The organism is Streptomyces sp. CNT360 (assembly GCF_000424785.1).
In genome coordinates, this window is record NZ_KE384244.1 from 252,461 (window position 1) to 310,131 (window position 57,671).

A 57,671-nucleotide genomic window follows, 5' to 3' on the forward strand; every position below is an offset into this window, starting at 1 on the left:
GTGGTCCCCGCGCCTGCGGGGCTGTTCCCTGCTGGCGGGCCTGCTTCAGTGCACCGCCGAGGTGGTCCCCGCGTCTGCGGGGCTGTTCCCCAATGACCAGCGACACAAGCTGGGCATCCCCCACCAATGACGGTGAGGACCTCCCCAGCCCGCGGCGGGCTCCTGGGCCAGGACTTGTCCGGGCGATCAAGTGCGCAGCCAGATGACCAGGGCCGCTGCTGTGGCGGTGCCGAGGAAGACGTACCCGCGTTTGTCGTAGCGGGTGGCGATTGCCCGGGACTGCTTCAGACGCCATTTCAGTTGGCGTGATCTTGCGGCAGTCTGGAGTGATGACTGCTGCGCTTGTCGAGCGGATGGCGCCGGATGACCTGTGGGCCTTGTTCCAGCGGGTGGTTCCGCCGGCACCGGTGCGCCCGCAGGGTGGAGGGCTTCGTCGGTGCGGGGACCGCGAGGTGCTGGCCGCGATCATTTTCGTGGCCACCTCGGGGGTGCGCATGGAACCAACTACCGCCGGGCTTCGGCCTGTCGGGCGTGACGGCCTTCCGGCGGTTCACCGAGTGGAGCGAGGCCCGGGTGTGGGCCAAGCTCCACCGCCTGGTCCTCGACGAACTCGGCGCCAGGGATGAGCTGGACTGGTCGCGTTGCGCGATCGACTCCGTCAGTGTCCGGGCCCTCAAAGGGGGCAGCTGACGGGACCGAATCCGACCGACCGCGGCAAGAAGGGATCGAAAATCCACCTCATCGTCGACCGGCAGAGCCTGCCCCTGTCGATCGGCATCTCCGCCGCCAACCTCCACGACAGCCAGGCCCTCATCCCACTGGTCCGCGGCATCCCGCCCATCCGATCCCGTCGCGGCCCGCGACGCCGGCGGCCGGGAGAACTGCACGGTGACAAGGGCTACGACTATCGCCATCTGCGGCGGTGGCTGGCATCCCGTGGCATCCGGCACCGCCTCGCCCGCAAGGGCATCGAGTCATCCCGGCACCTGGGCCGACACCGCTGGGTCGTAGAGCGGACCGTGTCCTGGCTGTCCGGCTGCCGCCGCCTGCACCGCCGCTACGAGCGCAAGCCGGAACACTTCCTCGCCTGCACCGCCATCGCCGCAACCCTCATATGTCACCGCAGGCTGGCCAAGTGAAATGACGTCTTATGTGGTCACGCCGGCGGCTGATCGACGGCATACGCTTCCGGGTACGCACCGGCATCCCTTGGCGGGACATGCCTGAGGAGTACGGGCCATGCATGCGCTCGTACGACATCTTCCGCCGCTGGCAGCGGGACGGCACCTGGCAGAGGATCTTCACCGCGCCGCAGGCCCGCGCGGAGGACAACGATCTGATCACTTCGGACATTAACGTGGACTCCACCGTGGCCCGGGCGCACCAGCACGCCGCAGGTGCGCGGAAAAGGGGGATCCCCAAAGGGAGCCGCCCGGCGGCGTCGCCGTGGAGCCGGATGATCACGGGCTCGGCCGCTCGCGTGGCGGGCTGACCACCAAGCTGCACCTGGCGGTCGAGCAGCGGCAGAAGCCGATGTCGATCGTGATTACGGCGGGGCATCGGGGCGACTCGACGCAGTTCGAAGCGGTACTGGAAGGCACCCGGGCGCCCCAGCTCGGGCTGGGACGGCCGCGTACCCGGCCTCGCCGGGTACGCGCGGACAGGGCGTACGCCTCTGCCAAGAACCGCGCCTAACTGCGCCGACGTGGGATCCGCTGCACCATCCCGGACAAGGCCGACCAGGCGGCCAACCGCAAGAAGCGCGACTCGCGCGGCGGTCGGCCGCCCAGGTTCGACAAGGCCAGCTATAAGGAGAGGCACGCGGTGGAGTGCGGCATCAACCGCTTCAAGAGACACCGCGCCGTCGCCACGAGGTACGACAAGCTCGCTGTCCGCCACGAGGCGACCGTCCTTGTCGCCGCCATCAACGAGTGGCTGTGACCAGCACTTTCGAAGTTCGGCAGATCTGGACAGTTGGACCTCCGTGCTCACTCAGCCGGCGTGGAGAATCCGAAAGCGATCGGGTTCCGCCGGGTCCCGATCAACGACTTGGATCGGTGCCCAAGCCCATTGCCAAACGCCGACGCCCGGCGTGCGGGAGAACTTGATCGGCCTGCGGGCGCCCTCGACCGCCACGCGCGGCCATGACTCGGCGATGGCCGCCCGGTCCGTGCCGTGGGAACGCAGCACCGCAGCGAGGACGGCGACGGTGTCCCAGCCCTCGAAGGCGACGAAGGAGGGCGCTTCGCCAAGCCGCTCGCGGAGCTCCTTCCCGACTCGTTCACCGAGCGGACCGAGGCGCTCGGGCAGGTAGCGCAGGAACGGGATCCCGGCGCCGTCCTCACCCAGCGCCGCAGCCCATTCGGCGAACTCCGGTTGTCCGGCCGGAGCGCCGATAAGGATCTCCACGAGCCGCCGGTCGCCCCGGACGGCCCGGACGATCGGCACCGCCGGCTCCGGATGGCCGACCAGCAGTAGGAGCGCCGTCACGCCATGGTCGACGAGCGCGTCGCATAGAGCCTCGGGCGAGGGCGTCGCGTCGAGTTCGAGGACGGTGCCGCCGCGGGGAGCGAGGTGGTCCCGCAGAACGCGGGTCCCGGACGCCCAGTAGACGCTCGGCTGGGTCGCCACGGCGATCCGACTATGGCCCGCGCGGAGGAGGAAGTCCGCGTAGATCCGCCAGCCGTAGGACTGGGCCGGGGCCAGACGCGCGACCCACTCCGTCGGCTCCTCGGTGAGCGCGTCGAGCACCGCGGACGAGCAGAGAAACGGCACGCCGAGGGCGTCGGCTCGGGCGGCGGCGGCGCGGGCGACCACGCTGTGATACTCACCCGCCACGGCGGCCACGCCCAGGTGGGCCAGTTCGTCCACGGCCGCCGCGGCCCGCTCCGGATCGGCCGCGGTGTCCCGGACCACCAACTCCAGTGGTCTGCCGTCGATCCCGCCGGCGTCGTTGACCTCACGAACGGCCAGGTCGAGTCCTGCGAGCAGGTGTCGGCCCGCCTCGACCCAGCCGGGCCGCGTCAGCGGGACGAGAGCACCCAGGCGGATGGATGACCCGTCTGTGTGCTCCGCTCCGGACGGCGATGGTGGCGTGTTCATCGGGTGGCGTCTCTCCTGGGACGATGCCGTCGCGGTCCGCCCGGATCGCGCGCCGGCCGCTGGCGGTGCGCGATCATCACGTCCCGCCAAGGCAGGCACGCCCGGGTGATCATGCCGGTCATTGGATCCAATACCCGTGCCCATAGGCAACCGAGATTTCGCTCGCTGAGCCGCCAAGCTTCATCGTCATCGGCACCAGCGAGGGCCTGCACCCAGAAGGTCACTCCCGAAACACGCTCTAGGGGGCACGAAGTCCCGGGAGGACAGGCCATGCAGGTAGAGCAGGTCGACGCCCACGAGCTCGAAGACCTGCGTCTGATGGCCGTACGGTTCATGCGCCAGGTGGAAAGCGCTCGACGATGTCAAGCACGCCACCACGGCGCCGATGCAGGACGAAGGTGGTACCGCGACTATGCGCCGAGCTAGCTGACCGCGAACTCATGACCCGCAACCGGAGGCTGCCCGCCCTTGTCGACGCACCGCGCGGACGATCAGCAGGACGGATTCCGTACACATGAGGACGGGAAGCGCTGCGAACACGTGGCAACTGCGGAGAGGAGTTTGCGCAGGCCAGGCTGCCGCTAGCGGCTTTCCCGCAGGTCACAGCCCCTTCCTAGGGAAACTCCTGAAGCGGGTGTCGCAGGTTCGAATCCTGCCGGGGGCACCAGTAGGGCCGACTCGGGGTTGTTTCGGGTCGGCCTTTTTTGTGTTGGGGGCGACCGTCCGGGGGGTCAAAGGGAGGGGAGGGGGAGGGTGGTGGGGAGGGCGTGTTCGCCCTCGGGGGTGAGGACGAGGGTGCGGGGGCGGCTGCCGGGGGTCAGCCACTGGCGGGACAGGAAGGCGGCGAGAAGAGCGGCGCCCAACCGGCCTGCGAGGTGGTGGTGTTGTTCCGTCCAGTCCAGACAGAAACGCAGCAGAGGGCGGCGGGTGCGGGAGGGGCGGGCAGTGTCCGACAAGCTGACCCCCAGGGCGGCGAAGACGGTCTCCGCGGCGGGGCCCAGTTCGTAGGGGTGGGTGGACAGCGGGGCGGAGAGGGGGTCGTGGGGGCGGCGGCGGGTGTCGGAGAGGCCGTCGGTGGGGCGCAGAGCGTCTGCCGCGACCAACGCGGCGGTGACCTGTACACCGAGGTCGCCGGCGAGGTGGTCGTAGCAGCTGCGGGCACGGCGCAGCGCTGCGGCGCGGGTGTGGGCGCGCAGGGAGCGGACCGGGCGCGGCGGGGAGAGGGCGGTGAGGGCCTCCAGCGCGGTGGCGACCTCGGGGCCGGTGAGGCGGTAGTAGCGGTGCCTGCCGGACTTCTCCATGGCGACCAGTCCGCCCTCGCGCAGCTTCGCCAGGTGGGCGCTGGCCGTCTGCGGGGAGACGCCGGCCTCGTCGGCCAGTACCGAGGCAGGCAGCGGTCTGCCGTCGACCAGGGCCATGAGTACCCGGGCGCGGGCCGGGTCGGCGAAGAGCGCTGCGGCTGTGGCCGGGTCCGCCTCACCGTCCGTGCGTGGCTTCCCGCCGGAGGACGGCTCGCCGCCTGGAGGCGCCGCGCCGCGCGGGTCCGGTGCCGTATCACGGAGCGACGTCGTGGGCGACATCGTGGCCTGCTGGGGGTACGCGATGGTGGTCATGGCTCCAGTGTGCGTCGGTGACACTCGCTGTGGTGACGGCCGCTTTGGTGGCGGTCACCCGGCCCGTACCGGGCGGCACACGGCCCCCGGATCGGCCCGAGGGAACACCCGGCCACCGCGCGGACCGTCCGGAGGGAGCAACCGCTCACCGTGCGGACCATCCCGAAGGCGGAACCACTCACCACGCAGACCGCCCCAAGGGAGGGACCGGCCACCGGACAGACCGTACGGAGGGGGCAACCCCTCACCGTACAGACCGTCCCGAGGGCAGAACCGCTCATCACGCAGACCGCCCGGAGGGGACAACCACTCACCATGCGGACCGCCCCAAGGAGGCAACCCCTCACCGCGCAGACCATCCCGAAGGCGGAACCACTCACCACGCAGACCACCCCAAGGGAGGGACCGGCCACCGGACAGACCGTACGGAGGGGGCAACCCCTCACCGTACAGACCGTCCCGAGGGCAGAACCGCTCATCACGCAGACCGCCCGGAGGGGACAACCACTCACCGCGCAGACCGCCCCAAGGAGGCAACCCCTCACCGCGCAAACCGTCCCGAAGGCGGAACCACTCACCGTGCGGACCGCCCCAAGGAGGCAACCCCTCACCGTGCAGACCGCCCCAAGGAGGCAACCCCTCACCGAGCGGACCGTCCCGGGGGAGGGAGAGGCCGCCGGGCGGACGGGACCGCACGTGTCGGCTGGGTCGGCGTGGGAGGCGCCGCGTCGACGCTGACGGTGTTCGCCGTCGTCGGCTCCGGGCACCGCGGGCCGCACCCGCTGGGGATGTGCGCGTGCGCTGTCGCAGTGCCGGCCGGTGTCGGATGCGTGCTGTGGGAGCGTCGTACGGACGCTCCCATGCTGCCGCTCGGGCTGCTGCGACGGCCGGCTTGCGCCGGGCCGCAGCCCGGCGCCCTGGTGGTGGACATGGTCGCCAACGGGACGCTCTTCGTCACGACTCTCCACCAGTCCGTGCAGCACCGTTCGTCGTTCGTGGCCGGGGGGCTGCTGTTCCCACTGCTCGCGCCCCTCGCCGCACTGGCGCCGGTCACCGGTCGGCTGACCGCCCGGTGCGGGCCACGGACGCCCACGCTGCTCGGTACCTGCGTCTCCGCGTGCGGCTGTGCTGCCCTGCTGCTCGTGCAGACGGACAGCGGCCCGGCCGCACTCGTCCCCGGGCCGGCAGGGTTCGGCGTCGGCAGCGGCCTGTTCACGGCCGCCGTGGCAGCGGCCGTCATGGCAGCGGTCCCCGACCGATGTTCGGGGCTCGCCGACGGCGTCAACAGTGCGGTTCGCCAGACGGGTACGGCGCTTGGTGCCGCGGTCTTCGGCGCGGTCGCCGGATCGCCGCACGACGCCGACGCGTTCACCGGAAGGCTGCACCGTCCGGGGCTGTTGGAAGCGTCGCTGCGGGCTGCCGTCCTCGTTCTGACGGCGGTGACGGTCGCGGCACCGACCGGGCTGCGGCCCGAGACCTGCTGCGAGAGCCCGGGTCGAACCCACGCGGGGTGAGGGCGCCGCAGCCGGGCCTCGTCCCCCTCTCCCCGCGTGCGCCGCAGACACGGTGTTCATTGCAGCCCTCGGGACTCGGCTCCCGCCCCGTGCGCACGGGCCTGGCGGGGGCCGAGGGTGTGCAGGATGGTGGTGTGCAGCGCCGCATGCAGGCAGGCAGCCGGGGTCAGCGAGGCCGCGGGGGTGCACGGGACGGCCCAGTGGGGGCCCGGCGGATGCAGGCGGCTGCTGGGCGGGACGGTCACCCAGCTCGCCGTCCCGAGCACCTGGACGGCGGCGAACTCGTTGAAGGACCAGTCCCGTGCGCTGCCCGGTTCGATGAGCCAGTACAGCCTGCTGCCGTAGGGGTCGCGGATCACAGCTCCGGAAGAGGCGCCCAGCCGTGCGAGCACTCCTTCTCCCAGGTAGGCGGGCACCCTTACGGCGTCCCACCACTCCCCCGCGGGTAACAGCACGGCATCCAGGCCCTTCGGTAGCGGCCACCATACGGTCACGGCTTCTCCAGTACGTCCTGTGCGTCTGTCCATGTGTGCGGTCTGTACGTTTACGCGGTCGTTGCGGTCTGTGCGTCTGTGCGGGCCGTGCGAGCTGTACGGCAACGTTTCGGCACACCGTCCGGCGCACCGCCCTCCAGCACACCGTCCGTCCAGCACTCCGTGTGCCGGTGCGCCGTGCTCACGTGCGCTGCGTTCGGTGCCCTGTGTTCCTGCGCGTCTTGACGTTCCTGTGCGTCTTGACGTGGCCAGCCTGCCGCGGGGAAAGGCGGTGAAGTGTCACCAATGAGTGACACTTTGGTCGCAGTGAGTAGCCGATCGGCCCGGGTTCGGCGCTCCGACCGGCGCGGGGTCTCTCACAGGCCGAGCCAGGCGGCCATGTTGTCCAGGGTGTCGGGTGTGCGGCGGCGCTGCGCCACCAGGCCGTTGATGGTCTCGCGGGCGCCCGGGTGGTACCGCGTCTGCTCGGGGGCCAGTTTGCGCGCTGTCATCACGGACTCCAGGGCGGCGTCGCAGCGTCCGGTCTCCATCTCGGCGCGGGCCCGGTCCACGTAGAAGTGGGCGCGGCGTGACATGGGCCAGCCGTGCGGAAGCCGCACCCGGCGGGACTGGTCGAGCGCCTTTCCGTAACGTCGCATCTCCACCTGGGCGGACACCTCGTGCACGGCCACGTTGGCCGGCCCGAAGCTCAGCCAGTGCACGCGTCCGGCCTCGCCGGTGCGCTCCGCGTACGAGGCGGCCTGGCGCAGGTGGCCCTCGACGGCGTCCGCGTCGTGGGCGCGGGCGGCGATGACGCTCGCCCCCAGGTGCAACTGTCCGCACACCGCGAGCGTGTTGCGCGCTTCGCGTTCGGCACCGTCGGCGCGGGAGAGGGCCTGGTGCCCCGCGTCGATGAGCCGCAGCCCGATGGTGTGCTCGCCCTCGCGGAAGTAGGTGAGGGCCCGCATGTACTGGCGTACGGCGGCCAGTCGCGGGTCCGAGCCGCGTTCGGCGGCCCAGCCCAGCCGGTCGAGGGCGATGGTCGCCAGATCGTAGAAGCCCAGCTTGGTGGCGATGTCGTGTGCCGTGCGGTACGCCGAACCGAGTGTCTGCCACAGCGCGGTGCTGGGGGCGCGGTGCGCGGCGGCGGTGACCTCGGCGATGAACAGCGGCAGCGCCTGCGCCGCCTTGCTCAGCTGTGTGGCGCGCACCATGCGGCACAGGTCGTCGGCACGGGCGGCGAGCTCGGCCGCGCGGTCCTCCTCCCGCCGCCCGTCGTCCGCGGGGACGGGGGTGCCGTCCTCGAGGTCGTAGAGGTCCAGCGACTCGCGGATGGGCCGGATCAGGGCGGCGAGCCTGTCCTGTTGGAGTTCGGTGACGTACGGCTGTCCGGTCAGTACGGTCACATCGATCCGCAGCAGCCGTGCCACCGCCGAGATCAGATCCGGTGATGCGTTCTTGCGCCCCTCCTCGACCTGTCGTAACAAGCTGTAGGAGTACGGGATCTGGGCAGCCAGCCCGCGCTGCGTCAGTCCTGCCAGCTTGCGTTGGTGGGCGATACGGACGCCCGCGTGTTCTTCCTTCAGCCCGCGCATCCGCGACTCCGTTCGGCTTTTGGTGCCTCGGCACGGTAAGCACACCGCGACGACGTGCTGGTTCGCGTCCGGGAGCACCACTCGATCGAGTTCCGAAAAGTTGCGCCGGAGGGACGCGGTATGAGAGAGGCGTGCGGTACGGCGGGAGGTACGCGGGAGAGGAAGCGCTGTACGGCCCGTTTCCGTGGTGGGATGCGCCCATGGCCTCACGCGTCCTGTATCTGCTCGCCTGCGCCGCACCGCCCGCCCTCCAGGTGGCCGATGCCGTCCGGGACGCTCAACACGACGGCTGGGACGTGTGCTTGGGCCTCACCCCGACGGCAGCACAGTGGCTGGAGGGACAGCTTCCCGCCCTGGAGCGCCGGACCGGCCTTCCGGTGCGCTCCCGCTACAAGCAGCCCGGGGGGCCGGACGTCTGGCCGCCCGCGACGGTGGCCCTGGTGGCTCCCGCGACGTTCAACACCGTCAACCAGTGGGCGCTCGGCATCACCGACAAGTTCGTGGTCGGTTTCGCCGCGGAGGCGATCGGCAAGGGCATCCCTCTGGTGACGGTGCCGTGCGTGAACGCCGCCTATGCCCGGCACCCCCAGTTCGGGCGCTCCCTCGACGTGTTGCGGGGCGCGGGCGTCCGGGTGCTGTACGGGGAGGGCGGTTTCGTGCCCAACCCTCCGGGAGAAGGCCGCTCCCAGGCATTCCCCTGGGGCCTCGCCCTGAAGGCGGCAGGCGAGGCGGCGGACCGGGCCGTCGGCGAGAGCTAGCACGACCGGCCAGAGGGCGACGCCGCCTCGCTTCTTCGGCGGCAGCCCGCGTAACAGCGGCCCACGTCTCGGCAGTTCGCGTGTGAACCTGCGCGCTTCCCGTGGGCGGGGGTGCGCGTTGCTGGGTCACGCGTTACTCTTTGGGCAATCGGCTTGGTCACTCGGCCAAGTCGATTGCCCAATGCGAGACGTCGAAAGCGCACGACGAGGGCAGACGCGGCATTCCTGGGGAACGTCGTTCCAAGCCACCCGTGCGGCGCCGCAGCGAAGGAGACCTCGTGGCACCATCACCGTCCGCCACCGCCGCCGACCGCGGCCGCGAGGTACGGCAGCGGCTGCTGCGCGCCGGGGCGGAACTCATCGCGGAACGGGGCTGGTCGGCGGTGAGCACCCGGATGGTCGCGGAGCGGGCACAGGTCGGCTCCGGACTCGTCCACTACCACTTCGCCTCCCTGGGAGCGCTGTTGCGCCAGGCCGCCCTCGGGACGGTCGAGGCGCTCGCCAAGGAGACCGCCGCGTTGCTTGCCGCCGCCGCGGCACCGGGGGAGGCGCTGGAGCACGTCATGGGCACGCTCGACGACTACTCGGGCACCGATCCGACCTCGTTGCTCTTCACGGAGACCTACCTGGCGGCAACCCGCGACGAGGAGCTGAGGGAGGGCTTGGCACGGATCCTGGCCACCACCCGCGACGAACTGTCCGGACGGTTGAGCAGCCACGGAGTGGACCGCCCCGCGGAGACGGCAGCGGTGCTGCTGGCAGCCCTCGACGGGCTGATGCTGCACCGTGCGGCCGTTCCCTCCCTCACTTCGGGCTCTTCGGCCACCCCTGTGCTGCGCCGCCTGCTGAGCACTTCCGCCGACTGACACAACGCACACACCGACCGGTGCGACGCATGGGGCACGGTCGCGCCTCACGGGAGGGTGAACACGATGAAGGCCGTCATCTGCGGGGCCGGCATCGCCGGGCTGGCACTCGCCCACCGGCTTGCCGCCCACGGCTGGGAAAGCGACGTGGTGGAGCGGGCGCCCGGACCGCGCACCCAGGGCTACATGATCGACTTCTTCGGGCCGGGGTACGAGGCCGCCGAGGCCATGGGGTTGCTGCCACGGTTGCAGGAGCTCGGTTACGCCGTCCGCGAGGCCGCCTTCATGGACGAGCGGGGCCGCAGGCGGGCCGGGCTGGACTACGCGCAGTTCTCCGCGGTCGCGGGCGGCTCGCTGCTCAGCATCATGCGCCCGGACCTCGAACTGGCGCTCCGCGAGAGCCTGCCGGCCACGGTGGACCTGCGGTACGGAGCAAGCGTGACGGCCGTCGACAACCGCGACGACGGCGTCCGCGTGATTCTCGACGACGGCACGGTGCGCGAGGCCGACCTGCTGGTGGGCGCGGACGGCATCCACTCCACCGTGCGCGCCCTCGTGTTCGGGCCGGAGGGCAGCGAGGAGAGGTGTCTGCGTCCTCTCGGTTTCCACACCGCGGCGTTCGTGTTCGACGACCCGCGGGTGCGGGAACACGTCGCGGGCCGGTTCTGCCTGACGGACACCGTGGGACGCCAGATGGGTTTCTACGCGCTGCGCGGCGGGAAAGTCGCGGCCTTCACCGTGCACCGGGTGGCGGAGCCGTCCGCCCCGCTCCCCCGGGACACCCGAAAGGCCCTGCGTGAGACGTACGGTTCGCTCGGCTGGGTGGCCCCGCGGGCGCTGGAGGCGTGCCCGCCCTCCGAGGAGATCTACTACGACCATGTGGCACAGACCGTCCTGCCCCGGTGGAGTACCGGCAGGACCGTCCTGGTCGGTGACGCCTGCTACGCCGTCTCGCTGTTGGCGGGCCAGGGAGCCTCCCTGGGCATCGCCGGCGCCCATGTGCTGGCCGACCGCCTGGCAGCCGCTGAGGGGGACGTCCGGGCAGGGCTGGAGCGGTACGAGCAGGTATGGCGCCCGCTCGCCGAGGAGAAGCAACGCGCGGCGCGCAAGGGGGCGCGGTGGTTCCTGCCGGAGAACCAGGTGTGGCTGCGGGCCCGCAGGGCGGCCATGCACCTGTCGGGACTGCCGGGCGTCGACCGGCTGATCGCGGCGGCGGTGTCCGGCAAACCAGCCGAACTATCCGAACTCACAGCACCGAGGGGGCCCTCCCGCTGACCCGGCGGCGTTCCCCCCGCCCCCGCCGAGAGGCCCCGCCGCCTCGGTGAGCCCATCCCCGGTCGGCGGTGACGTCCCGTCGCCGGTGACGTCCCGTCGGCCGTGACCTCCCGTCTTCGGTGACGTCCCGTCGGGCGCGGCTCCGCGTCCACCCGGTCGTACGACCAAGGACCGAGCCGGAGGGAGAAATTTCGGCTCGCCGGCCGTTCGTTGTGCTGGGCGAAGGAAGGAACATGCGGCGCGGTCCCTCCGTGCCGTCGGCCGATCCGAGGAGGCAGCGCCCATGCCTGTCCAGCTCAACCACACCATCGTGCGCGCCAGCGACAAGAAACGGTCAGCGGAGTTCCTCGCCGGGCTGCTGGGGCTCGACGTCCAACCGCAGTTCGGACCGTTCCTGCCGGTCCTGACGGCGAACGACGTCGGGCTCGACTTCGCCGACGCGGGCGACGAACCGGTCACACCGCAGCATTACGCGTTCCTGGTGTCCGAGGAGGAGTTCGACGCGATCTTCGGCCGGATCCAGGCCGCGGAGCTCACCTACTACGCCGACCCGGGCCGTAGCAGGCCCGGGGAGATCAACACCCGGGACGGCGGCCGCGGCGTCTACTGGCTCGACCCCGACGACCACGTGCTGGAGATCCTCACCCGCCCCTACGGCTCCGGTGGCCGGACCGGCTGACGAACCGCACCGGACCCGGGCGCCCGAGGGCAGCGAGCCGGTCAGTGCTCGCTGCTCCCGGCGCCCGGCCCGCCGTCCTCGTCGTCCGGGCACGGCGTGCCCCGCGGCAGCTTGTAGGGGGCCGCGACGTGGTAGACGCCGGGCCGGGGCGCCTCCAGAACCGTCCAGGTGTCCAGCACCGGCTCGTCCTTGCCCTCCGGCGGCGGCCCTCCGAACGTGGGCTCCGCCTCGCGCAGACACCCGTTGACGTTCTCCCCGCGGTCCCGGGGCGGCGCCACCCGGTCGCCCTCCTTGTCGACGAGCCCGAGCCACGGCGAGTACGGCACCCGCACGAGCACGCGCCCGCTCTTGTTGACCCGCACCGTCACGCTCTCCGCATCGGCGCGCTCCACGGAGGCGGAGGCGTCCACCAGCGGCACGGCGTCCTTGACGCGGAAGAGCCGCCAGCTCGCGTCCGACCAGATCTCCTTCAGGTACGGCTGCCCCTCGCCCACGAGCTTGGCCTCGGCCACGCCGCCCGCGATGTCCGGCGGGTCGGCGGGCAGCACGACGTAGTGCACCGCCCACCGGCGCAGCCACTCGCGGTAGCGCTCGGGGTTCAGGTTCTTCTCGTAGAAGAGGGGGTTGCGCTCCAGGTCGGCCTGGCGGTTCCAGCCGCGGGCGAGGTTGGCGTACGGCGCCAGGGCCGAGGCCTCGCGGTGGCTGTTGACGGGGACGACCTCCACACGGGCGCGGTCCGCGTGGACCTTCCGCAACTGGGACACCAGCGGTTCCAGTTCCTTGGACCAGTTGGTGTCGGGCGTGGTGTGCAGGACGTCCCAGGTGGGCTTGGCGACCTGCCAGCCCATGGTGACCAGCAGCGCCAGCGCCATCGCCAGGCCCCTGCGGGACTTCCACGGCTGCCACCCGCGGCCCACCACGAGCGGTACGGCAGCCAGCAGCACCACGGCCCCGAACAGCAGCCCGAGCCGCTCGACGTTGGAGCCCAACTGGGAGGGGATCGCCCAGGTCAGCAGGATGCCCAACGCGTAGACGGCGCCGGCGACCCGTACCGCCACCCACGCCTTGGGCACGAGCAGCGTCACCGCGACCGCCCCGAGCACCGGGAAGATCACCGACACGAACGGCATCGGCATGACGCCGGTGAAGGGGAACAGCAGCGCCGAGAACGCCACCACCACCGGTGGCGGAACGGCGATGGCGAACATCGCCGCGGGCCTGCGGGCCAGCAGCAGCGAGGCCGCCACGACCTCCAGGTACAGCCCCGCGACGGGGCTGGCCGCGGTGGCCAGCGCGGCCAGCACGATGGCGAGCGCCGCCCGCAGGTACCGCGCCGGCCGGCTCGCACGCCCCCCGCGCCAGCGCGCGGGCCACGTCCAGACCACCGCCACCGCACCGAGCCCGAAGAGCGCTCCGAGCGCGAACGTGACCCGGCCGGAGGCCGCGTCGCACGCGAAGGCGAAGGCGCCCCACAGCGAGGGCACCAGGGGTCTGGGCACCGTCCGCGCCAGGAGCAGGGCGAGCAGACCCGCCGAGAGCACTCCGGCGAGGATCAGCGTCGAACGGACGCCGAGGACGGCCATCAGGTAGGGCGAGATGACGCTGTAGGAGACGGGGTGCAGTCCGCCGTACCAGGCGAGGTTGTACGCCGATCCCGGGTGCGCGGCCGCGAACTCGGCCCACGCGTCCTGAGCCGCCAGGTCTCCGCCGCCGCTGGCCAGCAACCACAGCCACAGCAGGTGCAGCAGCGCTGCGACACCCAGCGCGGTGACGACCAGAGGAAGCGGCCTGACCCGGCCGTCCTCCCGCGCCCACCAGCTCCGCAACCGGCTGCGGGCACTGCCCTTGCCGACGTCGGGCCGGTCTGTCCCGTCCGTCACGGCGTCGGCGTCGGCGTCGGCCTCGGCGTCGGCGTCGGCGTCGGCGTCGGCGTCGGCGTCGGCGTCGGGTACAGCAACGGCGTCGGTGTCGGCCGAGGCACCGGTGGCGGCTGCACCGCGGGCCTCCGCGTCCGCGACGTCCTCGCCGCCGCCGTGGACGGCGTCGTCACCCCGGCCGACACCGTGGTCGTGGCCCGCACCGTGGTCGAGGCCCGCACCGAGGTCGTCGCCGGATGCAGCGCCGGTCGCACCGTCGGCACCGTCGGCCCCGGGACTGTCGCCGCCCGCGCGGGCGTCACTGCCCGCCGGGGCGTCGCTCCCCGTGCGGGCGTCGCCTTCCGCTGGGACGTGGTCGGGGCGCTCGGCGGCGTCCCGTGCGCCCGGGAGGGCACTCGTCGCGCTCGTCTCGGCCCCCGGGTCGTCCGTCGTGCACGGACGCTGCCCGGGAACAGGCATACGAGCGGCATCCGTGGCGTCGTCCACGCCCGGACTCCCGGTTATCCCGTCGGCGCCGGCGTCAGGATCCGACTCCGGCGTCCGCGGTCGATGCACAGTGGACACTGCGCTCTCTCCCCCGTCCTCCCCGTACGGATGTGCGGCTCAGATCCGCACGACGTTATCGGACAGCACCCCCGCGCTTCCTGCCGCCCCACGCACCCCCGGGGTTTTCCGCCACGGGGAGCGCGGCGCGTGGGCGGGCCGGGCGCACCGGCCGGAACGGGGGACGCCGCAGGGCGGCAAAAGGTTCAGTGGACGTCAGCCGATGCGTGTCAGCTTGTCCGGGAACCCGGGCTCGGACAGGTCCTTCTGGAGGGCGACGGGGACCTTCACCTGGCCGGGCCCGTCTCCCGCCGTCAGCGTGCCGACCTTGGTGCCGGCCTCGGCCTCGTGGGGGACGGTTCTGCTCCCGTCGGTCAGGCCCAGCTCGACCTTCAGGCCCGACCAGCCCACCGCCGACACGTCCTTGGTGGCCACGACCGGGGTCTTTCCGCCGAGCTGGTCGTCCACGTAGCCGACGACCTGGCCCTTCTTGACCACCGTCCGGGAGGTCAGCGAGTCCTGCGCCGCGTCGATCAGCTTCTTGCTGGCGCCCAGAACGGTGTCCAGGATCGAGGGCTGGTACTGCCCGAGCATCGCGCCGACGATCAACTGCTTGGTGCCGCCGACCTCCTTCTCGGCCGCGAACACCAGGTTGCCGCCTGCCTTGGTGGTGGTGCCCGTCTTGATGCCGACGACGCCGTCGACCGGCACGAGCTTGTTCCAGTTGGGCTGCGTCTTGCCGTTGCGGTCCTCGTAACCGGACTGCCGCACGACCTCGCGGAAGATCGGGAACTGCATGACCTTCTTCGCCAGCTTCACCTGGTCGGCGGCGGTGCTGACGGTGGAGGCCGTGAGGCCGCTGGGGTCGGTGTAGTGGGTGTTGGTCATGCCCAGGTCCTTGGCGGCCGCGTTCATCTTCTTGACGAACGCCTTCTCCGAACCTGCGTCCCAGCGTCCCAGCAACCGTGCCACGTTGTTCGCGGAAGCGATCATTATCGCGTTGAGCGCCTCGCGCTGCGACAGCTTCTCGCCCGCCTGCACCTTGACCGTCGACTCGTTCTGGGAGCTGAGCCCCGCCTCGTCCTCGGCCTTCTGGTCGACGGGGATCTGCGCGCCCTTGGACCCCTTCTTGACCGGGTGGTCGCGCAGGATCACGTAGGCGGTCATCACCTTCGCCACACTGGCGATCGGTACCGGCTTCTGCTTCCCGTACGACCCGAACGAGCCCAGCCCCTGCACGTCGATCACGGCCTGCCCCTCGGAGGGCCAGGGCATCGACGGCTTCGCGCCCTCGAACGTGTAGGTCTTGGACGCCGTCAAGGACAGCTCGGGGTCCGGCAGCGGGCGCACCGCCTGGACCACGACGAAGACGACCGCGAGCAGCAGCACCAGCGGCGTCCAGATCTTCACCCGGCGGGCCGCCGTGCGCAGCGGCGTCTCCGGCGGCGGCGGGGTGTTGGTCAGCTGGGCCAGCAGGTCCAGCGGGGGCGGATCCTGCCGGCCGCCCGCCTGCGCCTCGGGGCTGCCGGGCATCGGCTGCTGCCGGGTCCGCTCCGGCTCGCTCTCCCCGGCGCTCGGCGCATCGCCCGCACCGGGCGCTGCATCGGGGACCGGCGGCACCGCAGGCGGCCCCGCGGGGCGCTGCGGAGCCGCCGTCGGTCCCAGGCCGGCCGTCGGCGCCGCCGACGGAGGTGAGGTGGGCCTGCTCGGCACTTCGGGGCCCGCGGGTGCGGCGGGCGGCAGCGGCTGGGCGGGGGTACGCGGTGTGTCGGCGGACCGGAGCGGGACGAACTGGCTGGTGCGCTCCGCTTCCGACTCGTCACCGCCCTCACCGCCACCCGACCGGCTCGGCGCACCGCTGGCCGACTTGTCCCCGGTCTTCTTTCCCCCGGCTGCCTTGCCACCGGCTGCCTTGTCCGCAGCGGGCTCGCCCGCAGCGGACTTGCCCGCTGCCGACTCGCCCTGGCCCGGCGTACCGCCGCCCGGCCTGCCCGTGGCCGGATCCGAGGGGGACGGCGGAGTCGAGGGAACCGGCGGGGCCGACGGGGAAGAAGCGGCTGCCGGGGACGCGGAGGCGGCGGTGCGCGGGTCGGCTGTACGGGGGTCGACGGCGCCGGTACGGCCCTCCGAACCGGCCGAACCCTTTCTTCCGGAGGTTCCCGTCGAAGCAGCCTTTCCGTGCTTTTCGGACTTGTTGCCGCCGGGTGCCTTCGTGGCGCCGTCCGGCGCGGCCTCGGGGGCGCGGAAAATCGCCGTCGGCTGGTCGACGGCGGGCTCGGCAGCGCCCTCGGGCGCTCCGTCGCGCTCGGCCGCGTCGCCGTCCTTCCGGTCCGCCCCGTTCTCCCGGTCCGACCCGCCCTTACCGGCGTCCTTGGCCCGCCTGGAGGCACCGAAGAACGCCGAGGTCAGTCGCTCGGCGCGGTCGGCGGCCGCCTTGTCGTCCTGGTTGTCCTGGTTTCCAGGGTTGCCCTGGTCGCCGCCCTTCTCGTCGCCGCGCAGGATGCCGAACATCGCGGTCGGCGCGTCCGGACGGCCACCGCCGCCCTGGGTGCCGTCCGCGGCGCCTTCCCGGGCGTCCGAGGCCGCGTCCGCAGCCGCCGCGCCTGTCCCCGCACCGTCCGACTTCGGCCGGACCGGCAGACCGGACGCGGCCCCCTGGGCGCCCTCGGCGCCGCCTGTCCCGCTCTTCCCGGCGGGCTCCGCGCTCCGCGTACCGTCAGCCGCGCCGACGCCCTCTCCAGCCGCGTCCTCCGACGCCGCCGGGTGGTTCTCGTCACCGGCGACCCAGGCCGCGACGGCGGACTTCAGCCGCTGGTCGCTCTCGTCACCCGCACCGGCCTCGCCGGATCCCGGCTCCGCCGACGCGTCCTCCGCGGGGGTCTCATCCGCATTGCCCGTCGGGGCCGCCGGAGAGGGGATCTTCGAGGACTTCGCGTCCTTCTCCGCTCCGGAGCCGTTCAACCGTTCGTTTTCGGTCGTCTCGCCGGAGGGCGCAACCGTGCCGCCGCTCCCCGTCGTCTCCCCCGACGACTTCTCCCGCTCCGACCTGTCGGGGGATTCGCCCGCCACCGATGCCTCCTGATGCTGCTCGCCGCTCGCCATACCAGTTAACAGTGTCCCGCGCACCGAGGCCGCCACCGGCGTGGCGGCACTCCTCCAGAGAGCGGCTTCGACGGCCACCCCATGCGGCAGACGAGAACGACATACCTACTGGTTCCCGTCCATAACGTCCAGGCACTCTCGACAGACCATTGTGAGAGGGGTCACCCTGTCATTCATCCACGCGGGGAGGCATGGATGGGCAGGAGCCGCAGAACAATTCCCGAGGAGCTTCTGCTGCTCGCTCTGGACCCGGCCACGGGTACCACGGCGCAGCCGCAGTCGCTTGACCTCGGCCTGGCCGGTGCGCAGCTCGTGGAGCTGGCTCTGGCGGGACGGATAGCCCCGGACGGGGACCGTATCGCCGTGGTGCTGCCACGGCCGACCGGAGATCCGACGCTGGACTCCGCACTGGAACTGCTGCGCAGGCGCGGCAGTCCGGTACGCGCGGTCCACTGGATCGGCGGACCCCGGCTGGGGTTGCGCCAAACCTATCTCACACACCTGGAACGGTGCGGCATGGTGCATGCCGTTTCCGGCCAGATGTGCGGGGTGCTGCCGACGACGCGCTATCAGGCCACGGAGACGGCCATCAGCCGGGAGATCAGGGCCCGGCTGGACGCCGCGATCCGCACCGGGGTCCCGCCGGACCCACGGACGGCGGCGCTCGCCGCGCTGGCCCACGCGGTCGGCCTCGGCAAGCACCTCTATCCCGGCAACGAGGGGCGCTCGTGCCGCTCGCGCTTGCGGGATCTGATCAGGCACGACCCGATGGGCGGTCTCGTCGCGCACGCGGTGATGGACGTGCAGAACGGTGTCGCACAGCCGCGGCGGGCCCCGGCCCCGTCCGGCGGTGCACCACCGGGCCGTTCCCCGGCACGCGCGCCGGCGACCGCGTCGGCGCGGCGTGTACCGGACCAGGCCCACCATCTGGCGGGCGGCATGGTCCGCGCGGGAGCCCGCTGAGCCCCGCCGCACAGGCGCGCAGGGCACACCGAGCCGCGCGGAGACACCCCGAGGGTGCTCCGCGCGGACCCCTGCAAGCTCTCCTCCACGGGATGGCCCCGGGGAGCTTCCGACGCAGGCGCTCCCGGGGAAGACTTCCGCGCCCCGGCGCCGCCGGAAGCGTCCCCTGGGAGGAACCACGGCAGTGACCTGCCCGCACGGAGCACGGCGCGAGCGCTCCGTGCGGACAGGTCGGTCGTTGCAGTCCGAACAGGGCCGCGCCGCGGGGAGTTTCAGGTCGGCCGGATACCGCCGGGCCCGGCCCGCTCTCTCGCACACACGGTCCCTCTCACACACCGTCCCTCACGCACACGGTTCTCCGATGCGCGGACCGACCCACGCGTGACAGCCTCGTGCGCGCAGCCCGCGCGCGAGCCCGCACCGCTTCGACGGGACGGTCCGGCAGGACGTCGCCGCGCGCGGCTGCACGGACGCGGCCCCGCAGGACGGCGCACGATGACGCGGGGGTGACGCAGGGAGGCTGCGGCGGGGATCGTTCTGGCGTGCGCCGCGCTCGCGTGCGCCGCCTTCGCACGCTCTTTCCGGGTTTCTGTCACGCGTCCGGTGCGCGTCCCGTGGTTTTGCGCGTTTCTGTACTCGGCTCCGCACTCTCTGTTGCCATTTCCCAGCGCAGGCGCGCCTGTTGATGGCAACCTGCTGGGAGTAGTCGTACTTACACGGAGGTGCGGTCCCGTGGCGTCGAACGTCAACCCCACAGTCCGGCGTCGCCGACTGGGTCAGGAGTTGCGCCGCCTGCGCGAACAGCGCGGCATGACGGCCGAGGAGGTCGCGGACCGGCTGCTGGTGTCGCAGTCGAAGATCAGCCGGCTGGAGAACGGGAGACGCAGTATCAGCCAGCGGGACGTGCGCGACCTGTGCGGCGTGTACGAGGTCGAGGACCGCCGGATAGTCGACTCCCTGATGCAGATGGCCAAGGAGTCGCGCCAGCAGGGGTGGTGGCATGCGTTCGGCGACATCCCCTACAGCGTCTACATCGGCCTGGAGACCGACGCGGCGTCGCTGCGGGTCTACGAGCCCCAGGTGATGCCCGGCCTGCTGCAGACCCGGCCCTACGCGGAGGCTGTCGTCGCCGGCGCGCTGCCGGAGGCCACGGCGGCGGACATCGAGCGGCGCGTGCAGGTGCGGCTGCGCCGTCAGGAGCGCATCAGGGACAGCCGCAACCCGCTGCGGCTGTGGGCGGTGCTCGACGAGTCGGTGCTCCGCCGTGAGGTGGGCGGCAAGCACACGATGGCCGAGCAGCTCGAATACCTCAACGAGATGTCCCAGCAGCCCCACGTGACGCTCCAGGTGATGCCGTTCTCGATGGGCGCGCACCCCGGGGTGAACGGGCAGTACGCCATTCTGGAGTTCCCGGACGCCTCGGACTCCACCGTCGTCTACCTGGAGGGCGTCACCAGCGACCTCTACCTGGAGAAGGCGAACGACGTCCAGAACTACAGCGTCATGTACGAGCATCTGCGGGCCCAGGCGCTGAACCCGGACCAGACCCGGGAGTTCATCGAGCGGGTCGCCAAGGACTACGCCCGGGGTTGAGGACCGGCGTCCCGCATGTGCCCGCGGGAAATGCCGTGAGGAGCAGGCGAGGTTACACCGCGGGCAGCCGCCTGATGAAGAGCGTCTGGAATATGCCATCCGGTTGAGTGAACGGCCCCTTCGCGCGCCCGAATCGCCGCGTAATGTCGTTCGCACGTCAGGAACAACTAGGTACAACCAGGAACAACCGGAGCGAACATGGCGATCCAGCAGGGAACGACCCACACCTGGACCAAGTCCAGCTACTCGACGGGGAACGGCGCGTGCGTGGAGGTGAAGTCGCCGGCAGTGCGCACAGTCGCGGTGCGTGACTCCAAGGACCCGCAGGGCCCGGCGCTCAGCTTCCGTCCGGAGGCATGGGGGACGTTCGTGGCCGAGGTGAGCGGCGCACGGACCGGCGCCGTCCGGAGCTGAGGCCGGGAGCCGACAACGCAGCACAGCCCTCTCGACTGGCCCGCCGTCCCGGCCGAGGGGGCTTCGCGCTGTCAGCGCCCTTCCCGCACTCCGGTCAGCGGAGCTGGTCCACGTAGGTGTCCGTTCCCGGGACGGTCGGCACGAACGGTGCCACCAGCTCCGTCCGCCACGGCCCGCCCGCCGCGACGGTCTCCACCAGGCCCGTGAAGCATGCCTCCCAGCGGTCGCGCGGGTCCTCCTGGAGGAACCACAACAGGGTCAGCCGGGTGTCCACGCCGTCGACCTGACGGACGTACGCCATGCGGTCGGCGGGTAGCGGGGTGGGGCGGAACACGGTGACCATCGCAGCCGGTGAGCCCTTCAGCCGGGCCGGCAGATGGCTGGTGCGCAGCCAGGCGAGCAACTCGGCGCGTGCGTCGGGGCCGTCGGCGTCGACGACCTGGAGCACCAGTCCGCGGTAGGGGTGGTCGAGTGCGTGGTGGTCGCGCGGGCCGGCCGCGCCGTCGCGGTAGACGGTCGTGGCGTGGTCCTGGAAGCTCGTGAAGACGTGGGTGCGCTCGTGGTGCACGCGGGCGTCCCGGTTGAGCCGTTTGTTGATGGCGACGGTCCACTTCATGTGGTCCTCGTAGCGCCCCTCGGTGATCCAGTACGTCGACAGGTAGCAGCCCGCCGTCACCGGCTGCGCCACCGCCGAGTCCGCCGGGTAGCGCAGCAGTTGCAGTTCGCGGGTGGCCACCCAGCGGCGCCCCGCGTAGAGCCAGGGCATGGCCATGGCGCCGGCGATCCAGTGGTCGTCCTCGTACCAGCGGTTGTAGGCGTACTCGTGGCCCGGGTGCGGCTCGACCATGGTGATCAGGGCGTGCCCCGGGTGCACGCCGTAGGGGCCGGCCGAGGCGAGGCGCGCGTAGCTGTCGCTGTCCGGTTCGTCCATCGTGGCTCTTCCTTCCCCTGGGCACGCCCCTTACCGTTCTCCTACGGTGTAGCTGACTGCCCGTCAGAATTCGATACCCGTGCGGGAGGGGATCCGGCGTGCTGCTCACGGACAGGACAGTGGTCGTCTCAGGGGTCGGGGCCGGACTCGGTCACGAGGTGGCTGCGGCCTGCCTGCGGGAGGGCGCCTCGGTCGTGCTCGGCGCCCGTACGGAGGCGAACCTCGCCGCCTGCGCGGCTGGAGTCGATCCGTCCGGCGCCCGCAGCGCGTACCGGACGGCCGACATCCGTGACGAGCGGCAGTGCGAGGCGCTGGCCGCCCTGGCGACGCAGCGTTTCGGGCGCATCGACGCCGTCGTCCATGTGGCGGCGCTGGACACGGTCATGGGCGGGCTGGAAGGCGCCGACCTGGCCGCCTGGCAGCAGGTGGTGGACGTCAATCTGCTCGGCACCCTGCGGATGACGCGGGCGTGCCTGCCCGCGCTGAAGGAGGCGGGAGAACGCGGTGACGGCTCGGTCGTGATGATCGGCACCCAGTCGTCCGTCGCGGCCCCCTCGCAGATGCAGCAGACCGCCTACGCCGCCTCCAAGGGCGCCCTCGTCTCCGCGATGTACTCCCTCGCCCGCGAGCTGGGCCCGCACGGTGTGCGGGTCAACACGGTGCAGCCCGGCTGGATGTGGGGGCCCATGGTGGAGGGCTACGTGGACTGGGCTGCCACGTCGGAGGGCGTGGAGCCCCGCGTGGTGCGGGAGCGGCTGGAGGAGCGGATGGCGCTGCCGCGGATGGCCGAGGACGGGGACGTGGCGGAGACCGCGGTCTTCTTCGCCTCGCCCCGGGCCCGCGGTGTCACGGGCCAGTGCCTGCTCGTCAACGCGGGCGAGGTGATGCGGTAGCTTCCGCCGCGGGGCGCGGAGCCCCGTCGGGGGTGCCGTAACCGAAGGTTGCGTACCATCCGCGCGCGTACCGTGTCCGTGTCCGTGTCCGTGTCCGTCTGGCGCCGTACGGCGTCGGGCGGCCCGTGGCGGGCGTCAGGCGCGGGGGTAGCGTGCCAGCCAGGCGGGGGAAGCGCTGCCCGGGCCGTGCAGGGCGGGGCCCTGGGTCATCTCCATGGCGAAGTCGTCGGCCAGCTCCAGGATGGCCGCACGGCCCTCCAGTTCGGCGACCCAGGCGGGCGGCAGGGCGGTCTCGCCGTGCATGGCTCCCAGCAGGTTGCCGCAGACCGAGCCGGTGGAGTCGCTGTCGCCGCCGTGGTTGACGGCGAGCAGCAGTCCGTGGCGGGCGTCCTCCGCGACGAGGGCGCAGTAGACGCCGATGGACAGGGCCTCCTCCGCGGTCCAGCCCTCTCCCAGGGCCGCCACCCGTTCCGGGGAGGGCATGCCCTGGCGGACGGCGCCCAGTGCGCGCTTGAGGGCTTCGGTCGTCTCCTGGTGGCCGGGGCGGGAGGCGAGCTGGACGAGGGTCCGCTGGACGGCCGTGTCGAGGTCGTCGCCGCGGGCCAGGGTGTGGACGATGGCGGCGAAGGCCCCGGCCGCGAGGTAGCCGGTGGGGTGCCCGTGGGTCTGGGCCGCGCACTCGACGGCCAGTTGGAAGACCAGCGCCGGCTCCCAGCCGACCAGCAGCCCGAAGGGCGCCGAGCGCATGACGGTGCCGCACCCCTTGGAGTCGGGGTTCTTGGGCTGGTCGAGGGTGCCCATGCGGGCGTCCCCCAGGCCGCTGAGGCAGGCGTTGCCGGGCGCCCGCCGGGCGTAGAGCCACTCCTCGCGGGCGAGCCAGCCGTCGCCCTCGCGGCGCTCGTCGGGACCCCAGTCGCGCTGGGTCGCCGCCCAGCGGCGGTAGGCGGCGTGCACGTCGGTGGGCGGATGCCAGGCGCCGGTGTCGCGGCGCACGTGGGCGCGGATGAGGCCGTCGACGGTGAACAGCGTCATCTGGGTGTCGTCGGTGATGGCGCCGCGGCGGCCGTAGGCGGGCACGTAGTCGGTGACGCCCTGCGGGCCGTGGGTGTCCCGGATGCGGTCGAGGGAGTCGAACTCGACGCCCGCACCCAGTGCGTCACCGATCGCGCCGCCCAGCAGGCAGCCGCGCACTCTGCTGCGGAAGTCCTGCTGTTCGGCGCGACCCCATATGGCGGTCGTCCCGCTGTCCGCCCCACCCGAGCCTGTCACCTTCGCTGCCCTCCCTGTGTTCGCGGCCCCCGCACTCTAATGGACGCCGGGACGGCCGACGGAGTGCTCGCGCCCGCGGGGGCCCGCCGCTCCCGTGCGCGCCCGCGGGGTCCCGCCGCCGCGGCGTCCGCAGGGCTGCGCGGGCCCGCGGACGGGCGCCGCCCTCACGGCCTCACCGGGCTCACCGGCCGTGCGGGCGCCCGCACCGGCCTGCCAGGTGACGCACCGGTTCCCCAGGGGCCCGTGCGGTCAGTCCAGCACCGGCAGCAGTTCCGGCAGGTGGCCGTCGGAGGCGTGGGCCGCGCGTACGCGGTCGGCGGGGACCTCGCCGTAGCCGGTGGTACGGGGGCGGGCCGGGCGGCCCGCCGCCTCGGCGACGGCGACCAGGTCCTTGATGGAGCGGTACGAGCCGTAGGAGGAGCCCGCCATGCGGGAGATGGTCTCCTCCATGAGGGTGCCGCCCAGGTCGTTGGCGCCGGAGCGGAGCATCTCGGCGGCGCCCTCGGTGCCCAGCTTCACCCAGCTCGTCTGGATGTTGGGCACCCAGGGGTGCAGGAGGAGACGGGCCATGGCGGTCACCGCGCGGTTGTCCCGCGTGCTGGGGCCGGGGCGGGCGATACCGGCGAGGTAGACGGGGGCGTTGGTGTGGATGAAGGGCAGCGTGACGAACTCGCTGAAGCCGGCCAGCCCCTTCTCCAGCGCGGTCCGCTGGATGCGGGCCAGCAGCCGCAGGTGGCCCAGCCAGTGGCGGGGCTGGTCGACGTGGCCGTACATCATCGTGGACGTCGTCCCCAGGCCCACCTCGTGTGCCGTCTCGACGACCTCCACCCAGGTGGCGGTGGGCAGTTTGCCCTTGGTGAGGATCCAGCGGACCTCGTCGTCGAGGATCTCGGCAGCCGTGCCCGGGATGGAGTCCAGCCCGGCCTCCTTGGCGGCGGTCAGCCACTCGCGGACCGTCATGCCGGTGCGGGTGGCGCCGTTGACGACCTCCATCGGGGAGAAGGCGTGCACGTGGATGCCCGGCACCCGCTCCTTGACGGCGCGCGCGATGTCGAAGTAGGCGGTGCCGGGCAGGTCCGGGTGGATGCCGCCCTGCATGCATACCTCGACCGCTCCCACCTCCCACGCCTGCTCGGCGCGGGCGGCGACCTGGTCGAGGGAGAGCGTGTAGGCGTCGGCGTCGGTGCGGCGCTGTGCGAAGGCGCAGAACCGGCAGCCCGTGTAGCAGACGTTGGTGAAGTTGATGTTGCGGGTGACGATGTACGTCACGTCGTCGCCGACCGCGTCGCGGCGTACGTCGTCCGCGACGCGGCACAGTGCGTCCAGCGCGGGCCCGTCGGCGTGCAGCAGCGCCAGCGCCTGCTCGTCGGTCAGCGCGGTGGGGTCGTCGGCGGCCTGGGAGAGCGCCTCGCGCACGTCGCCGTCCACCCGCTGCGGTGCCATGCCGGGAGCGGCGCGTTCGCGCAGCTCCGCCCAGTCGCCGTAGACCTCGTCGAAGTCGTCCCGCCGGTCGCCCGTGCGGCCCTCGGTGTCGATGGTGCGGTGCAGGTCGGTGCGGCCACTGGCCGCCAGGCCCGCAAAGCCCTCGTCGGGCTCCTGCCAGGGCAGGCCCTCGGGGTGTACGCCCTCACGGGCGAGCCCCGTGTCCGGGTCGGCGAGCGCCCGTACGTGCGGCAGCACGCGCGGGTCCAGCCAGGGCTCGCCCCGCTGGACGAACTCGGGGTAGACGGTCAGCCGCTCGCGCAGTGCGAACCCGGATGCGGCGGTACGCTCGGCCAGTTCGTCGATCTGGGGCCAGGGCCGCTCGGGGTTGACGTGGTCGGGGGTCAGCGGGGAGACGCCGCCCCAGTCGTCGATGCCCGCCTCGATCATCCGGGCGTACTCGGCGTCCACCAGGTTCGGCGGCGCCTGCAGGCGCGCGGAGGGGCCCAGCAGGTGCCGGGCCACCGCGATGCAGGCGGCCAACTCCTCCAGCTCCGCGTCGGGCATGCCGCGCATCGCCGTGTCGGGCTTGGCGCGGAAGTTCTGCACGATGACTTCCTGCACCCCGTGGTAGGCGCGCTGCGTGCGGCGGATCTCGAAGAGGGCGTCGGCACGCTCCTCGTACGTCTCGCCGATGCCGAGGAGGATGCCGGTGGTGAAGGGCACGTTGGAGCGGCCCGCGTCCTCCAGCACACGCAGCCGCACGGCCGGTTCCTTGTCGGGCGAGCCGTAGTGGGGGCCGCCCTTCTCGGACCACAGGCGCGTCGCCGTCGTCTCCAGCATCATCCCCATGGACGGCGAGACGGGTTTCAGACGCTGGAAGTCGGTCCAGGAGAGCACCCCGGGGTTGAGGTGGGGCAGCAGGCCCGTCTCCTCCAGGACGCGGATGGCCATGGCGCGCACGTACGCGAGGGTGTCGTCGTAGCCGTGCGCCTCCAGCCACTCGCGCGCCTCCGGCCAGCGGTCCTCCGGACGGTCGCCGAGTGTGAAGAGGGCCTCCTTGCAGCCCGCCTCGGCCCCGCGGCGGGCGATGTCGAGGACCTCGTCCGGGGAGAGGAACATCCCGTGCCCCTCGGCGCGCAGCTTGCCGGGCACGGTGACGAACGTGCAGTAGTGGCACCGGTCCCGGCACAGCCGGGTGAGCGGGATGAAGACCTTGCGGGAGTAGGTGATGACACCGGGACGGCCGGCCGCCCGGAGGCCCGCGTCCCGGACGCGGGCTGCCGAGGCGGTGAGGTCCGCCAGGTCCTCGCCGCGCGCCTGGAGCAGCACGGCCGCTTCGCTCCGATCGAGCGCCACTCCGTCCCGGGCCCGTTTGAGCGCCCGTCGCATCGCGTTCGCCGTCGGGCCCGTCGACACCTGTCCGTGAGAGGTCATCCTCCCACCGTAGCCCTCAGCTGCGACGACGTCGCAGGCGGCGAGGGCCGCGCCCGTGGTCTCCTCCGCTGCCGGGATCCGGGCGTCGCCCCGCTCGGGGAACGGGCGTCGCGCCGTGTGCCGGGGGCGGCGGTCACAGGTACCGCGCATAGTCGTCCAGGGTGCGCAGGATCTCTTCCTCGGTGCCGGAGGGGAGTTGGAGAACGACTTCCTCCGCGGCGAGGTCGTCGCGGTAGTGCCGCAGCTTTCCCGCGGAGGGCAGGACGAAACCGGGGACGAGGGCGGGGCTGCCGCTGCGCCCGGCCGCGTGCCAGGCGCGGTGGAGCGCGGGGAGGTGCGCGGTGAGTCCGCGCCCCCCGACGGGCAGCCAGCCGTCGGCGTACGCGGCGACGTGGGTGAAGAGCGTCGGCCCTGCGGCCCCGCCCACCAGCACGCGGGGTCCGTCCGGGCGTACCGGCTTGGGGTGGGCGAGCGAGGCTTGCACGGAGCCGAACTCCCCCTCGTACGCGGTCGGCTCCGCGGCCCACAGGGCGCGCATCAGTGCGAGGTGGTCACGCACCTTCGCGCGGCGGCGGCGCCATGCGACACCGTGGTCGGCGGCCTCCTCGACGTTCCAGCCGAAGCCCACCCCCAGGGTGAAGCGGCCGCCGCTCAGCCAGTCGAGGGTGGCGATCTGTTTGGCCAGCACGATGGGGTCGTGCTGGGCGACCAGCGTGATGCTCGTTCCCAGGGCGATCCGCTCGGTGACGGTCGCCGCGGCGGCCAGCGCGACGAAGGGGTCGAGGATGCGGCCGTAGGGGCGCGGCAACGGATCGCCCATGGGGGCCGGGGTCCGCCTGCTGACGGGGATGTGGGTGTGCTCGGGCAGGTAGAGGCCGTCGAAGCCGCGCTGTTCCACCTCGCGGGCGAGCCGCTCGGGGCGGACGGTCTCGTCCGTGAGCGGGACGGTGGTGGAGATCCGCATGCCGTCACGGTGCCCGTCGAGGGGGACCTTCTCCCCCGGGCGGGCGGGGCGCGGCGCTCCGCCTCACCGGGTGCTCACCGTTTCGGTGTCCCGCCCCGAGCGCAGCACGGTGCCGGGGACGGCGCCGGTGACCGTGTCGTCGCGGACCGTCTCGGTGCCGTTGACCCACACGCCGACGACCCCGGTGGCGCGGGAGTCCAGGCGGGGGCTGTCGCCGGGCAGGTCGTGGACGAGGGTGGCGGGCCCCGCGTCGATCCGCTCCGGGTCGAAGAGGACCAGGTCGGCGTGGAAGCCCTCCTGGACGCGGCCGCGGTCGCGCAGTCCGAGGAGGCGGGCGGGCTCGTCGGTGAGCATCCGCACGGCGCGCTCCAGGCCGACGAGCTTGCGGCCCCGCAGGCAGTCGCCCAGGAAACGGGTGGTGTAGGGCGCCCCGCACATCCGGTCGAGGTGGGCCCCGGCGTCGGAGCCGCCCAGCATGACGTCCTCGTGCTCCCAGGTCTGCCGCCGCAGTTCCCAGCTGGCCGGGTCGTTGTCGGTGGGCATCGGCCACAGCACGGTGCGCAGGTCGTCGTGGGCGCAGATGTCGACGAGGCAGGCGAAGGGGTCCTGGCCGCGTTCGGCGGCGATGTCGGCGACCACCCGCCCGGTCAGCCCCTCGTTGGCGGGGGTGTAGGTGTCGCCGATGACGTAACGGTCGAAGCGGGCCAGCCGGCGGAAGACGCCCGCCTCCTTGCTGTCGGCGCGGCGCAGCATCTCGGCGCGTACGTCGGCGTCGCCCAGCTCGGCGAGGCGTTCGGCCAGGGGCAGCCCCAGGATGTCGCCCCAGCCGGGGATCAGGTTGAGGGCGCAGAAGGTGCCCAGGGACATGTTCATGGGGGTGAGGATCGGCATGGTCAGGGCCACCACGCGTCCGCCCTCCTCCCGGGCCCGCTCGCTCGCGGCCAACTGGCGGGGTACGCGTTCGGGAACGGCGGCGTCGATGGTGAGCACGTTCCAGTTCAGCGGCCGGCCCGCGGTCGCCGACATGCGGGCGAACAGGTCGATCTCCTCGTCGGAGAACTGGTCGAGGCAGCCGGCGACGATGGCTTCGATCTGGGTGCCCTCGTGGTCGGCGACGGCGCGGGAGAGGGCCAGCAGCTCCTCGGGCCGCGCGTGGCGGGAGGCGACCGGGTTGCCGTCGCCGTCGGAGTGGCTGGCGGACTGGGTGGTCGACAGGCCCCACGCGCCGGCGTCCATGGCCTCGTGGAAGAGCCGCAGCATCGCGTCGAGCTGCTCCTTGCCGGGCTGCCCGCCGATGGCGTCCTGTCCCATGACGTGCCGGCGCAGCGCGCAGTGGCCCACCATGAAGCCGGCGTTGACGGCGGTACGGCCCTCCAGCGCGTCGAGGTAGTCCCCGAAGGTGTGCCAGTCCCAGGGGGCGCCCTCCTCCAGGGCGATCAGGGACATGCCCTCCACCTTGGACATCATGCGCCGCGTGTAGTCGGCGTCCTGGGGGCGTTCCGGGTTGAGCGGTGCGAGGGTGAACCCGCAGTTGCCCCCGGCGATCGTGGTGACGCCGTGGTTCATGGACGGGGTGGCGTAGGGGTCCCAGAACAGCTGGGCGTCGTAGTGGGTGTGCGGGTCGACGAAGCCGGGGGCGAGGACCAGCCCGGCGGCGTCCTGGCTGGTGCGCGCCTGTTCGCGGACGGTGCCGGGCTCCGCGACGACGGCGATCCGGCCGTCCCGCAGTCCCACGTCGGCCCGGTGGGCGGGTGCCCCGCTGCCGTCGACGACAGTGGCGCCCGTGATGAGGTGGTCAAGCATGCTGCGCACGTCCTCCCTGGTCGTCCTGGCTGGATTCGCGGCCTCCGCGGTCCCGCGACCGCCTGCTCCGGGCCGGCATGACCGACCGCCCGCCTGCTCGCGCCCGCGCCTGCTCGCGCCCGCCTGTCCGAGCGTGCCCGTCCGAGCCTGCGGGCCGACGCGCCGCTCGACTGCTGCCGCTCACCACTCGGTTGCCGCCGGCCCGGGGTTCGGCCGGCCGTGGCTCAGTGCCCGGCGCGTGCCGCGTCGCGGAAGCGGGTGGTGCGGTGGACCGGGTCGGTGTCGATCTGCGGGATCACGTGCTCGCCGATGAGCTTGATGGTGTTCATCGTGTCCTCGTAGCCGATCCCGATGGGCAGCCCGAAGGAGAGCTGGTCGGCGCCGGCCTGCTCCCAGCGCTTGCACTGGCGCAGCACCTCCTCCGGGTTGCCGCAGATCATCAGCTCCTCGGCGATGAGCAGGTCGACGATCTCCTCCGTGTAGTCGGGGATCAGCTCGGGCCACTCGGGGATGCCCTCGGGCCGCGGGAAGGTGTCGTGGTAGCGGAAGAGGAGCGACTGGAGGTAGTTGAGGCCCCCGTCGACGGCGATCTGTTTCGCCTTCTCGGTCGTCTCCGCGCAGATGGCGGTGGAGGTCACCATCACGTTGTCGTTCACGAATCCGCCGAGGGGTTCCGCCTCCCCCACGGCGCCCTTGTAGGACTCGACGACCCACTCCATGTCGGAGACCTTCTGCACGCTGAAGCCGAGCACCCCCAGCCCCTTCTTCGCGGCCATCGCGTACGACGACGGCGAGCCCGCCGCGTACCACATCGCCGGGTGCGAACCTCCGTACGGCTTGGGGAGGATCTTGCGTGGGGGCAACGACCAGTGCTTCCCCTGGAACCCCTGGTACTCCTCCTGGAGCCACATCCTGGGGAACTCGGCGATCGTCTCCTCCCAGATCTCCTTGGTGCGGTTCATGTCGGTGACCCCCGGCAGGAAGCCGAGGATCTCGTGGGAGCCGGCACCGCGTCCGGAGCCGAACTCGAACCGGCCGCCGGACAGATGGTCGAGCATGGCGGCCTTCTCGGCGACCTTCACCGGGTGGTTGACCTGGGGCAGCGGGTTGAAGATGCCGGAGCCGAGGTGGATGCGTTCGGTGGCGTGCGCCAGGTAGCCCAGGAAGACGTCGTTGGCGGACAGGTGGCTGTACTCCTCCAGGAAGTGGTGCTCGGAGGCCCAGGCGTACTTGAAGCCGGACCTGTCCGCCTGGATGACGTACTCGGTCTCCTCGACCAGTGCGTTGTGCTCGGCCTGCGGGTCTGTCCGGGCTCGTGCGGCGGGCACGTACCCCTGAACGAAGAGCCCGAACTCCACGGCGCTCATCTCCTTCGGCGGCCGGTTTCTGACGTACCGTCAGATTGGGATGTCCCGACTGTCGCACCACCGGCAGGGAGCGTCAATACGGCGGGTCACGCGCGGCGCGGAGCGGTCGCGGGCGGTACGCGTGAGGGAGAGGTGAAGGACCGATCGCGAAAGGGGAAGGGACTCGCGAAGTCTTCCTGCGGACGGGGGGCGCCGACGCCCGGTGCCCCCCGGTACGGTTCCACCCGCGAACGGGCAAACCGCACTCGTCGTGTCCGGCGCCACCGGCCGACCGGCCGACCGGCCTAACCGTCGCCGTTGCCCCGGCAGGCCGGGGAGTCCGGGCAGGCCGCCGCCCCCCGGGGGCGGTGCGGTCACAGGATCGAGACGCCCGCCAGCCAGCCGCCGTCGACGACGAAGGGCTGCCCCGACACATAGGAGGAGTCGCCGCCGGTGAGGAAGAGGGCGAGGCGGGCGACCTCCTCGGGCCGGCCCATCCGCCCCTGCGGGATCAGCTTGGCGTAGAAGGCGGCGGTCCCGTCCTGGGAGGGGTCCACGGACGCCGCCTCCAGGCCGCTGTCCGCGGCGTGTGCGGGGTTGGTCATCGGCGTGTCGATCGCGCCGGGGCACAGAGCGTTGACGCGGACACCCCGGCCGGCCAGCTCCATCGAGGCGACGCGGGTCATGCCGACGATCGCGGCCTTGCTCGCCGCGTACGCGGTCAGGTAGGCCATGCCTGAGAGCGCCGCGTAGGAGGCGGTGTTGACGATGGTGCCGCCGCCGGCGCGTTCGATGCGCGGGGCGAGGGTCTTCATGCCGAGGAAGCAGCCGGTCTGGTTGACCTCGACCACCTCGCGGAACTCCGCGACGGGCGTGGTCTCCAGCGCGTTGAAGCGGAGGATGCCCGCGTTGTTGACCAGGCCGTCGACGGCACCGAACGCCTCCTCGGCGGCGTCCGCGGCGGCCTGCCAGCTCTCCTCGTCCCGCACGTCCAGGTGCACATAGCGTGCGGTCCCGTGGCCCAGTTCCGCGGCGAGGCGCCGCCCCGGCTCGTCCAGCACGTCGCCCAGCACCACCCTGGCGCCCTCGGCCGCGAACAGCCGCGCCTCGGCCGCGCCCTGTCCGCGGGCGGCACCGCTGACGACGACCACCCGCCCGTCCAGCTTGCCCACGCCGGCCTCCGTTCGTCTCGGGCCGCACACGGGTCACGGCCCCGTCCGTCATGGCTCAGGTCACGGCGCAGGACGCGGCAGCGGTCACGGCTCCAGGAGCGGGGCCACGGCGTCCGCGAAGTACGCCATCTGGTCGGTCAGTTCGCCGCTGCTCCGGCTGCGGAAGCGCAGTTGGAGCTGGTTGACGCCCCGCGCCTGGTAGGCGCGGAGGGATGCGGCCAGGGACTCCGGGTCACCTGTGAGGGTGCGGCGGCCGACGTCCCAGCCGGGCCGTCCGATGTACAGGGGCTCGGCGATGGCGCCGACCGCGAAGGGTTCCGCCGCCAGGCCCGCCTCCGCCCGCAGCCTGCGGATGCGGGAGATCTTGGCGGGGAGTTCGTGGCGCGGGTCGCCCTGGGGCAGCCACCCGTCACCGCGCAGGGCGGCCCTGCGTACCGCGGCGGGAGAGGAGCCGCCGACCCACAGGGGCGGTCGCGGCTGCTGGGCCGGGCGCGGGCGCTGCCCCAGGCCGGAGAAGGAGAAGCGCTGCCCCTCGAACGCGGGGAACTCCGCCGGGCCCAGCGCTGCCTTCAGGGCGTCCACCGTCTCGTCCAGTACGGCTCCGCGCGCGGCGAAGTCGACGCCGAGCGCCTCGAACTCCTCGCGGACGTGTCCGGCGCCCACCCCGAGGATCAGCCGCCCCGCGGAGAGCTGGTCGAGGGTGGCGTACTGCTTGGCGGTGACCAGCGGGTGCCGCAGTCCGACGACGGCGACGTGGCTGAGGAGCGCGACCCGCTCGGTGGCCGCCGCCACGTAGGAGAGGGTCGCCACGGGGTCGTACCACACGGTGCTCATGGCGCCGGCCAGCCGGCGGGGCACGGCCACGTGGTCGCAGCCGGCGACGTAGGCGAATCCGCCCCGGTCGGCCGCGCGGGCCACGGCCAGGATCTCGGCCGGCCCGGCCGCGGCTTCCCAGGGTTCGGCGTACAGGGTGCTCTGCGACTGGACCGGCAGCTGGATCCCGTAGACCAGCCGCCCGGAGGGGAAGGTCAGCACGTGCACATGGTGATACCTGACGCTGCGTCAGGCAAGGGGGGCGGCGGCCCGTACCCGGTATCGGCCCGAAGTGCCGTTGCACGAACGGGATTTGTGGCTGCAATGACACGGATGGGTTCCGGATACGGCTGCGCGATCGAGGATCACTGAGAGAACATGGGCGCGCACCGTCCACCCGTGATCAGTCCCGCACGCGGACCGGTCCACTCCACGATCGGTCCGGTCACGACCGATCAGCCCGCTCGACAACCGATCGCTCAAGGACGCCGATGACCGAGATACCGGTGGCGCTGACCGTCCTGCTGTCCGCGGGGACGGCGGCCGCCGCGGCACTCGCCCTTTTGCTGGGGCGCTCGATGCGGCAGGCGAGAGGGCTGCGCCGCCGCTGTGCCGCCACCGCGCAGGAGCTGCAGGAAGCGGTGCGCCACCAGGCCGCACTGGCCGCGCGGGCGCAGGCCACCGAGGCCGAGGTGCGGCACCTGGCCGGGGCCCGGCTGCCCGACCTGGCCACGGCCCTCGCCCACCCCCACGTCCCCGTCCGCGGCCTGCTCGACCCGGCCTTCCGCGAGACCGGCCTCGACCGCGCGCTGAACGCGGTCATGGACCAGCTCGGTGACGCGGTCGGCAAGGAGCGGCTGCGCGTGGACGGCGCGGCGCAGGCCGCGATGCGCGGCGCCACGACCACCATCCAGGCGCTGCTCTACCAGTTGCAGACCCGGTTGCAGGCCATGCAGGAGCGGTACGACGACCCGTCCGTCGCCGAGGACCTGCTGGCCGCCGACTTCCTCAACGAACAGGCGCTGCGGCGGATCCAGTCCACCGCGATCGTCTGCGGCGCCTGGCCCGGCCTCACCCGGCAGAACTCGCACCTGGCCGACGTGGTGGTCGGTGCGATGTCCCGGCTGACCGGCTACGAGCGGGTGCGGATCACCAACCGGCTCCGCGACCCGGTGGGCGTCGTGGCGCGCGCGGTGGAGCCGGCCGCGGTCGTGCTGACCGAGCTGCTGGCCAACGCGCTGCACTACTCGCACCCCGAACTCCCCGTCGCCGTCACCGTCCAGCAGGGCAACCGCGGCGCCTCGGTGATCATCGACGACGCCGGAGTGGGCCTGCACAGCGAGGAGATGGAGCGCGCCCGGCGCATGGTCGAGGGCGGCGAAGCACCGTTGCTGACCGAGCTGGGCGACCCGCCGAGGACGGGGTTCGCGGCGGTGGGACAACTGGTGCGCCAGTACGGCTTCTCCGTCTCGCTGGAGGCGTCCCCCTACGGCGGTGTCCGTGCCGTCGTGCACCTCCCCGGCGAGCCGCTGCTGACGCTGCTCGACGAGGAAGAGCAGCCCATGTCGCCGATGGCACCCGCACCGCCCGCCCGCAACGCCGTGCCGCAGCCCCGGCGCGGCACCGGACTGCCGCCGCGCGAGGCAGGCACCACGGCCCGCCCGGCGAGAGCAGACGCTGCGGGTGTCCCGACCGGGGCAGACACCACGGGTGCCCCGACCGGGGCAGGCACCACAGGTGTCCCGACCCGGGCAGACACCACGGATGTTCCGGCCGGGGCAGGCACCACAGGTGCTCCAGCCTGGGCAGGCACCACAGGTGCCCCGACCGGGACAGACACCACAGGTATCCCGACCGGAACAGACACCACAGGTGCCCCGACCGGGACAGACACCGCAGGTATCCCGACCGGAACAGACACCACGGGTGCCCCGACCGGGACAGACACCACAGGTGTCCCGACCCGGGCAGACACCACGGATGTTCCGGCCGGGGCAGGCACCACAGGTGCTCCAGCCTGGGCAGGCACCACAGGTGCTCCAGCCCGGGCAGGCACCACGGGTGTCCCGGCCGAGGGCGCCGGCGCGGTCCCATCGTCCGCGGGCGGCACCGCCGACGTCCCGGCCAAGGAGGGCGCCACCGCCTCCGCGCCCCGGCCCGGCGCTCCGTTCCCCGGAGCCGAGCCCGCGCTGCCCCGGCGGCGCCGACGGCGGACGGCAGCCGAGGCCGCACCGTCCGCCGCGCCCGCCGCCGAGGCGGGTGACCCCCAGGGCGGCGCCCGGCACAGCGGCGCGGCCCCCGGGGAGGGGCCGCGCCCGCCGGAGCCCCGGGTGTCCCCGGAGGAGAGCGCGGAGCGCTGGGCCGCTTTCCAGCGCGGTACCGCCTCGGGCCGCGCGGCCGTGGACGCGGACGAGGCCGCCGCGGGCCCGAACGCCGTATCCCGTTCCGCCGAAGGGAATCCGGAATGACAACCTCCGCACGCAAGGCTCTGCGCGACGACACCTCCTGGGTGCTCGCCCCGCTCCTGGACCTGCCGCACGTCCTCCACGCGGCCGTCATCTCCGGTGACGGCCTCATCGAGGGACGGTCGCCGGACCTGAGGCGGGAAGCGGCGGAAGGGGTGGCCGCGATGCTCTCCGCGCTGCAAGGTGCGGCCCGTACGACGACCGCGGCGTTCGCCGGCACCTACGACGTCCGGCTCAGGCAGACCGTCGTGGAGTCCGACCAGGGCTGGGTCTTCGCCATCCCGGCGGGCGAGAACACGGCGCTCGCCGTCTTCGCCGGTCCCGACGTCAACATGGGCGTGGTCACGCACCAGATGCAGGTGCAGGTGGCGTCCCTGGGGGCGAAGACCATGAACAGTCCGGCCCGCAACTCCTCGGCATGAGCCCGCAGCGCCCCGACCGCAGGCGCCTGGTGCCCGCCTACCTGGCGACGTACGGACGCGCACGGCCCAGCCGCAACACCCTGGACCGGCTGTCCGTGCTGCACGGCGCCGCCGACCCGGCGACGGTCTCCGGGCTGCGCCCGGAGGAGACGCGGCTGCTGACGCTGCTGCGCGGCGGTGCGCTCTCGCTCGCCGAGACAGCCGCACATCTGCGGCTCCCGGTCAGCGTGGTCAAGGTCCTGGTGGCCGACCTGGTGGACGCGGGCCGGTTGATGGCCCGCGCCCCGATCCCCGACGCCGAACTGCCGGAGCGGCAGATTCTGGAGAAAGTTCTCGATGGACTCCGCACTCTCAAGTCCTGCTAGCCCGGGCGACCGGGCCGGCAGGCCACAGCCCGCGGCGGCAGGCGCGGCCAGATATCTGGACGACCGGCCGCAGACCCTGGTCAAGCTGCTGGTCGCGGGGCCCTTCGGGGTGGGCAAGACGACCTTCATCCGCTCGCTGTCCGAGACCGAACCGCTGCACACCGAGGAGGTGATGACGCAGACCGGCGCACTCGTGGACGACCTGGCGGGGGTGCGCGAGAAGACCACGACCACGGTGGCCATCGACTTCGGACGGCTGACACTGCCCCAGGACCTGGTGCTGTACATGTTCGGCACCCCGGGGCAGCGCCGCTTCCGGCCCCTGTGGCAGGACATCGCGCGCGGCGCGCTGGGCGCCCTGGTGCTGGCCGACACCCGGCGGCTGGCGGACTCCTTCGAGGTGATGGACATGGTCGAGGAGGCCGGGCTGCGCTACGCGGTGGCGGTCAACTCCTTCCCCGACTCCCCCACGCACCGCACCGACACCCTCCGCGACCACCTCGACCTGCATCCGGACACCCCGCTGGTGGTGTGCGACGCGCGCGACCGCGACCAGTCGGCGGCTGCGCTCATCGCGCTGGTCGCCCACGTCCTCGACTCCCTCGACCAGCACGGCCCGCCGCCCTCCGCCGCGACCGGCACCCGCCCCCAGGAGTCCGCGTGAACGCCCCGCCCCCACCCGGCCGCACCCCGGGGGCGACGCCCTCGCCGCTGCACCGCACCGGCCACGAGCTGACCGAGCTGACCGAGCTGACCAAGCTGTACGGGGAGGAGTTCGCCGCCGACCCGTACGCCGTCTACGCGCGGCTGCGCCGCTTCGGTGCCCTCGCACCCGTGGAGATCGCCCCCGGAGTGGGCGCCATGCTGGTGATCGACTACCGGGCGGCGCTGGACCTGCTGCACGACCCGGACACCTGGTCGAAGGACTCGCGGGTCTGGCAGGACACGGTGCCGGCGGACTCGCCGGTGCTGCCGCTGCTGCGGCACCGCCCCACCCCGCTGTACACCGACGGCGAGGAGCACGCCCGCTACCGCAGGGTCATCAGCGACAGCTTCGCGCGGCTGGAGCCGCACGAGCTGCGCACGGTCGTCAGGGACCTCTCCGACAGCCTGATCGCGCGGTTCGCCCAGCGTGGCGAGGCGGACCTGATCGGCGAGTACGCGCGGCTGCTGCCCCTGCTGTTCCTCAACCGCGCCCTCGGACTCGACGACGCACAGGGCGAGTTGCTCATCCAGGGCGTGAGCGGCGTCTTCGACAGCCAGGAGGGCGAGGCGAGCGCCGCCGACGACGCCTACACCCGGTACATCACCCAGCTGTACACGGCCAAGGAGCGCGAGCGCGGCAACGACCTGGCCTCCTGGTTCATCGATCACCCGGCGGCCCTGACCCCGGCGGAGGTCATCGACCAGATCGCGCTGACGTTCGGAGCGGGTGCGGAGCCGCTGTCCAACCTGATCGGCAACGCACTCAGCCGGATGCTCGTCGACGACCGCTACTACGGCGACCTGTCGGGCGGCGCCCTCACGCCCCGCGACGCGCTGCACGACGTGCTGCGCAACGAGCCGCCGATGGCCAACTTCTCCGCGCACCACCCCCGCCGGGACGTCTTCTTCCACGGGGTGCCGGTGCGCGCGGGCCAGCTCGTCCTCGTCTCCTACGCCGCGGCCACCACACAGGGCGGCCGTACAGCCCCCGGCCGGCGCACCGGCGCGGAGCACTCGGGCGGCGGGGCGCACCTGTCGTGGGCGGCGGGCCCGCACGCCTGCCCGGTGCAGCAGCCGGCGATGCTCATCGCGACGACCGCGATCGAACGGCTCACCGCGTGGCTCTCCGACCTGGAGCTGACCGTGCCCTACGACGAACTCGCCTGGCGCCCGGGGCCGTTCCAGCGCGGACTGGTCGCGCTTCCCGCCCGGTTCACCCCCCTCACCCCCGATCAGGCAGGAGAGACGCCGTGGAAGAGCAGTCGGTCGTCCTCGACCCGCTGGGCCGCGACATCCCCGGCGAGGCCGAGCGCCTCCGCTCACTGGGCGGAGACGCGGTAGCAGTCCTGATGCCCTCCGGTGTCCGGGCCTGGTACGTCAACAGGTACGAGGTGCTCAAGCAGCTCATGCTGGACCCGCGGGTCTCGCGGGACGCACGCAGGCACTGGCCCGCCTGGCAGCGCGGCGAGTTCCGGGACACCTGGGTGCGGGCCTGGGTGGACCCCGACAGCATGCTCAGCTCCTACGGCCAGGACCACAAGCGGCTCCGCAAGCTGGTGGCGCCCGCCTTCACGGCGCGCCGCACGGCGGCGCTGCTGCCGCGTGTCGAGCAGATCACCGCCGGACTGCTCGACGAGATCGCGGCTCAGGCGGAGCGCCCGGAGACCGGCGGCGTCGTCGACCTGCGCCCCACCTACGCGCACCTGCTGCCGATGAACGTGATCTGCGAGCTGTTCGGCGTGCCCGCGGAGCAGCGGCCCGAGATGAAGCGCGTGGTCGCGACCGCCATGGACACCACGCTCACCCCCGAGCAGGCCGGACAGTTGGCGGTGGACATGCATGCCGCCTTCACCGCGCTGGTCGAGGCCAAGCGGCGGCAGCCCGGCGAGGACCTGACCGGCGTGCTGGTCTGCGCGCGGGACGACGACGGCTCCCGGCTCAGCGAGAAGGAACTGCTGGACACCCTGCTGCTGATGATCGCCGCGGGGCACGAGACCACGGTCAACCTGATCGGCAACGCCGTCCACGCGCTGCTCACCCATCCCGAGCAGCTCCGGCTGGTGCTGGACGCCCGGGCCACCTCGGCCACCTCGGCCACCTGGGCCACCTGGGCCACCTGGGACGCGGTCATCGACGAGACCCTGCGCTGGGCGCCCAGCGTCTCCAACGTGCCGCTGCGGTTCGCCGTCGAGGACATCGTCCTGCCCGACGGCACCACGATCCGGCAGGGCGAGGCGATCCTCACCACCATCGGCAGCGCCAACCGCGACCCCGCCAAGTACGGGGCCGACGCGGGCTCCTTCGACGTCCGGCGCCGCGCCCCCGAGCACCTCTCCTTCGGGCACGGCGTGCACTTCTGCCTGGGTGCCTCGCTGGCCCGGATGGAGGCCCGTACGGCGCTGTCCGCGCTCTTCGACCGGTTCCCGAAGCTGGCCCTCGCCGTACCGGCCGGGGAGGTGGCGCAGGTGCCGTCCTGCATCGCCCAGGGCCACGCGCGGCTTCCGGTACGGCCGCTGGGCTGAGCGCAGCCGCCCCGCCCGGCCCGGCGTACGGCCCCCGGCAGGCCGGGCCGGGAGTCCGCCGGGGCCGCGCGGGAACGTCCGCGGGTCCCGCGTGCTCAGGCTGCGGACCCGCGGAGCTCAGCGCTGCGGCGGCCCGGGGCGGGGGACCTGCGCTCGGCGCAGGATTCGCGCCTCATGTCGGGCCCGCCCACAGGCCCTCGTCCGTCAGGCCGAGCAGGTCGATGGCGTTGCCGCGCACGATGCGCTCCACCACGTCGGCCGGCAGGTGTCCCATCTGTTCCTCGGCGACCTGCCGGGAGCGGGGCCAGGTCGAGTCGGAGTGCGGATAGTCCGTCTCGTACAGCACGTTGGGCACGCCGATCGACTCGACGTTGCGCAGCCCGAACGCGTCGTCGAAGAAGCAGCCGTACACGTGCTCGGCGAACAGCTCGGAGGGCGGGCGCACCACCTTGTCTGCCACCCCTCCCCAGCCGCGGTTCTCCTCCCACACCACGTCGGCACGCTCCAGGATGTAGGGGATCCAGCCGATCTGTCCCTCCGCGTACATGATCTTCAGCCGGGGGAAGCGCTCGAAGGCGCCGCTCATCAGCCAGTCCACCATCGAGAAGCAGCAGTTGGCGAAGGTGATGGTGGAGCCCACGGCGGGCGGCGCGTCCTCGGAGGTCGAGGGCATCCGGCTGGAGGAGCCGATGTGCATGGCGATGACGGTGCCCGTCTCGTCGCAGGCCCGCAGGAAGGGGTCCCAGGCGTCGGTGTGGATGGAGGGCAGGCCGAGCCGCGGGGGGATCTCCGAGAAGCAGACCGCGCGCACCCCGCGGGCCGCGTTGCGGCGCACCTCGGCGGCGGCCAGCTCCGCGTCCCACAGCGGTACGAGGGTGAGCGGTATGAGGCGGCCCCTGGCCTGGGGGCCGCACCACTCCTCGACCATCCAGTCGTTGTAGGCGCGCACGCCCAGCAGTCCCAGCTCGCGGTCCTTGGCCTCGGTGAAGGTCTGGCCGCAGAAGCGGGGGAAGGTGGGGAAGCACAGCGCGGAGCGGACGTGGTTGACGTCCATGTCGGCGAGGCGGGCTGCCACGTCGAAGGAGCCGGGGCGCATCTGCTCGTAGGTGATGGCCTCCAGCCGCACCTCGTCCCTGTCGTAGCCGACGGCCGTGTCCAGCCTGGTCAGCGGGCGGCGCAGGTCCTCGTAGACCCACCAGTCGGCGAGCGGCCCCGCCTCGCCCGGGGCGCCCATCGTCGGGGCGAACCTCCCCCCGGCGAACGTCATCTCCTTCAGCGGCGCCCGCACGATGCGGGGCCCGCTCTCGCGGTACCGGGAGGGGAGCCGGTCCTGCCAGACGGTGGGCGGTTCGACGGTGTGGTCGTCGACGGAGATGATCTCGGGGAAGTCGTCCGGGGTGCCGGGGCCGGTGTCCGTGCGGGTGTCCCTGCCGGTGTCCGGGGCCGCGGTGTCGAGGGTGTCCATACCGACCACGGTAGCGCCGACCTGACGACCCGTCAGCTCTTGCGCACGGGCCGCCGCTGCCGCTCGCCGACCCGGCGCCGAATTCGAAGGCTTCGTAGAGAGGCGGTCACCTGAGCTGACGTAACCGGCACGGACAAGGCAGACTGACCCCTACGGGGAACGGAGGAGTGCGGACAGCAGGGGGCACACCCATGGGCGCCGGGGACGACACGCGGGGCGGAACGGAGCACCAGGAGCGCCGTCTGGGCTTCGCCGTGCTCGGTCCCGTACGCGCCTGGCGCGGGGAGCAGGTGCTCCCCATGGGCTCACCCCAGCAGCGCGCCCTGCTCGCGGCACTGCTGCTGCGCGCCGGACACACCGCGACCGCCGAGGAACTGATCGACGCCATCTGGGGCGAGGAGCCCCCGGAGCAGGCGAAAGCAGCCCTGCGCACCTACGCCTCCCGCATTCGCAAGGCCCTCGGGCCCGACGCAGGGCTGCTGGTGAGCGAGTCCGGCGGCTACGCCCTGCACACCGGCCCCGACGCCCCGCTCGACGTGGAGACGGCGCACGACCTGGTCGCACGCGCCGAGAAGGCCGCCTCCGGCGGGGACCGCTGCCAGGCCCGCGAGCTGTACTGCGCCGCCCTGGCCCAGTGGGACGGCGAGCCCCTGGCCCACATACCCGGCCCCTACGCCGAACACCAGCGGGTCCGCCTCAACGAGTGGCGGCTGGGCCTGCTGGAGCTGCGGCTCGACCTCGATCTCCAGGTGGGCTGCCACGCGGAGGCCGTCAGCGAACTCACCGCACTGACCGCCGCCCACCCGCTGCGCGAGCGGCTGCGCGAACTGCTGATGCTCGCCCTCTACCGCAGCGGACGGCAGGCCGAGGCGCTGGCCGTCTACGCCGACACCCGGCGCCTGCTCGCCGACGAGCTCGGCGTCGACCCGCGCCCCGAGCTGGCCGAGCTCCAGCAGCGCATCCTGGAGGCCGACGAGGAGCTCACCTTCCAGGCGGACGAGCCCTCCGGCGGCGGCCCCGCCGTCACCCGGCCCGCCCAGCTCCCCGCCACCGTCGCCGACTTCACCGGCCGCGCCCCCTTCGTCGCCGAACTCGGCGACCAGCTCGCCCAGGCCGACGGCACCGTGATGGCCGTCTCCGCCGTCGCCGGAATCGGCGGGGTCGGCAAGACGACGCTGGCCATCCACGTCGCCCACGCCGCCGCCGACCGCTTTCCCGACGGGCAGCTCTACGTCGACCTGCAGGGCGCCGGCTCCGCGCCCGCCGCGCCCGAGGCGGTCCTCGGCTCGTTCCTGCGCGCACTGGGCGTCGCCGACTCGGCCATACCCAGCGGCGTCGAGGACCGCTCGGCCCTCTTCCGGTCCCTGCTCGCGGGCCGCCGCCTCCTCGCCCTGCTCGACAACGCCCGCGACGCCGCCCAGGTCCGCCCCCTGCTGCCCGGCACCGCCGGCTGCGCGGCGCTGATCACCAGCCGGGTCCGGATGGTCGACCTGGCCGGCGCGCACCTCGTCGACCTGGACGTGATGAGCCCCGACGAGGCGCTCGCCCTCTTCACCCGCATCGTGGGCGCGGAGCGGGTGCTCACCGAGCGCGAGGCCTCCATGGACGTGGTGGCCGCCTGCGGGTTCCTGCCGCTGGCCATCCGCATCGCGGCGGCCCGGCTCTCGGCCCGCCGCACCTGGACCGTCTCCGTCCTGGCCGCCAAGCTCGGCGACGAGCGGCGCCGCCTGGACGAGCTCCAGGCCGGCGACCAGGCCGTGAAGGCCACCTTCGAGCTCGGCTACGGCCAGCTCGACCCCGAACAGGCCCGCGCCTTCCGCCTGCTGGGCCTCGCCGAGGGCCCCGACATCTCCCTCGCCGCCGCGGCCGCCCTCCTCGACCGCACCCCCGAGGACACCGAGGACCTCCTGGAGTCCCTCGTCGACACCTCCCTCCTGGAGTCCGCCGCCCCCCGCCGCTACCGCTTCCACGACCTCGTCCGCCTCTTCGCCCGCGCCTGCGCGGAACGCGACGAACAGCCGCCCAGCACGTGCGCGGCCGCCGTGGGGCGCCTGCTGGACTTCTACCTGGCGACGGCCACACGGGGCTTCGCCCTCACGCGCGCGGGCGACCGCACCGTCGACCACCTGACGCCGGTCCCGCACCCCGGCCTGGCCTTCGAGGACTGGGACGCCGCTTTGGGATGGCTGTTCTCCGAAGCCTCCTGCCTGCTGGCCTGCGTCGAGCAGATGGCGGCCGGCGACTCCGGCCCGCGCGCCGCCGATCTGCTGATCGCCGCCAAGGACCTCGCCGACTCGGGCGTGCAGTCGGGCTCCTACGCACAGGCCGCCACGGCGGTACGGGACGCCGCCGCGGCGGTCGGCGACCACCGGACCGAGGCACGGGCACGGCTGATGCTCACCCATGTCTACGCGCTGGCGGGACGGTTCCCCGAGGCCGACGTCGAGGCCGAACGGGCCGCGGAGCTGGCCCGCCTGTGCGGTGACCCGCTGGCCAGCTCCTACGCACCCAACGACCGCGGCATCATCGCCACCTACCAGAGCCGCTTCTGGGACGCGGAGGAGTTGCTCAAGACCGCGGCGAACGCCTTCCGCGACGACGGGAACCTGCCGAGTCTGGCCAGCGCCCTGTGCAACCTCTCGCGGGTGCACACCTCCCTGGACCGCCACGAGAGCGCCATCGAACTGGCGGAGCAAGGGCTTGACATGTACTCCCGGATGGGGAGCGCCACCCGGTTGGCCAACGCCCGGTACACGCTGGGCTGCGCCCTCTCGCACGCCGACCGCCCGGCGGAAGGGCTGGCGCAACTGGAGCGCGCACGCGCCCTCTTCCACGAGTCGCGGCAACTGCGCTGGGAAGGCGTCACACACTTCCGCATGGCGGAGTCCCATCTGCGGTTGGGGGATCCGGCCATGGCCGCGTCCTGCGCGGAGCGCGCGCTCGTCCTGCGCAGCATCGGCGGGGAGTGGCGGCGCGGCACCGTCCTGCTCGTGCTGGGCAAGGCGCTCGCCTGCCTCGGCCAGACCGGGCGCGCATACGCCTGCTGGACGGAGGCGGCAACCATCTTCGAGAAACTCGACTCCGCCGAGCTCCGCGAGGCCCAGCACCTGCTTTCGGCGGCCGAGCGGCACTGAGAGCGTTACGCGCAGAGAACGTTCATCAATCGTTTATCGGTGACGGCCATGCTCTTAGCAGTCGATCCGCCCCAGCGGGGGGCCGGCGAATCGACCAGGGGAGAAGGTCGCTCTTCCGATAGTGTGAGCGACCTCGACTCGCCCGCCCGGCGGTCATCGGGGGAGCCGCTGGGCGGGCACTCGAATCGCATCGCCCGAGGAAGAGAGAAGCCACCATGGCCACCGAAGAGACCATCGAGCGCCCCAAGAAGAAGGACGACGTCTCCACGACGGAGAACCACGGCTCCAGCGTGGAGACCGGCACCGAGGAGAACCACGGTTCCTCGGTGGTCACCGGCGCCGATGAGAACCACGGTTCGAGCGAAACGGCCAACTGAACCATCCACTACGGGGGACTCGTCGATCGCCGCCGACGGCATGGAGGGGGAGCCGTCGGCGGCGGTCGACCGTTTGTACACGAAGAAGCTCGGGAATGACCGGACCGAGTTCCCATTCTCGCGCTGTTTTCCTCATTGGGAGAGGCCATGACCACCCCGAAGAAGATGGTGACCGCGTGCGCTTTCGTTCTCGGCGCAGTGGGAGCCATGGCCACGCCGGCCATGGCAGCGGTCCCCACGCACGACCACGCCCAGTCGGCCCCGAGCGCCTCGGCACCGGCGAGCACCGAGGACAACCACAGCTCCGGTGTCGGGACCGCCGCCCCCTCGACGGCCCGCTGAGTCCGCCACAGCGGACGGGACTTCGGGCGGGACAGCAGTCATCCCGGTGACCGCAGCCGCGTCTTCTCCACCTTGCCGCTCGCGTTGCGCGGCAGCCGTGCGACGAACTCGACCTGGCGCGGCACCTTGTAGTTGGCCATCTCCCGGCGGGACCAGGCGATGAGTTCGTCGGCGGAGACGGTCGCACCGCGACGGCGGACGGCGAAGGCCTTGCCGACCTCGCCGAGGCGGGGGTCGGGGACACCGACGACGGCGGCCTCGGCGATGCCGGGGTGCCGGGCCAGGGCCTGTTCGATCTCTGCGGGGTAGGCGTTGAAGCCGCCGACGATGAACATGTCCTTGATCCGGTCGGTGATCCGCAGGTTGCCCGCGCCGTCCAGCACGCCGACGTCGCCGGTGCGCAGCCAGCCGTCGGCCGTGCGGGCCCGCGCGGTCTCCTCCGGCTCCTCGAAGTAGCCGGACATCACGTGGTAGCCGCGCACCAGGACCTCGCCGGGCTCGCCGGGCGGTTGCGGGGTGCCGTCGGGAGCGACGACACGCACCTCGGTACCGGGCAGGGCCCGCCCCGAGGTGCGGGCGACGACCTCCGCGGGATCGCCGCGCCGGCACATGGTGACGGTACCGGAGGCCTCGGTCAGCCCGTAGGCGGTCAGCACGGTGGGCACCCCCAGCTCGGTGTGGAGCCGCTCCACCAGGGTGAGGGGGACGACGGCGGCACCGGTCACCACGAGGCGGAGGGCCGACAGGTCGTGCCGGTGGCGGGCGGGATGGTCGAGGAGCGCCTGGTGGAGGGTGGGTGGTCCGGGCAGCACGCTGATCCGCTCGGTGGCGATGTGCGCCAGTGCCGTCTCGACGTTGAAGACGGGCTGCGGGATCATCGTCGCGCCGCGCAACAGGCAGGCGATGACGCCCGCTTTGTACCCGAAGGTGTGGAAGAACGGGTTCACGATCAGGTAGCGGTCGCCCTCGGCCAGTCCGGCGAGTTCGCTCCAGGCGGCGTAGACCCGGAGGGTCTGCTCCTGCGTGATGACCGCTCCCTTGGGGCGGCCCGTGGTGCCCGAGGTGAAGACGAGGTCGGACGGGTCGGAGGGGGCGACCTGCGCCGCCCGGGCACGTACCGCCTCCCGGGGGACCGCCGCGCCGGCCGCCAGGAACCCCTCCCAGGTGCGGAAGGCGGCGGGCGCGTCCGGCGCCAGCACCACGGCCTCCCGCAGGTGCGGCAGCCCCGGCAGCGGCCCCTCGCCCGACCCCTGCGCGGTGGCGCGGCGCAGTGAGGCCACGTACGAGGTGCCCAGGAACGTGCCGGTGACGAAGAGCAGCCGGGCGCGGGTCCTGCCCAGCACATAGGCGGCCTCGGCACCCTTGAAGCGGGTGTTGAGGGGGACGAGGACGCCGCCGGCGGTGACCGCGCCGAGCGCGGCGACGATCCAGTCGAGCGTGTTGGGGGCCCACACGGCCACCCGGTCGCCGGGTTCGAGGCCGTGGGCCAGGCACGCGGCGGCGGCCTGTTCGACGCGCTCGCCCAGTTCGGCGTAGGAGACGCGGGTGCGTCCCTCGACGACCGCCTCGCGCGGCCCGTAGCGGGCCGCGGCGGACCGGACGAGCTCGGGGACGGTCGAGGGGATCCGTTCCTGCGGGAGGTCCGAGCCGGGCGGAGTGTCGGGTCCGGGCGGGACCTCGGGGTCGGGCGGGATGTCGGGGCCGGGCGGGATGTCGGTGCCGGTACCACTCACTGTGCGCCTCCTCGGTCACGCCGCTGTGCGCTCGCGCGGCGGCGGGTTCCGCGCCGCTGTGCGGCTGCTCCCCGCCGGTGCGCCGGGTTTCGCCACGCACCGGCACCTGACACACCGTCAGGTTAGCTGTAGCCTCCCGCACTGTCAGCAGCAGTGCCGGCAGCGGCGTGCACCTCGGTACCGGCTTCGGCTCACGGGCCGGTACCGGCTTCGCGGGCCGCGTGCCGAAAGACGCCAGGTCGCCCAAGGAGGACGCCATGAAGGACGCCACGGCGATCGTCGGGACAGGCCGGACACCGTTCGCCAAGCGGCTGCCCGAGTCCGAGAAGGCCCTCGCCTGCCGCGCGATCCTGGCGGCGCTGGAGGACGCGGGCATCGCCGCCGCCGAGGTGGACGCCTTCGCCTCCTACACCATGGAGGAGACCGACGAGGTGGAGGTCGCCGAGGCGATCGGGGCGGGGGACGTCACCTTCTTCTCCAAGGTCGGCTACGGGGGCGGCGGCTCGTGTGCCACCGTCGCCCACCTGGCGGCCGCCATCGCCACCGGCCAGGCCACCGTGGGGGTCGCCTGGCGCTCCCGCAAGCGCGGCTCGGGTGCCCGGCCGTGGCGGAACACGGTGGCGCAACTGCCCACTCCGGCCCAGTGGACGCGCCCCTTCGGGCTGCTGCGGCCCGCCGACGAGATCGGCATGCTGGCCCGCCGCTACATGCACGAGTACGGCGCCACCCGCGACCACCTCTTCAACGTCGCCCTGGCCTGCCGCAACCGCGCCAACCAGAACCCGGCCGCGATGATGTACGAACGGCCGCTGACCCGCGAGATGTACATGACCTCCCGGTGGATCAGCGAGCCGCTGTGCCTGTTCGACAACTGCCTGGAGAGCGACGGCGCGCTCGCCTGTGTGCTGGTCTCCGCCGACCGCGCCCGCGACTGCCGGCACCGGCCCGTCTACGTGCACGCCGCCGCCCAGGGACTGCCCGCCCAGCACCACGGCATGGTCGACTACTGGAGGGACGACCCCCTGCACGGCCCGGCCTGGACGGCGGCGCAACAGCTGTGGAGGCAGGCGGACCTGACGCCGTCCGACGTGGACGTGGCGCAGATCTACGACGCCTTCACCGTGCTCGTTCCGCTCTCCCTGGAGGGCTACGGCTTCTGCGGGCGCGGCGAGGGGGCCGCCTTCACCGAGGGCGGGGCGCTGGAGATCGGCGGCCGGCTGCCGCTCAACACCGCGGGCGGTGGGCTGAGCGAGGCGTACGTGCACGGCTTCAACCTGATCACCGAGGGGGTACGGCAGCTCCGCGGCACCTCCACCGCCCAGGTGCCCGACGCCTCGACCTGCCTGGTGACGGCAGGCGCCTGCGTACCCACCTCCGCTCTGCTGCTGAGGAGTTGACAGCGATGACCGCGTCTCCCACGCCCCTGACCGGGGACGGACTGCTGCTGCCGGTCCCCGACGAGGACGGCGCACCGTTCTGGTCGTACGCCGCCGCGGGCGAGCTGCGCGTGCAGACCTGCTCCGGCTGCGGGGCACGCCGCTTCCCGCCCCGGCCCTGCTGTCCGCGCTGCCGGTCCTTCGAGAGCGTCTGGCAGCGGACGAGCGGGCGCGGCCGGGTGTGGTCGTTCGTGATCGCCCACCCGCCGCTGCTGCCGGGGTACGCCGAACTGGCCCCGTACGACGTGGCGGTCGTCGAGCTGGCCGAGGACCCGGCGATCCGGCTGGTGGGCAACCTGGTCGCCGCGCCGGACGCCCCGCCGGGCTCCCTGGACCCCGGCAGACTGCGCATCGGGGCGCCGGTGCGGGCCGTCTTCTGCACGGTGGGCGAGGGCGAGCAGCACGTGACCGTACCGCGCTGGGTACTGGAGCGGCCGTGAGCATCGGGCTGGAGCGCAGGGACGGCGTGGCGACGGTGACGCTGGAGCGCCCGGAGAAGCACAACGCGCTCGACCTGGCCGACGCACGGGAGTTGACCCGGGTGTGGCGGGAGCTGCGCTCCGACGAGTCGGTACGCGCCGCCGTGGTGACGGGCGCGGGCGGGCGGGCCTTCTGCACCGGCATCGACCGGGCGGCGGTGGCCGGTCCCGATGCCGTACCGCAGCCCGCCTCGCCGTTCGCGATCGAGGACCCCCTGCTGACGATCGGCCCCAAGAGCAACGACCTGTGGACGCCTGTGCTCGCCGCCGTCGAGGGCATGGCCTGCGGCGGCGCGTTCTACCTGCTGAGCGAGGCGGAGTTCCTCGTCGCCACCGAGGAGTCCACCTTCTTCGATCCGCACACCACCTACGGAATGGTCAGCGCGTACGAGGCCATGGGGATGGCGCAGCGGATGCCGTTCGGGGAAGTGGCGCGGATGGCGCTGATGGGCACCGCCGAGCGGATCTCGGGACGGCGCGCGTACGAGATCGGGCTGGTCTCCGAACTCGCCCCGGCCGGCGAGGCCCTGGACGCCGCACGCGCCTGTGCACGGACCCTCGCCTCGTACCCGCCCGAGGCGGTGCAGGGCACGGTGCGCGCGGTGTGGGCCGCCCGGGAGGCGGCCCGCCACCAGGCGATGTCCCGGGCCCCGGAGCTGATCGCCCTGGGCAACCTGTCCCCGCGACGGCAGGCGGAGCTCTTCCGGGAACGGCGCGGCGGAGCGCAGGGGCCGGACCCCGGCAGCACCTTCCGTATCCGCTAGAGCAACGCGCCGCAGGTCCTTTGCTGATTGAGTGCGCTGGGTCCGGCTACGCGTGGTAGCCGGCGAGGTGGACGAGGACGGCGGTGTCGAAGGCTGCCGCCGGGCTGCCGGTGCGCAAGACCGCGTCGGTCCCGCGTCGGTGGCACTCGAATCCGTGGCGAAGCCCCAGGCATCGTCGTGGTGCAGGATGCGGTGGCGGCGATCCGTCATCTCGCTGTCGCAGGAGTCTTCGTGGCGGGTGCCTTCCTCTGGTGGAACGGGCCTGACCGGGGGTCTCCCGACTTCGCCCGCCTGTCCGGCATGCGGCGAACCGTCAGAAGGCTGTCGGGGAATGGTGACCACCCGAGCTCCCGGCTGGTGCTCACGTCACGTTGCCGCGCAGCAGCGCCGTCGCCGCGCGCGTGGCGCGGGTGGCGACATCCTCAGAAGAGAGGCGGGAGCGGGTCAGGAAGTCCTCCGTGTCCAGGGTGACGTAGCCGTGGGCCAGGACGAAGAGCTGTTCAAGGAGGAGCAGCGCCTGGGAGGGGTCGGCGTGACCCGCTCGCCGGGCGAGGTCGAGCAGCAGCGTCATCAGGTTCCGGCCGGCCCGGGCAACGTCGGCGTCGTGCAGCGGCCTCAGCTCCCGGGCGAAGATCACGTCGAGGCCGGCGCCGCGGTCGGACACGTGGCGCACGTATGCCCCCGCGGTGGCCGCGAGCCGGTCGACCGGGTCGGGGCCGGCCGCCTGGGCGGCGGCCTCCATGGACCGGGTGAGCTCGTCGGCGGCCTGTGCCGCGACGACGGCGAGCAGCGCGTCACGGTTGGGGAAGTGACGGTACGGGGCGGCCGTGCTCACCCCGAGCCTGCGGGCGAGTTCGGCGACGGAGAAGCCGGCCATCCCCGTCTCGGAGAGCAGCACGAAGCTCTCAGCGATCAGCGCCGAGCGGAGCTGCCCCCGGGCAGGGCGCTCACTCCCCGCCCCAGCTGCTGCGTCAGTCACTCGGTCCACCTTCCTTGACCATTAGTAAGAGACCACTTACTTTAGAAGTGATAGCCCTCTCACTTCTAGCACTGGAGGCCGCGCATGACAGGGATCGACGGCAAGGTGGTGGCCATCACGGGCGCGGGCAGCGGGATCGGCGAGGCGAGCGCGCTGCTCCTCGCGTCGCGTGGCGCGAAGCTCGTCCTCGGAGCGCGTCGGAGCGACCGGCTGGAAGCGCTCGTCGCCCGCATCGAGGCCGGTGGCGGCACGGCAGCCTGGACGACGACGGACGTGCGTCGCCGCAGAGACGTCGCGGACCTCGTGGCGTACGCCCGCGGGCGCCATGGCGCGCTCGACGTCCTCGTCAGCAACGCCGGGATCGGCCCCATCTCGCCGTTCGACGAGTTGCGGGTCGAGGACTGGGACCAGATGATCGACGTCAACTTCCGCGGTGTGCTGCACGGGATCGCGGCAGCGCTCCCCGTGTTCCGTAAGCAGGGCAGGGGGCAGTTCGTCAACGTCGTCTCGACCGCCGGGCTGCGCATCGTGCCGAACCAGGCTGTCTACGCGGCGACGAAGAACGCAGTCCGCACCGTCTCGGAGGGGCTGCGCCAGGAGGCCGGGCCCGACCTGCGGGTCACCATGGTCTCGCCCGGCTACGTCGCGACGGAGTTCGCCGACTCGGTCACCAGTCCCACCGTCAAGTCGCAGGTCCAGGCGGTCGACTTCTCCCTCTCCCCCGACGACATCGCCCGCGCTGTCGCCTTCGCGATCGAGCAGCCGTCGAACGTCGACGTCGGCGACATCGTCGTCCGCCCCACAGCACAGAGCTGACGCCTCGCGGGTAGCTGAGCGAACTCATCGACCCCCAGGTGCGTTTCCTCTGCAGGGACGGACCTGACCGGGGATCTTCCGGCTGGTGCTCACTCCAAGGAAACGCTCTTCTTCGTGGCCCATCCACCCGCGCCACCGCTGCCACTGGCACGCAAGAAGGGACGCAAGGTGCGCACGCTCGTGGCCGCTGCCGGGACCGGGCAGGCGGTGGTGCGGCGCGCACGGCGCGTACTGCTGGCCGCCGCGGGCCGGCCCACCACCGCCATCGCCGCCGAGCTCGGCTGCACTGTGCCCACCGTGCGCACCTGGCGCGAACGCTTCCGCCGCCGTGGAGTGGCGGGCCTGTTCGACCGCCCGCGCAGCGGCCGCCCCGAGACCTACGGGCCCAGCGACCGCCTGGTCGTCATCGCCGTCGCCACCTCCTTGCCGCCGGTGCGACGTCACCGCACGCTGGAGACCTCGCATTCGCGGACGTCCCGTACCTTCGCGGGGGTCGCCATCGGCACCGTGACGGACCGTGTGCCCCCGCCCTTGACCGTGGCGCGGGCGGAACCGGTGTCGACGATCTCGCCGGTGGGGCCGAGGAAGTGCACCTCGACGGCGAACGTGTCCGAACGGCCGCCCGCGTTGCGGACCCGCACGGTGGCGGCGGGCTTCCTGCCCTGCCCGGCCCTGGCGCACTCGGTCACGTAGCCGCTCCCGTCGGCTCTGCGGCCCGCGTTTCCGGAGCTGCTGCCGGAACTGCTGCTCGTCCCTGCGCTGGTGCTGCTGGAGCCGGAGCCGGAGGAGGTGTCGTCGTGGCGGTACGCGCTGTGGCTGTGGCTGCTGGAGCTCTTGCTGCTGCAACCGCCCCCGCCGTGTCCGCTGCTGTGGCTCTTGGAACCCCCGCCGCGCCCGCCCGACGACCTGGCCTGGCTGAAGCCCGTCAGCGCCAGCAGGACGACGGTGACGGCGGCGATCAGTTTCAGGTGCCGCAAGCGCTTCATGAGAACCCCCGAGGAGATGTGCACCGGATGCCCGGCCACTTGTCGCGTCCAGCACAAGTCGTGCCACCGGCTTCGGACGCGCACAGTGGCGAGCGGGTTCCCGGCGGCGTAGCGTCGGGAAAGGACCACGCACCCGAACGGCGTCACCGCGACGCCGGGAAGTGAGGCGAGGCCATGATCCGCAACGCGATCGGGGCGCTCCTCGCCCTCGTCGGAGCGGCGGCCGCCGTCTACAGCCCCTTCCGCCCGTGGTACGACGGCCGCCTCGGACGCGACTTCCGTCTCGACGAACTCTTCCAGTCCGCCGGCGTCACCGGCGCCGGTGCGGCGCTGTTCACCGGCCTGTTCGTCCTGATGCTGGTCGCAGCCGTGATCGCCGTGCTCGGCGTACTCGCCCGCTCCAGGACTCCGGTACTGGTCGCCGGTGTGCTCGCTCTCGGCTTCACCGTCCTGTGGATGGTGCGGCAGGGGCAGGCCGCCGGCAGCCTCTCGGCCGGCAACACCGGAGGGCTCGCCTCCGGCGCCTGGCTCGGGCTGGCAGGCGGCTTCCTGCTGCTGCTCGGCGGCGCCGCGATGGCCGGACGCCGAGCCGTGCGCAGCCGCCGTGCCGCCGCCCCGCACCAGGGGGAGCTCGGGCCGGAGGAGGACACGCTGGAGGAGCCGTACGCCGGGCCACCGGCCGGGCAACCGTACGCGGGGCCCCCGCCCGCCCAGCAGCCCTCCGCGGAGCCGTATCCGCCGGAGCCGTACCCGCGCCAGGGCCAGGAGTATCCGGGGCAGCCAGGGATGCGCGGGGCGGCACCGCAGCAGCCGTACCCGGGGCCCCAGCCGCCCGAACCCGGCGCGGCACCGCCCGAGCAGCCGTACACCCGGCCCTCCCCCATGGAGGAACCGGAGCCGTACGAGCCGCAGGCGGGCACCCAGGGCGCTCCCCTGGACGAGCCGTACGAGCCGCGCCCCGGCGCCCCGCAGTCCCAGGGCGGCGAGCCCGACGAGCAGCCGGACAACACCCGTCCCTTCCCCACGCCGCCCCGCGACCGCCCCGGGGGAGCCCGGGACGAGGACGAGGACACCTGGCCCCACGGCAGGCGCGACGCGGCATGACGCGCGGTCGGCACGCCACGCACGGGTCCCCCGCCGCGCGCGGTCGGGCGCGGGACGCGCCGCCGTCCCGCGTCAGGCGGACTGGCGTGACTGACCGGTGCCCTTGGTGGCGTCCAGTGCGTAGACGCAGCGGTCCTTGCTGCACGCGTACACCACGCCGCCGCCCACCACCGGCGTACCGGTGATCTCACCGCCGGTGGCGAGCTTCCAGCGGAGCTGGCCGCCGACGGCGTCGACCGTGTAGAGGCAGTGGTCGGCCGAGCCGAAGTGGACACGTCCGTCGGCGACGACGGGCGCGCCCACCACGTCGGCTCCGGTCGCGAAGCGCCAGCGCGGCGTGCCGCTGACCGCGTCGAGCGTGTAGACGGCGCTGCCGCTGCCCAGATGGACGAGGCCGTCCGTGACGACGACGGGCTCGGTGGAGTGCCGCGCCTCGGTGGCGATGCGCCAGCGGTCGTTGCCGTTGCCGGAGTCGAGCGCGTAGACGGTGCCGAGGTAGTCGGCCAGGTACACCCCGCCACCCGTCACCCCGGGCCCCGGTACGAACGCGGCCGGGCTCAGGAAGGCGGCCGGCGCGTCGAACCGCCACCGTTCCTGGCCGGTCGCCGCGTCCAGCGCGAACACCCGGGAGCCCGCACACACGTAGGCCGTCCCGTCCTCGGCGAGGGTCACCCGCACCGGCACCCCGCCGGTGGCGGAGGCGTCGCCGACGGGGTAGGACCAGCGCTCGGTGCCGGTGCGGCCCTCGAAGACGTACAGCCGCCCGTCCGCCCAGGTGTAGACGGCACCGTCGGCGATGACGGGACCGGCCTCGGGCGTCTCGAAGTCGGCCTGCGCACCCGTCAGGTCCCACAGCTTCTCGCCGGTGGCCGCCTCCCAGGCCTGCACGCCGCCGCCGCGGGTGCCGGTGACGACGGTGCCGCGGTCCACCTGGAGGGAGTAGACCCAGCCGTCGGTGGCCAGCCGCCAGCGCTCGGAGCCGTCGGCAGCGTCGAGTGCGTAGAGGCTCGGCCCGTCCGAGGCGTGCACCCGGCCACCGGAGACGGCCATCGACCAGGCCACCTCACGCGTCTTGAACTGCCGCCGCCCGCTGCCCACGTCCAGGGCGTGCACCTCGAACGAGGTGACGTACACGAGGTCGTCGGCGACGACCGGCGACCCCCACACGTCGTTCGACATCCGGAACCGCCAGGGCCGCCAGCGCTGCGCTCCCGGGGCTCCGGAAGCGGTGCCTGCCGGGTGACCGCCGCCCGCCGAGTGCGGCGACGCCTGGAAGGGCGCCGTGGACGGGGGCCGGCCCTGGGACGTGTGCGGCGCGGCGGCGGGCGCCGGTGCCGGTGGAGCCGCAGGTGGCTGGTGGAGGGGGTGCACGGAGGGCGGCGGAGGCGCGGCAGAGAGCCCCGCGCCCCGGTCGGAGCCCCCGGCGGAGCGGGGGCCCGGAGCACCGTACGGCGACGCCGACGGTGGGCCGGGCGGAGGTGCGGGAGGGGGTGTGGGGGACGCGTGTGCGCCCGGCTGCGGGCCCGTCCGCGGAGGCGGCGGTGCCGTGTACGGCCGGGCGTAGGAGGGCGGCGTACCGTCCTGGCCGCCGTCGGGAGGCCGCACCCAGCCCGAGGTGGGGTCGGCTCCCGTCTCCCGCCCGGTCTCGTCCGGGCGGCGCGGTCCCGGCCCGATGGGCACCTGCGCGTTGGGCAGTTGCACGGACGCCCCGTCGGCGCTGCCGGGCCGGGCAGCCGGCCGGGAGACCACCGGCGCCGAACCGGACGCCGGCGCCCCCGAGCCGCCGCCCGCGATCCCCTGTGCCGCGCTCCCGGCCTGCCCTTCGCCTGCGGCCACACCGGCCGCGGGGGGACCACCGGGCCCCACGGACCCCATGCCGGAGCCGTCGGCACCGGCTGACCCGCCGTTGACACCGCCGTCCGGCCCGGCGGCCGGGTGCGGTGCCGGGACCGCGGACGGCCGCCAGCTCTCGGAGGACGCGGACGGCGCGGGTCCGGGTGACGCGGACGGCACCAGGGGGGACGGCTCGGCAGGAGCCGGCGCCGCATCGCCCTGCGGGGCGGCGGGACCGGCGGCGGAACCAGCCGCAGGACCGGCACCGGGGCCGGGGGCGGCACCGGGACCGGAGCTGGCACCTCCGTTCGCACCGGGTGCCGCTCCGGCGGCGGGAGCCGCACCGGCCGACGCGGCACCGGCAGCCGCTGCGGCGGCTGCCGCCGCCGCGTTCTGCTGCCGCATCGCCCGGCCGCCCCGGCGGCGCTCGATCAGCGAGACCGCGGTGGACGGCAGCCAGGCCGACACGGTGCCGCTGTCGTCGCTGCCCGCGCCGAACAGGTGCGGGGCCAACTGCGCCTGGAGGTCGGCGGGCGTGGGCCGCTCCTCGGCGTTCATCCGCATGCAGGACTCGATCAGCGGCCGCAGTTCCTCGGGCAGCCCCTCCAGGTCGGGGCCCTCGCGCAGCAGCATGAAGACCGTCTCGACCGGGTTGGCCCCGTGGAAGGGGGCGTGCCCTGTCGCGGCGAAGACCAGGGTGGAGGCGAGCGAGAAGATGTCGCTGGCCCCGGTGACGCTGCGGGAGTCGCGCGCCTGCTCGGGCGACATGTAGGCGGGTGTACCGACGGCGACGTTGGTCATGGTCAGCCGGGTGTTGGAGACACCGGAGGCGATACCGAAGTCGATGACGCGGGGACCGTCCTCGACGACCAGCACGTTGGAGGGCTTCAGGTCCCGGTGGACCAGCCCCGCGCCGTGGATGGACTGGAGGGCCTCGGCGACGCCGGCCGCCAGCCAGCGCACCGCCTGCACCGGCACGGGACCGCACTCGGTGACTATTTCCTCCAGCGAGGGCGAGGGCACGTACGCGGTGGCCAGCCACGGGATGGCGGCACGCGGGTCGGCGTCGACGACGGCGGCCGTGTAGAAACCGCTGACAGCCCGTGCCGCCTCGACCTCGCGGGTGAACCGCACCCGGAAGAGCTGGTCCTCGGCGAGTTCGGTGCGGACCGTCTTGATGGCGACGCGGCGGCCGGACGCCGACCGCGCGAGGTAGACCAGCCCCATGCCGCCGGAACCGAGACGGCCCAGCACCTCGAACGGGCCGATCCGCCGCGGATCGTGCTGCGTAAGCTGCTCCACCACTTGTCCTGCCACCTCCCCGTAGGGGCCGTAAAATCTGCCCGATCCCGCCCCGTGCAGCCTCTCACTGCCGTGCCGGACCCGACGGTCCGGACGCCGATTCTTCCTGGCGAACGCGCCGGTTGCGAACCCGGGGGCGGCACGTAAGTGTCTTCGTGCCCCGACAAAGCCCCGTATGACCGGATCGATCCGGCATGTTCCGAGCCTCCCCCCTCACCCTGTTCGCCCCCTGCCCGGCCCGCCGATTCAGCACACCCCGTTTGCCTGCGGACGAATCGCGGCCGGATCACCCGTCGGTAAGCTGACGGGCATGACAGGACAAGTTCGAACCGTCGACGGCCGGGTGGCCGGACGCCGCGGACAAGCGACGCGGCAGAAGCTGCTCGACTGCCTCAGCGAGATGCTCAGCTCGTCGCCGTACCGCGATGTCAAGGTCATCGACGTCGCACGGAAAGCGGGCACGTCCCCGGCGACCTTCTACCAGTACTTCCCCGATGTCGAGGGCGCCGTCCTGGAGATCGCCGAGACCATGGCCAAGGAGGGCGCGTCCCTCACCGACCTGGTGGCCGGGCGGTCCTGGACGGGGAAGGCGGCCTGGCAGACGGCCGAGGACCTCGTCGAGGGCTTTCTGGGCTTCTGGCGCAGGAACGACGCGATCCTGCGGGTGGTCGACCTGGGCGCGGCGGAGGGCGACAAGCGGTTCTACAAGATCCGCATGAAGATCCTCAACTCGGTGAACAACTCCCTCTCCGACGCGATCAAGGACCTGCAGTCCCGCGGCCGGGTCGGCAAGGACGTCAACGCCGCCGCCGTCGCCGGCTCGCTCGTCGCCATGCTGGCCTCCGTCGCGGGGCATCAGAAGGGCTTCCAGAGCTGGGGCGTCAAGCAGGCGGAGCTGAAGCCGAGCCTGGCTCTGCTCGTCCACCTCGGTGTGACCGGCAAGAAGCCCACCAGGTAGCGAGCACTCCGCACAGCTTTCCCGTTTCCCGCGCCACGTTCCCGAACACGTGCCGCCCTGCGCACACGTGCCGCATCCGGACACGGGCCACATCCCGCGGAGCCGTCGGCCACGAAGCCCGTGAACCGCGCGCCCGCGCCCCGTGTGCCCCGCGCATTCCGTACGCCGCATCACCTCTGCGGCGCGCAGGCGTCAGTCCTCCGCACGGCGCTCCAGCCGGAAGATGCGGATCTGCCGGTCGATCCGCGCCTGGTAGACCGCGTACGGCGGCCAGAACCGCAGCAGTTCCTCCCACGCCTCCTCGCGCTCCCTCCCTTCGAGCTGTCGTGCCCGCACGGGTATCCCGGTGCCCCGGTAGGTGATCCGCGCCTCGGGATGCCGTCGCAGGTTGGCGGTCCAGCCCGGGTGGTCCTCCCTGCCGAAGTTGCTGCCGACCAGCAGCCAGCTCCCCCGTTCCTCTTCCGGCATGCACGCCAGTGGCGTCCGCCGCTGCGCTCTGCTTCTGGCTCCCGTCGACGTCAGGACGACACCGGGCAGCAGTTGGGTGCTCAGCATGCTCCGACCGCCCGTCATGCGGTGCACCGCCCGGTCCAGTACGGGGATCACGTGCGGGGCGATCCGCGCGAACGCCCGCGTCGACGACACCTTCTGGACGAGCTTCCGTTTCACCTCCGGGGCCGGCTTCCGCTCCGCCTTCCGTTGCCCCTTGCGGTCCGGCTCCCGTCCCACCGCCCCGGCCATCAGACCGCCACCGCCTCTCTCGCAGGGGTACCGAACAGCGCCGCGCACTCGGCGGCGCGGGCGCGCAACCGGTGGACCGGCCCGAACAGCAGGTCGTCACCCACCGCCCGCCTGTAGTACGCCTCGGCGGCGCGCTCCCGTGCGGCCTCCTCCCCGCTGTGCGCGGGGAGTGCTCTTCGCGCCGTGAGCTGCGTCGGGGCCGCCCGTCCCGGACGTACCGTGTCCGCGTCCCGCGGCGCCGCGGGTGGCCGCGCCGCCTCGGCAGCGGCCAGCCGCAGTGCCTCCAGACCCTGGGCCAGCGCGAGACAGCCGGCCGTGCGGGCCTG

45 protein-coding genes and 4 pseudogenes (1 of these 49 cut by a window edge) are annotated in these 57,671 nt (G+C 72.9%); 27 read left to right on the forward strand and 22 right to left on the reverse strand.

Features of this window, described 5'->3' with window-relative positions:
* Positions 1 to 186 precede the first annotated feature (186 nt).
* Positions 187 to 288, reverse strand: a pseudogene (locus H297_RS44655) (IS5/IS1182 family transposase); the annotation flags it as partial.
* Positions 289 to 329: 41 nt separating this feature from the next.
* On the opposite strand from H297_RS44655, the pseudogene H297_RS42995 reads away from it, so the two are divergent.
* Positions 330 to 1,139 (forward strand): annotated as a pseudogene (locus tag H297_RS42995) (IS5 family transposase).
* An 11-nt stretch (positions 1,140 to 1,150) separates the two neighbouring features.
* Positions 1,151 to 1,941: pseudogene (locus tag H297_RS42205) on the forward strand (IS5 family transposase); the annotation flags it as partial.
* A gap of 51 nt (positions 1,942 to 1,992) precedes the next feature.
* Here H297_RS42205 and H297_RS0128830 read toward each other — a convergent pair.
* Positions 1,993 to 3,102, reverse strand: a complete 1,110-nt coding sequence (locus H297_RS0128830) for an ABC transporter substrate-binding protein (protein WP_027739881.1) — start codon at positions 3,100 to 3,102, stop codon at positions 1,993 to 1,995.
* A gap of 731 nt (positions 3,103 to 3,833) precedes the next feature.
* Entirely contained in the window at positions 3,834 to 4,715 is an 882-nt protein-coding gene (locus tag H297_RS38975) for an ArsR/SmtB family transcription factor (RefSeq protein ID WP_486589710.1), read from the reverse strand.
* An 860-nt stretch (positions 4,716 to 5,575) separates the two neighbouring features.
* Here H297_RS38975 and H297_RS40565 point away from each other — a divergent pair.
* On the forward strand, positions 5,576 to 6,229 hold the full coding sequence (locus tag H297_RS40565) for an MFS transporter (RefSeq protein ID WP_158693765.1): 654 nt from the start codon (positions 5,576 to 5,578) through the stop codon (positions 6,227 to 6,229).
* Between the two features lie 56 nt (positions 6,230 to 6,285).
* Here H297_RS40565 and H297_RS38985 read toward each other — a convergent pair whose 3' ends face one another.
* Together H297_RS38985 and H297_RS0128850 are read right to left on the reverse strand one after the other, a co-directional pair.
* Positions 6,286 to 6,684 (reverse strand): hypothetical protein, encoded by a 399-nt coding sequence (locus H297_RS38985; protein WP_486589711.1) that lies wholly within the window; start codon positions 6,682 to 6,684, stop codon positions 6,286 to 6,288.
* Positions 6,685 to 7,079: 395 nt separating this feature from the next.
* A complete protein-coding gene (locus H297_RS0128850; protein WP_027739882.1) occupies positions 7,080 to 8,297 on the reverse strand; it encodes a helix-turn-helix domain-containing protein in 1,218 nt (405 codons plus the stop codon).
* 200 nt (positions 8,298 to 8,497) lie between these two features.
* Here H297_RS0128850 and H297_RS38990 point away from each other — a divergent pair, with 200 nt between their 5' ends.
* From H297_RS38990 to H297_RS0128870, 4 genes are all read left to right on the forward strand, one after another.
* On the forward strand, positions 8,498 to 9,055 hold the full coding sequence (locus tag H297_RS38990) for a flavoprotein (protein WP_037795652.1): 558 nt from the start codon (positions 8,498 to 8,500) through the stop codon (positions 9,053 to 9,055).
* A gap of 278 nt (positions 9,056 to 9,333) precedes the next feature.
* A complete protein-coding gene (locus H297_RS0128860; protein WP_027739883.1) occupies positions 9,334 to 9,921 on the forward strand; it encodes a TetR family transcriptional regulator in 588 nt (195 codons plus the stop codon).
* Positions 9,922 to 9,987: 66 nt separating this feature from the next.
* Complete coding sequence (locus tag H297_RS0128865) at positions 9,988 to 11,196, forward strand: FAD-dependent monooxygenase (protein WP_027739884.1); 1,209 nt, start codon at positions 9,988 to 9,990, stop codon at positions 11,194 to 11,196.
* A gap of 283 nt (positions 11,197 to 11,479) precedes the next feature.
* On the forward strand, positions 11,480 to 11,875 hold the full coding sequence (locus tag H297_RS0128870) for a VOC family protein (protein ID WP_027739885.1): 396 nt from the start codon (positions 11,480 to 11,482) through the stop codon (positions 11,873 to 11,875).
* Positions 11,876 to 11,916: 41 nt separating this feature from the next.
* Here the strand turns inward: H297_RS0128870 and H297_RS38995 are convergent, their stop codons facing one another.
* Positions 11,917 to 14,211 carry an MFS transporter gene (locus H297_RS38995; RefSeq protein ID WP_486589712.1) on the reverse strand — a complete coding sequence of 765 codons (2,295 nt, stop codon included), beginning with the start codon at positions 14,209 to 14,211 and terminating at the stop codon, positions 11,917 to 11,919.
* Between the two features lie 300 nt (positions 14,212 to 14,511).
* Positions 14,512 to 17,364: a serine hydrolase gene (locus H297_RS0128880; RefSeq protein ID WP_027739886.1), complete on the reverse strand. Its 2,853-nt coding sequence runs from the start codon at positions 17,362 to 17,364 to the stop codon at positions 14,512 to 14,514.
* 228 nt (positions 17,365 to 17,592) lie between these two features.
* Here H297_RS0128880 and H297_RS0128885 point away from each other — a divergent pair, with 228 nt between their 5' ends.
* The 3 genes from H297_RS0128885 to H297_RS0128895 all read left to right on the forward strand — a co-directional run bounded on the left by H297_RS0128885 (position 17,593) and on the right by H297_RS0128895 (position 20,367).
* Positions 17,593 to 18,360 carry a GOLPH3/VPS74 family protein gene (locus H297_RS0128885; RefSeq protein ID WP_027739887.1) on the forward strand — a complete coding sequence of 256 codons (768 nt, stop codon included), beginning with the start codon at positions 17,593 to 17,595 and terminating at the stop codon, positions 18,358 to 18,360.
* A gap of 732 nt (positions 18,361 to 19,092) precedes the next feature.
* Positions 19,093 to 19,953, forward strand: coding sequence for a Scr1 family TA system antitoxin-like transcriptional regulator (locus H297_RS0128890; protein ID WP_027739888.1), 861 nt, complete (start codon positions 19,093 to 19,095; stop codon positions 19,951 to 19,953).
* 198 nt (positions 19,954 to 20,151) lie between these two features.
* Positions 20,152 to 20,367: a DUF397 domain-containing protein gene (locus H297_RS0128895; RefSeq protein WP_027739889.1), complete on the forward strand. Its 216-nt coding sequence runs from the start codon at positions 20,152 to 20,154 to the stop codon at positions 20,365 to 20,367.
* A gap of 94 nt (positions 20,368 to 20,461) precedes the next feature.
* Here H297_RS0128895 and H297_RS0128900 read toward each other — a convergent pair whose 3' ends face one another.
* Positions 20,462 to 21,298 (reverse strand): hypothetical protein, encoded by an 837-nt coding sequence (locus tag H297_RS0128900; RefSeq protein ID WP_027739890.1) that lies wholly within the window; start codon positions 21,296 to 21,298, stop codon positions 20,462 to 20,464.
* Positions 21,299 to 21,396: 98 nt separating this feature from the next.
* Between H297_RS0128900 and H297_RS0128905 the strand changes: the two genes are divergently transcribed.
* Entirely contained in the window at positions 21,397 to 22,191 is a 795-nt protein-coding gene (locus tag H297_RS0128905) for an SDR family oxidoreductase (protein WP_027739891.1), read from the forward strand.
* A gap of 135 nt (positions 22,192 to 22,326) precedes the next feature.
* Here H297_RS0128905 and H297_RS0128910 read toward each other — a convergent pair whose 3' ends face one another.
* The 7 genes from H297_RS0128910 to H297_RS0128940 all read right to left on the reverse strand — a co-directional run bounded on the left by H297_RS0128910 (position 22,327) and on the right by H297_RS0128940 (position 32,639).
* Positions 22,327 to 23,460, reverse strand: a complete 1,134-nt coding sequence (locus H297_RS0128910; protein ID WP_027739892.1) for an ADP-ribosylglycohydrolase family protein — start codon at positions 23,458 to 23,460, stop codon at positions 22,327 to 22,329.
* A 249-nt stretch (positions 23,461 to 23,709) separates the two neighbouring features.
* Positions 23,710 to 26,319 carry a bifunctional FO biosynthesis protein CofGH gene (locus tag H297_RS0128915; RefSeq protein ID WP_027739893.1) on the reverse strand — a complete coding sequence of 870 codons (2,610 nt, stop codon included), beginning with the start codon at positions 26,317 to 26,319 and terminating at the stop codon, positions 23,710 to 23,712.
* A 133-nt stretch (positions 26,320 to 26,452) separates the two neighbouring features.
* Entirely contained in the window at positions 26,453 to 27,283 is an 831-nt protein-coding gene (locus H297_RS0128920) for a TIGR03619 family F420-dependent LLM class oxidoreductase (protein ID WP_027739894.1), read from the reverse strand.
* Positions 27,284 to 27,346: 63 nt separating this feature from the next.
* Complete coding sequence (locus tag H297_RS0128925) at positions 27,347 to 29,086, reverse strand: D-aminoacylase (RefSeq protein ID WP_027739895.1); 1,740 nt, start codon at positions 29,084 to 29,086, stop codon at positions 27,347 to 27,349.
* A gap of 224 nt (positions 29,087 to 29,310) precedes the next feature.
* A complete protein-coding gene (locus H297_RS0128930) occupies positions 29,311 to 30,444 on the reverse strand; it encodes an LLM class flavin-dependent oxidoreductase (RefSeq protein ID WP_027739896.1) in 1,134 nt (377 codons plus the stop codon).
* A gap of 362 nt (positions 30,445 to 30,806) precedes the next feature.
* The gene (locus H297_RS0128935) at positions 30,807 to 31,604 is read right to left on the reverse strand and encodes an SDR family oxidoreductase (RefSeq protein WP_027739897.1); all 798 of its coding nucleotides are present in this window, start codon (positions 31,602 to 31,604) and stop codon (positions 30,807 to 30,809) included.
* Between the two features lie 84 nt (positions 31,605 to 31,688).
* Positions 31,689 to 32,639 carry a TIGR03619 family F420-dependent LLM class oxidoreductase gene (locus tag H297_RS0128940; RefSeq protein WP_199787278.1) on the reverse strand — a complete coding sequence of 317 codons (951 nt, stop codon included), beginning with the start codon at positions 32,637 to 32,639 and terminating at the stop codon, positions 31,689 to 31,691.
* Positions 32,640 to 32,908: 269 nt separating this feature from the next.
* Between H297_RS0128940 and H297_RS39000 the strand changes: the two genes are divergently transcribed.
* The 6 genes from H297_RS39000 to H297_RS0128970 are packed head-to-tail and all read left to right on the forward strand — an operon-like array spanning position 32,909 to position 38,896.
* Positions 32,909 to 34,885, forward strand: coding sequence for an ATP-binding protein (locus tag H297_RS39000; protein WP_027739899.1), 1,977 nt, complete (start codon positions 32,909 to 32,911; stop codon positions 34,883 to 34,885).
* Positions 34,882 to 35,304 carry a roadblock/LC7 domain-containing protein gene (locus tag H297_RS0128950; protein ID WP_027739900.1) on the forward strand — a complete coding sequence of 141 codons (423 nt, stop codon included), beginning with the start codon at positions 34,882 to 34,884 and terminating at the stop codon, positions 35,302 to 35,304. The genes H297_RS39000 and H297_RS0128950 overlap by 4 nt, the downstream gene beginning before the upstream one ends.
* Complete coding sequence (locus H297_RS0128955) at positions 35,301 to 35,669, forward strand: DUF742 domain-containing protein (RefSeq protein ID WP_027739901.1); 369 nt, start codon at positions 35,301 to 35,303, stop codon at positions 35,667 to 35,669. The genes H297_RS0128950 and H297_RS0128955 overlap by 4 nt, the downstream gene beginning before the upstream one ends.
* Positions 35,641 to 36,333 carry an ATP/GTP-binding protein gene (locus H297_RS39005; RefSeq protein ID WP_027739902.1) on the forward strand — a complete coding sequence of 231 codons (693 nt, stop codon included), beginning with the start codon at positions 35,641 to 35,643 and terminating at the stop codon, positions 36,331 to 36,333. The genes H297_RS0128955 and H297_RS39005 overlap by 29 nt, the downstream gene beginning before the upstream one ends.
* The gene (locus H297_RS39010) at positions 36,330 to 37,715 is read left to right on the forward strand and encodes a cytochrome P450 (RefSeq protein WP_051352262.1); all 1,386 of its coding nucleotides are present in this window, start codon (positions 36,330 to 36,332) and stop codon (positions 37,713 to 37,715) included. The genes H297_RS39005 and H297_RS39010 overlap by 4 nt, the downstream gene beginning before the upstream one ends.
* Positions 37,625 to 38,896: a cytochrome P450 gene (locus tag H297_RS0128970; RefSeq protein WP_027739903.1), complete on the forward strand. Its 1,272-nt coding sequence runs from the start codon at positions 37,625 to 37,627 to the stop codon at positions 38,894 to 38,896. Before H297_RS39010 ends, H297_RS0128970 begins: the two co-directional genes overlap by 91 nt.
* 172 nt (positions 38,897 to 39,068) lie before the next feature.
* Here the strand turns inward: H297_RS0128970 and H297_RS0128975 are convergent, their stop codons facing one another.
* A complete protein-coding gene (locus H297_RS0128975; protein ID WP_037795712.1) occupies positions 39,069 to 40,361 on the reverse strand; it encodes an amidohydrolase family protein in 1,293 nt (430 codons plus the stop codon).
* Positions 40,362 to 40,552: 191 nt separating this feature from the next.
* On the opposite strand from H297_RS0128975, the gene afsR reads away from it, so the two are divergent.
* The 3 genes from afsR to H297_RS0128990 all read left to right on the forward strand — a co-directional run bounded on the left by afsR (position 40,553) and on the right by H297_RS0128990 (position 44,214).
* Positions 40,553 to 43,495: an SARP-family global regulator AfsR gene (afsR, locus tag H297_RS0128980; RefSeq protein ID WP_027739905.1), complete on the forward strand. Its 2,943-nt coding sequence runs from the start codon at positions 40,553 to 40,555 to the stop codon at positions 43,493 to 43,495.
* A gap of 215 nt (positions 43,496 to 43,710) precedes the next feature.
* Positions 43,711 to 43,872, forward strand: a complete 162-nt coding sequence (locus tag H297_RS43440; RefSeq protein WP_158693766.1) for a hypothetical protein — start codon at positions 43,711 to 43,713, stop codon at positions 43,870 to 43,872.
* A 147-nt stretch (positions 43,873 to 44,019) separates the two neighbouring features.
* Positions 44,020 to 44,214, forward strand: a complete 195-nt coding sequence (locus H297_RS0128990) for a hypothetical protein (protein ID WP_027739906.1) — start codon at positions 44,020 to 44,022, stop codon at positions 44,212 to 44,214.
* A 38-nt stretch (positions 44,215 to 44,252) separates the two neighbouring features.
* Here the strand turns inward: H297_RS0128990 and H297_RS0128995 are convergent, their stop codons facing one another.
* Positions 44,253 to 45,839, reverse strand: a complete 1,587-nt coding sequence (locus tag H297_RS0128995; protein WP_027739907.1) for a FadD3 family acyl-CoA ligase — start codon at positions 45,837 to 45,839, stop codon at positions 44,253 to 44,255.
* 365 nt (positions 45,840 to 46,204) lie between these two features.
* Between H297_RS0128995 and H297_RS0129000 the strand changes: the two genes are divergently transcribed.
* From H297_RS0129000 to H297_RS0129010, 3 genes are read left to right on the forward strand one after another with little or no spacing between them, the layout of a single operon-like run.
* Entirely contained in the window at positions 46,205 to 47,344 is a 1,140-nt protein-coding gene (locus tag H297_RS0129000; protein WP_027739908.1) for a lipid-transfer protein, read from the forward strand.
* A 5-nt stretch (positions 47,345 to 47,349) separates the two neighbouring features.
* Positions 47,350 to 47,823 carry an OB-fold domain-containing protein gene (locus H297_RS0129005; protein WP_027739909.1) on the forward strand — a complete coding sequence of 158 codons (474 nt, stop codon included), beginning with the start codon at positions 47,350 to 47,352 and terminating at the stop codon, positions 47,821 to 47,823.
* Positions 47,820 to 48,626: an enoyl-CoA hydratase/isomerase family protein gene (locus H297_RS0129010; RefSeq protein WP_027739910.1), complete on the forward strand. Its 807-nt coding sequence runs from the start codon at positions 47,820 to 47,822 to the stop codon at positions 48,624 to 48,626. The genes H297_RS0129005 and H297_RS0129010 overlap by 4 nt, the downstream gene beginning before the upstream one ends.
* A gap of 361 nt (positions 48,627 to 48,987) precedes the next feature.
* Here H297_RS0129010 and H297_RS39015 read toward each other — a convergent pair whose 3' ends face one another.
* Complete coding sequence (locus tag H297_RS39015; RefSeq protein WP_051352263.1) at positions 48,988 to 49,605, reverse strand: TetR/AcrR family transcriptional regulator; 618 nt, start codon at positions 49,603 to 49,605, stop codon at positions 48,988 to 48,990.
* Positions 49,606 to 49,689: 84 nt separating this feature from the next.
* On the opposite strand from H297_RS39015, the gene H297_RS0129020 reads away from it, so the two are divergent.
* On the forward strand, positions 49,690 to 50,421 hold the full coding sequence (locus tag H297_RS0129020) for an SDR family oxidoreductase (protein WP_027739911.1): 732 nt from the start codon (positions 49,690 to 49,692) through the stop codon (positions 50,419 to 50,421).
* Positions 50,422 to 50,631: 210 nt separating this feature from the next.
* Positions 50,632 to 50,847 (forward strand): annotated as a pseudogene (locus H297_RS42215) (helix-turn-helix domain-containing protein); the annotation flags it as partial.
* Between the two features lie 14 nt (positions 50,848 to 50,861).
* Here the strand turns inward: H297_RS42215 and H297_RS42220 are convergent.
* Positions 50,862 to 51,407, reverse strand: coding sequence for a hypothetical protein (locus tag H297_RS42220; protein WP_078514794.1), 546 nt, complete (start codon positions 51,405 to 51,407; stop codon positions 50,862 to 50,864).
* 174 nt (positions 51,408 to 51,581) lie between these two features.
* Between H297_RS42220 and H297_RS0129035 the strand changes: the two genes are divergently transcribed.
* Positions 51,582 to 52,511, forward strand: coding sequence for a hypothetical protein (locus tag H297_RS0129035; protein WP_027739913.1), 930 nt, complete (start codon positions 51,582 to 51,584; stop codon positions 52,509 to 52,511).
* Between the two features lie 72 nt (positions 52,512 to 52,583).
* Here H297_RS0129035 and H297_RS0129040 read toward each other — a convergent pair whose 3' ends face one another.
* Positions 52,584 to 55,649, reverse strand: a complete 3,066-nt coding sequence (locus H297_RS0129040) for an outer membrane protein assembly factor BamB family protein (protein ID WP_027739914.1) — start codon at positions 55,647 to 55,649, stop codon at positions 52,584 to 52,586.
* A 307-nt stretch (positions 55,650 to 55,956) separates the two neighbouring features.
* Here H297_RS0129040 and H297_RS0129045 point away from each other — a divergent pair, with 307 nt between their 5' ends.
* Positions 55,957 to 56,604: a TetR/AcrR family transcriptional regulator gene (locus tag H297_RS0129045; RefSeq protein ID WP_037795653.1), complete on the forward strand. Its 648-nt coding sequence runs from the start codon at positions 55,957 to 55,959 to the stop codon at positions 56,602 to 56,604.
* A 192-nt stretch (positions 56,605 to 56,796) separates the two neighbouring features.
* Here the strand turns inward: H297_RS0129045 and H297_RS0129050 are convergent, their stop codons facing one another.
* A complete protein-coding gene (locus tag H297_RS0129050) occupies positions 56,797 to 57,345 on the reverse strand; it encodes a nitroreductase/quinone reductase family protein (protein ID WP_078514761.1) in 549 nt (182 codons plus the stop codon).
* Positions 57,345 to 57,671: the 3' portion of an acyl-CoA dehydrogenase family protein gene (locus H297_RS0129055; protein ID WP_027739917.1), read on the reverse strand. 999 nt of this gene lie beyond the right edge of the window; 327 of the gene's 1,326 nt are visible here — the last part of the coding sequence; its start codon lies beyond the right edge, outside the window; the stop codon is at positions 57,345 to 57,347. The genes H297_RS0129050 and H297_RS0129055 overlap by 1 nt, the downstream gene beginning before the upstream one ends.

Bases quoted from the DNA above. Each gene is read 5' to 3' on its own strand.
- H297_RS0128830 (WP_027739881.1), bottom strand. From the start codon at position 3,102: ATGAACACGCCACCATCGCCGTCCGGAGCGGAGCACACAGACGGGTCA.
- H297_RS38975 (WP_486589710.1), bottom strand. From the start codon at position 4,715: ATGACCACCATCGCGTACCCCCAGCAGGCCACGATGTCGCCCACGACG.
- H297_RS40565 (WP_158693765.1), top strand. From the start codon at position 5,576: ATGCTGCCGCTCGGGCTGCTGCGACGGCCGGCTTGCGCCGGGCCGCAG.
- H297_RS0128850 (WP_027739882.1), bottom strand. From the start codon at position 8,297: ATGCGCGGGCTGAAGGAAGAACACGCGGGCGTCCGTATCGCCCACCAA.
- H297_RS38990 (WP_037795652.1), top strand. From the start codon at position 8,498: ATGGCCTCACGCGTCCTGTATCTGCTCGCCTGCGCCGCACCGCCCGCC.
- H297_RS0128865 (WP_027739884.1), top strand. From the start codon at position 9,988: ATGAAGGCCGTCATCTGCGGGGCCGGCATCGCCGGGCTGGCACTCGCC.
- H297_RS0128870 (WP_027739885.1), top strand. From the start codon at position 11,480: ATGCCTGTCCAGCTCAACCACACCATCGTGCGCGCCAGCGACAAGAAA.
- H297_RS38995 (WP_486589712.1), bottom strand. From the start codon at position 14,211: ATGCCTGTTCCCGGGCAGCGTCCGTGCACGACGGACGACCCGGGGGCC.
- H297_RS0128885 (WP_027739887.1), top strand. From the start codon at position 17,593: ATGGGCAGGAGCCGCAGAACAATTCCCGAGGAGCTTCTGCTGCTCGCT.
- H297_RS0128895 (WP_027739889.1), top strand. From the start codon at position 20,152: ATGGCGATCCAGCAGGGAACGACCCACACCTGGACCAAGTCCAGCTAC.
- H297_RS0128900 (WP_027739890.1), bottom strand. From the start codon at position 21,298: ATGGACGAACCGGACAGCGACAGCTACGCGCGCCTCGCCTCGGCCGGC.
- H297_RS0128915 (WP_027739893.1), bottom strand. From the start codon at position 26,319: ATGACCTCTCACGGACAGGTGTCGACGGGCCCGACGGCGAACGCGATG.
- H297_RS0128920 (WP_027739894.1), bottom strand. From the start codon at position 27,283: ATGCGGATCTCCACCACCGTCCCGCTCACGGACGAGACCGTCCGCCCC.
- H297_RS0128925 (WP_027739895.1), bottom strand. From the start codon at position 29,086: ATGCTTGACCACCTCATCACGGGCGCCACTGTCGTCGACGGCAGCGGG.
- H297_RS39000 (WP_027739899.1), top strand. From the start codon at position 32,909: ATGACCGAGATACCGGTGGCGCTGACCGTCCTGCTGTCCGCGGGGACG.
- H297_RS0128950 (WP_027739900.1), top strand. From the start codon at position 34,882: ATGACAACCTCCGCACGCAAGGCTCTGCGCGACGACACCTCCTGGGTG.
- H297_RS0128955 (WP_027739901.1), top strand. From the start codon at position 35,301: ATGAGCCCGCAGCGCCCCGACCGCAGGCGCCTGGTGCCCGCCTACCTG.
- H297_RS39005 (WP_027739902.1), top strand. From the start codon at position 35,641: ATGGACTCCGCACTCTCAAGTCCTGCTAGCCCGGGCGACCGGGCCGGC.
- H297_RS0128975 (WP_037795712.1), bottom strand. From the start codon at position 40,361: ATGGACACCCTCGACACCGCGGCCCCGGACACCGGCAGGGACACCCGC.
- afsR (WP_027739905.1), top strand. From the start codon at position 40,553: ATGGGCGCCGGGGACGACACGCGGGGCGGAACGGAGCACCAGGAGCGC.
- H297_RS43440 (WP_158693766.1), top strand. From the start codon at position 43,711: ATGGCCACCGAAGAGACCATCGAGCGCCCCAAGAAGAAGGACGACGTC.
- H297_RS0128990 (WP_027739906.1), top strand. From the start codon at position 44,020: ATGACCACCCCGAAGAAGATGGTGACCGCGTGCGCTTTCGTTCTCGGC.
- H297_RS0129000 (WP_027739908.1), top strand. From the start codon at position 46,205: ATGAAGGACGCCACGGCGATCGTCGGGACAGGCCGGACACCGTTCGCC.
- H297_RS0129005 (WP_027739909.1), top strand. From the start codon at position 47,350: ATGACCGCGTCTCCCACGCCCCTGACCGGGGACGGACTGCTGCTGCCG.
- H297_RS0129020 (WP_027739911.1), top strand. From the start codon at position 49,690: ATGACAGGGATCGACGGCAAGGTGGTGGCCATCACGGGCGCGGGCAGC.
- H297_RS42220 (WP_078514794.1), bottom strand. From the start codon at position 51,407: ATGAAGCGCTTGCGGCACCTGAAACTGATCGCCGCCGTCACCGTCGTC.
- H297_RS0129035 (WP_027739913.1), top strand. From the start codon at position 51,582: ATGATCCGCAACGCGATCGGGGCGCTCCTCGCCCTCGTCGGAGCGGCG.
- H297_RS0129045 (WP_037795653.1), top strand. From the start codon at position 55,957: ATGACAGGACAAGTTCGAACCGTCGACGGCCGGGTGGCCGGACGCCGC.
- H297_RS0129050 (WP_078514761.1), bottom strand. From the start codon at position 57,345: ATGGCCGGGGCGGTGGGACGGGAGCCGGACCGCAAGGGGCAACGGAAG.